The organism is Bacillus mycoides (assembly GCF_018742245.1).
In the GTDB taxonomy this organism is placed as follows: domain Bacteria; phylum Bacillota; class Bacilli; order Bacillales; family Bacillaceae_G; genus Bacillus_A; species Bacillus_A cereus_U.
Genome location: NZ_CP036132.1, coordinates 4,743,428 through 4,801,098 on the forward strand (window position 1 = coordinate 4,743,428; position 57,671 = coordinate 4,801,098).

Here is a 57,671-nt window from a genome sequence, read left to right on the forward strand (position 1 = left end):
AACAAGTGAACAATTTCAAGATTGCGGACTACTCATTTATAGAGAAGGTCAACCTGTAATAGCCGGCGGAAGTGGCCCAGGCTGTTCAGCAACAGTCGTATACGGTCATTTATTAAACCGAATGAAAAGAGGAGAATTCAAAAAAATACTCGTCGTTGCGACAGGCGCTTTACTATCTCCACTTACATTCCAACAAGAAGAAACGATTCCGTGTATCGCCCACGCCGTTTCGATTGAATTTGGAGGTGCAACGCAATGATTTTTTTCTGGGCTTTTGTAATCGGTGGACTTATATGTGTAATCGGACAACTTATGTTTGATGTCGGCAAGCTAACACCAGCTCATACAATGGCAACACTCGTTGTTGTTGGGGCTATATTAGATGGATTCAATCTATATGAACCATTAATTGATTTTGCCGGTGCAGGAGCAACTGTACCAATTACAAGTTTCGGAAACGCCCTCGTTCACGGTGCGATGGAAGAAGCTGCAAAACATGGAATCGTCGGCGTAATTACTGGTATGTTTAAAGTAACGAGCGCAGGTGTATCAGCAGCGATTATTTTCGGCTTCATTGGAGCATTACTATTTAAACCGAAAGGATAAGAGGTGTTTGCATGACTGTTATCGCTAGCGTAAAAACTTGCCTTGCCAGTGTAAGAGGGGCTCAAGCCAGTTTAAGCTCTCTTTCATTAAATTCACAAGACGAAGAATCAAAACGCGTATTTCATGAATGTATGTTAGAAATGGACAGCATCATCGCTGATTTAAAGGATAGAATTTCAGTATTAGAACGTGAAGAACCTCAATATAAAGGGTTTTAAGTAGACTGGAGGAAATGACTATGTCTCACCTGCCCGAATGGACACTCGTTATTCTTCGCTCTGTATTCATATTAATCATTTTATTCGCTATTACGAAATGGTTAGGGAAAAGACAAATCTCTCAGCTCTCCTTTTTTGAATACATAGCCGGAATGACAATCGGTGACATCGCTGCCCAAGTATCTACAGGGCTCGATTCAAAATTTTTCCACGGCGTCTTTGCGATACTCATTTTCGCTGTGGTACCTTTTTTCACAGGAATCCTCTCCTTAAAGAACAAAACAGCTCGGGACTTCTTTGAAGGGAAATCTACCGTATTAATAAAAGATGGAAAAATACTTGAAGATAACTTAAAGAAAGAAAAATATACAAGTGACGAATTACTTGAACTACTCCGAGGAAAAGATGCGTTCAGCGTAGCTGATGTTGAATTTGCAGTACTAGAACCGAGCGGTGAATTAAATGTATTATTAAAGAAAGATCGCCAACCACTTACAGCAAAAGACGTAGGCTTAAAAGTACCAAACGAGAAGGAACCACAAACTGTTATTATGGATGGAAATGTACTAGATGAACCTCTGTCATCAAGCGGACATAACCGCGCTTGGTTACATTCAGAACTCGAAAAACTCGGCGTTGTCATTGAAAATGTCTTTCTTGGTCAAGTTGACTCATACGGACAACTTACTATCGACATTTATAATGACAAACTTCAAATGCCTTCTCCTCAAAATAAACCTTTACTATTGGCATCTTTAAAAAAATGCCATGCTGATCTTGAGCTATTTTCTTTAGAAACAAAATCGAAATCAGCAAGTGAAATGTATAGTAAAAACGCGAAACAAGTCGAAACAATTTTAAATAAAGTAACCTATCTTTTAAAAGAATAAATACCGAAAGAACGCTTCAGTAAAAAGGCGTTCTTTTGCCTTTTCTACACCTTTAATCACGTTTAAATTTATGTAATTCGGTTATGATGTTGAAGATACATAAGCAGGGAATTTTAAAAATATAGCGAATAAATCATGATACAACTACATATTTTTTTGATTTAAAGTGGTTTCGTTTGACCTTTATTGACCATAATTGTATTATAAACTAAGAAAGCTTTCAAAGGAGGAAATAACAGATGAATTTAATTCCTACAGTAATTGAACAAACAAATCGTGGAGAACGCGCTTACGATATTTACTCTCGACTATTAAAGGACCGCATCATTATGCTTGGTAGCGCAATTGATGACAACGTAGCAAACTCAATCGTTTCCCAGCTTTTATTCTTGGAATCTCAAGATCCAGAAAAAGATATTCACATCTATATCAACAGCCCTGGTGGTTCTATCACAGCTGGTATGGCAATTTACGATACAATGCAGTTTATTAAACCACAAGTATCAACAATCTGTATCGGTATGGCTGCATCTATGGGTGCATTCTTACTTGCAGCAGGTGAAAAAGGAAAACGCTACGCACTTCCAAACAGTGAAGTAATGATTCACCAACCACTTGGCGGCGCACAAGGTCAAGCGACTGAAATCGAAATCGCTGCAAAACGTATCCTATTCTTACGCGAAAAATTAAACCAAATTCTTGCTGACCGCACCGGTCAACCACTTGAAGTTCTACAACGCGACACAGACCGCGACAACTTCATGACGGCAGAAAGAGCTCTAGAATACGGCTTAATCGATAAGATCTTTACAAATCGTTAATACTTAAAAGCGGAAGCGGCTCGTTTAGAATCGCAAGGCGATGGAGCACCTGATTCCGAGGCGCTTTTTGCCTCGAATGAAGGGGCGAAACGACCGGAGATTCTAGCCGCTGAAGCTAGATATAACTAAAAGCGGAAGCGCCCTGTCAACAGGGCGCTTTTTTTATTATGTACAAGGGCAACGCATACCCCACCTAGTATTTAACAGGATATATCAACGATTTTTCAAATATATCGACCGTAACTCAAATTTCATCGGCGATTATTTTAATATATCGACGTTTCGACACAACATATCGACTTACCGACAATTCTCGACAAGCACGTGTGTCCTACATACCCCCACCACTCAAACGCACCGCACCCCACAAATAGCAAAATAAAAAAACTATCGCACATTCGCGATAGCCTTTTATTGTACAGATGCAGCTAATGCTTCCAAAGCCTCTTCTGCATCTGAACCTTCTGTTGTAATTGTAATCATGCTACCAGTTCCAATTGCTAAGCTCATAATCCCCATTATGCTCTTTGCATTAACTGTCTTTCCATCTTTCTCAATGAAAATATCAGAATGAAAGCGATTTGCCTCTTGTACAAACAACGCAGCCGGACGTGCTTGTAAGCCGTTTTTTAATGCAACTTTAACCAGTTTTTGAACCACAGCTCCATTTCCCCTTTAACCTCTTATTTTTTTGCTACTGTTTCCCCCGCGCGTAATTTCTCTGCAATTTCATCGATTTTACGCAAACGATGATTAATACCCGATTTACTAATTTTCCCCCCGGATACCATCTCACCTAACTCTTTCAATGTTACATCTTGATAATCTCTTCGTAACTGTGCAATTTCTCTTAATTTATCTGGCAAAATATCAAGCCCAACCGTCTCATCAATATAGCGGATGTTCTCAATTTGCCTTAGCGCTGCACCAATTGTTTTATTTAAATTAGCTGTTTCGCAGTTAACTAAACGATTTACTGAATTACGCATATCGCGAACAATTCGAATATCTTCAAATCTTAAAAGTGCATTATGAGCACCTATAATATTTAAAAACTCTGTAATTTTCTCAGCTTCTTTCAAATACGTAATGTACCCTTTTCTTCTTTCCAACGTCTTACTATTTAAATCAAATCCGTTCATCAATTCACATATAGAATCATTATGTTCCTTATATAACGAAAAGATTTCTAAATGATAAGATGATGTTTCTGGGTTATTTACCGAACCACCTGCTAAAAATGCACCGCGTAAATACGATCGTTTACAACATTTCTTCTCGATTAATTCCTGCGATATATTTCGAATAAACGAAAAGTCATCTCGAACAATGTGAAGATCTGCTAATATTTCCCGAGACTTCTCAACAAGCCGCACGATATATACATTATTTTTCTTCAATCGCATTTTTTTACGAACAAGTAATTCTACCGTCACATCATATCCTTTTTTCAAAAGCGTATAAATCCTTCTTGCAATTGCTGCATTTTCCGTTTGAATATCGATAGATAGGCGACGGTTTGAAAAAGAAAGCGATCCGTTCATTCGAAGCAACGCCGATAATTCTGATTTCTCACAGCATTCCTTCATTTCAAGGTTGGTCAACTCTTTCTTTGTTTCTGATGCAAATGACACAGTCAACACCTCCTTATACTATTACTTTGGAACAAAAATCTTGTCCTATATGAATGAGGAGCGTTACCTCAAGCGAGGCAACGCACATTTATAACAATGAATATAAAATAGAAGCTAACTTTAATGTATCATGTCTTACAACACGCTCATCATATTTCGCTAATCGCTCTTGAATGATTTCGATATTATGTTCAGCAAAACGATCTGTATCCAGTGCAACTGGTTCCGACATTTCTTCCTCATATAACTTACGTAATTCACGAGGAATATCACGATTATTTACAATCGCAGTGTCGATAAAGGGTTTACCTAAATGATCATGTAACGCCTGCACATGATCAAACGCAGTATAACCCTTCGTTTCGCCCGCTTGCGTCATAACATTACATACATATACCTTCTTCGCTTTTGCAGCAAGAACAGCGTCGCCAATTTTGTTAACAACTAAATTCGGTAATATACTTGTGTACAGACTTCCTGGACCGAAAACAAGCAAATCAGCTCGTTTAATTTCCGCCAACGTTTCACATAACGGTTCTACATCTTCTGGAGTTAAAAAGACACGATTAATCTTCTTCCCGAAATAAGGAATCTTTGATTCACCTGTTACAATTTCTCCATCTTCTAATTCTGCATGAAGTACCGCACTTTGATTCGCTGCTGGCAATACACGTCCTCTGACATTTAATACTTTACTTGTTTCCGTAATCGCGTGGTAAAAGTCTCCTGTAATCGAAGTCATACCTGCCAATAGTAAATTTCCTAACGCATGCCCTTTCAGTCCGTCTCCAGTTGTAAAACGGTGCTGAAATAAAGCTTCCACTAATGGTTCTACATCCGATAACGCAACAAGCACGTTACGAATATCACCTGGAGGTGGAATTTCTAGCTCATCACGTAGTCTACCTGAACTGCCTCCATCGTCGGCTACTGTTACAACTGCTGTAATATCAACAGGATATTGTTTTAATCCTCTTAATAAAACAGAAAGTCCAGTTCCACCTCCCATGATAACAATTTTAGGTTTTCTCTCTTTTTTCATCCCTTAATGGCCCTTTCTCTTCTCCACATCACGATGAGATACATGAACGCTATACTCTGGTTTCAAATGTTTCCCAAGGTACTCTGTAAGCGTAACAGAACGATGTTGCCCACCTGTACATCCAATCGCAATTACAAGTTGACTCTTACCTTCTCTTTTATAATGAGGCAGCATGAAAGTGATAAGATCCGTCAATTTCTCTAAAAACTTATGTGTTTCATTAAATTTCAACACATACGACGAAACTTCTTCATCCAGTCCTGTTAATGGCTTCATATGTGGAATATAATATGGATTTGGTAAAAAACGAACATCGAATACTAAATCAGCATCAATTGGAATTCCGTACTTAAATCCAAATGACATAACATTTACACGGAATGCTTGCTCAGTTTCTGTTGAGAACAAGTGAACAATTTTCTCTCGTAATTCTTTCGGTTTCAAATCAGATGTATCAAGCACAATATTCGCTCGCGCCTTCATATCAGTTAATAGACCACGCTCAGCTTCGATTCCCTTTAACGGCAAACCAGTTGGCGCAAGTGGATGCGAACGTCTTGTTTCTTTATAACGAGTTACAAGTGTGCTATCTTTCGCATCTAAAAATAAAATATGAGGAATAATCCATGTACGTTCTGATAAATCATCAAGTGCTCCCCATAAATATTCAAAAAACTCTCGGCCACGTAAATCAATACCGAGTGCTACTTTATTCATTTTACCTTTTGAATCTGCCATAAGTTCAATAAACTTCGGCAATAACATCGGTGGTAAATTATCTACACAAAAATATCCTAAATCTTCAAAACTTTGTAACGCTACCGTTTTTCCAGCTCCAGACATCCCTGTAATAATTACCATTTTTATATCATTATTCTCTGTCATCGTATCCTCTCCTTGCAGGTTTAACTCGGATCTAATCGATATGAAAGCAACTCAAAATCTGGGGTATATACAAATGTACCGTAGATTATACCATTCCCTTTAATTAAATAATCAATAATGTGATAATCTCCTGGTGCCATTGCTAAATCATCAATTTTATCAAATGTATGCCAACCAATGATGCCTTCTTCGCTCTCTAATTTGTTTTCTCCTGCAAAATCTGTTGCTAAAAAGGAGAACATCATCCATTCAGAAACAACTTTATCACCTTCTTGGATGACAAAAGTGAAGACCCCTTTTAATGCTGGATTCTTTAAATAAATACCTGTTTCTTCACGATACTCGCGAACAACGGTATCTCTTACTGTCTCACCACGCTCCATTTTCCCGCCCGGTGCAACCCACCAATTTCGGCGAGGTTTTTGGAGTAAGAGTACTTCATTATCTCTAATTAACACACAGTTTGTCACTCTTTGCATGTTTCTTCACCTCAGCTACTTGCAGCAAAATTTCTCACTGCATACTCATTTCATTATACTATCAAAAACAGTTTGCTACAACGAAGGTGCCAGTCCCCTTTTGCTAAGCAATTGTAAAAAATCTTTCTATAACAAGCAATCAAAATACCTTACTTCCCATGAACAGTACATAAAAATCCCCTTAACGATTTTTATCGTTAAGGGGATTAAAACACTTATTTCTTACCGAAATAAGTAACAACCGCAAATCCTAAAATAAAAGTAATAATTGAACTTACAATTGAAATGCCACCAGTCGGAATGCCAGGGAACACAATGACAATCGACCCGATAACGAGCCCAATAATTGCCGCAAATGTCATACTTTTATAACGATCTAACAAATAACTAATTCCTTTACTACTTACAACAAATCCGGCCATCACGCCGGCACCGATAACTAGGATTAACGGTAAATTGAGTGTAGTTAAAGCGTTAATTGCTGTTGGATACACACCAATAATTAATAAAATAAACGATCCACTAATTCCAGGAAGAAGCATAGCCATACTAGCCATCCATCCTGCAAAAAATAAACCAATTGCATTTAAAATTGTTAACGTCGTAATCGGATCAGCTGCCTTATCTGGTTTAAAGAATGCTGTTATTGCAACAAGAATTGCTGCAATTATTAATAAGGTAATATGACTACCTTTAAACGTTGCCTTTGCATCAGCTTCTCTCATTAACATCGGTAATATACTAATAATTAAACCGAGGAAGAAAAATTGAGTCGGTTCATAATGATTTGCTAATAAATATTTAATAACGTGACTTAACGTTAGAAAAGCTGCCGCTACACCAGCTGCAAGTGGGATTAAAAACGCTAAATGTTTTTTCCATTCACGGCTAAAGAATCCGCTAATTGCTGCGAGCAATTGTTCATAAATCCCTAACACAACAGCGATTGTTCCGCCACTCACACCAGGAATTAAATCACTAACGCCCATACAAAATCCACGATATATATTACGCCATTCCATACTGAATAAATTCCTCATTTCTTATAGTGATTTTTTCCGTAAAGTCCAGTATATCAATAAGAAAGCTTATAATCCCAATTGTTTTTGACAAAACTTTGACATTTCCACAAAAAAAGAAAGCTCCTATCGGTAGCTTTCTTCTCAAAAGGTATATTACCCCTTATTTTTCTGTTACAGTCTTTAGTTCCTCTACTAACTCTTCTATATAATGCTGTGCACTCTGCGCTGCAATACTACCATCGCCTGTTGCCGTTACAATTTGACGAAGCATTTTTTCACGAACATCACCAGCTGCGAAAATACCAGGAACTTTCGTTTCCATACGCTCGTTCGTTTCAACATAACCATTTTCATTTGTAATACCTAGCTCAACAAACGGTTTTGATAGTGGTAGCATACCGATGTATATGAAAACGCCGTCAGTTTTAACTTCTTGTTCTTCTCCGCTGTTTACATCTACAAGTGTTACGCTTCCTACTTTACCATTTGCATCGTTAATTTCTTTTATAGTGTGATTCCAAATGAAATCTACTTTCTCATTTTGGAAAGCACGATCTTGTAAAATTTTCTGTGCACGAAGAGTGTCACGACGGTGAACGATTGTTACTTTTGATGCGAAGCGTGTTAAGAACACACCCTCTTCAACAGCAGAATCTCCGCCGCCAATAACAACAAGTTCTTTCCCTTTAAAGAATGCACCATCACATACTGCACAATACGATACACCGCGGCCACCAAGTTCTGTTTCACCTGGCACACCAATTTTTTTATACTCTGCACCGCTTGCAACGATAATTGCACGTGCTTTATATTCTTTTTTACCAGCAATAATTGTTTTGTACTCTTTACCGTCGATGATTGCTTTCACATCACCGTATGCATATTCAGCACCAAATTTCTTCGCATGCTCAAACATTTTATTTGATAAGTCTGGTCCTAAAATAGACTCATAACCTGGATAGTTCTCTACATCTTCTGTATTTGCCATTTGTCCACCTGGAATACCACGCTCAAGCATCAGTGTGCTTAAATTCGCACGAGATGTATATACCGCAGCTGTCATACCAGCTGGTCCTGCACCAATAATAATGACATCATAAATTTTTTCTTCTGACACACTATTCACTCCCATTCATTCATACACATTAAGTTACCCTCATTATACTGTTAGCATCATTTTTTTCCCAATGATTTGCCTACCCTACGTGTGCGTGCGCTTAACAGCCTGCACATACTTTCGTACAGTCGCTACAGATACATTATATACATCACCAAGCTCTGCCTGTGTCATCTTATTTCTTTGTTCGCCGCGCACAATATATTCAATTGCCGCTGACCAACCGTACACATTTGTAAAAGTCGCTCCAGATGTATATAAACGTATGAACGTACAAAACCAAAAATTTAAACACTCTTCGATTAATTCATCGTCTTTTTTCGTATAATTGTATAATGCATCCGCGATTCGTACGCACTGTTCAAATTGCTGTAAATCAGCTGGGATGCTTTTATGACTATTAAGTAAAAAGAAATATTTTGCAAGTTGCGATACGATTGGAACACCATTTTTCGCTTGCGTTACATCAAAGAAGAATCCAACCTTCTCTGGTGTTGACAATTCATTCATTAAATATAAAGCTAGCATTTTCTCTTCTAGCGTCGTACTTTTCTGAAATGATTTTCGTAACTCTTCAAATAAAAGATTTTGTCCTTCATCTGCTAAATTCAGTGCATTCCACGGTTCTTTTCCTTTTTTATCAGGATGCAATTCTACAACATGTTGCCACATTTTTTCAGCTACTTGCTGTTCCTTCACCATATACGCAGAGTATGCAAACCAGTAATAAAAACTAACGTCTCCTTCGTATCCTTGACGCTTTAATACTTTGAACCATTTATATGCAGGTTCAAAATGACCAATTGTTGCAAGCGTTGTTCCAAGTTTCAAACGATGCTCAAATGAAATTGGATATACCGAAACTAACTGCCCTGCTAATGACTCTACTTGCTTATGCTCTCCAATTGAATATAGAAAAATAAGCGTATTACAAAGCGCATGCATATTACCAGGACTTTTCTCTAAAATCATTTCTGTTAACTTAAGCGCTTGATCTACATTACCTGATTGAAAATGTGCAATCGCTAAATTATTATGGCCCGACCAAAATTCTGGATATTCTTTCGTAACAACTTCTAGTGTAGCAATCGCCTCTTCTAATTGTCCGTTACGAATGTAGCGGTTCGCTTCTTCCTGCATAACAATTAGCTCATCTTCATCCTCAATCTCTTCCTCACCCATTGTTTCTTCTTCCATAATCTCAAGCAATTCTAATGTATCTTCTACGAATTCTTTCTCTTTCGCAACTTCTAAATATCGCTCTGCATACTTCTTCGCCTGTTGAAACAAGCCCATATATGCATAATTATTTGAAATAAAATAATAGCATTGCTCAAGTTCAGGATTGGATCTAACAAGCTTTAGAAATATCTGATTCGACTCTTGATATTCACCAGATTCAGATAATGTTATTGCTAGTTGGCATAAAATAAATGGCTCCTTCTCGCTTTGTGCCGCTCTTCGAAAATATTTAATTGCATCTTGCAATTTTTGCCCTTTATAAGCCCTCATCCCTTTTTTATAAAAGAAGTCCGCTAACTGATTAAAAGAGATAACTTGTCCGCTCTCCTTATATATTCTTTGATTTTTCCCCATATATCCTCCAGTTTTTTGTTTTCTTCGTTCACACATTCTTCTATCTATAAGTATAAACGATTCCGTAAAAAACAAAACAGTATATTGTAATCAATTATTTCCTTTTTATTCATAAAAAGAGAAGGGAAATGTTACATTTTTAACATCAACCTTCTCTAGTGGCCATTTCCTCTTTCGTATAAATAATACGCATCGGATTTCCACCTACGAAAGCGCCGCCTGGTACATCTCTATGGACAAGTGTGCCTGCAGAAACGATAGCACCATCTCCAATTGTCACACCTGGTAAAATTGTCGTATTCGCTCCAATCATAACTTCATTCCCTATGACGATTTCTCCGAGTCGATACTCACGAATTAAATATTCATGCGCTAAAAGCGTTGTATTATAGCCGATAATTGAATTGTCTCCCACAGTAATCTTTTCTGGAAACATAATATCTGGCATTACCATAAGTGCAAACGACGTTTTCTTTCCTACTTCCATCCGTAAAAACGTGCGGTATAACCAATTCTTCACGGATAAAAATGGCGTGTAACGTGCGATTTGGATGATAATAAAGTTTTTCATTACCTTCCAAAAAGAAACTGTTTTATACACATTCCACAATGAATTTTCTCCTGAAACAGGATAGCGCGTTGTCCGTCGCACTGAACTCTCTCCTCTACTTATACAAAGTGACACTTTAACCGGTAGGAACCCTCTTCCCCACTGATTACTAACTCTCATCAATCAAGCATTTACAGGCAGGAATCTTACTACCCATTAATACGGGACAAAATCGGTAGTAAATCACTCATTTTATCTAGCACATAATCTGGTTTATACGCTTCTAAATACGCTCTACCTTTCAATGTCCATGAAACCGCTACTGTTTTCGTACCTGCATTTTGTCCACCGACGATATCATGATGATTATCACCAACCATCAATGTTTCTTCTGGCTTTGCATCTAATAATTTCAATGCTTTTTGAAGTGGTTCTGGATGTGGTTTCACATGTTCCACATCATCAATCGTCACGACAACATCAAAAAACTGATCAAGTTTCGAAAGCTTTAATCCCATTTCAACCGTCTGTCTCGCTTTCGTTGTAACGATGCCGATCTTATAACCTTGCTTCTTCAATTCTTGAACCGTTTCATATACAGTTTCATATTCTTCCACTAATTCATCATGATGCTCATGATTAAATTGACGATAACATGTAATCATCTCTTCAACCTTGCTTGCATCAATCTTACTAAAAGTGTCATGCAAAGATGGACCGATAAATGGCAATACATCTTCACGCTTATACTGATTAGAATAATAGTGATTTAACGTATGTAAAAAAGAAGAGATAATAAGTTCATTTGTATTAATTAACGTTCCATCTAAATCAAATAACACTGTATTTATTTTCATCGTCCTTAATCCTTTCATTACCTGAATATGAAAGAAGCAGCATCTTATATAAGATGCTACTTTTCTCTAATTTTCTAAATATCTTTTATCAGCTTGCCCCATTTTTCGTCTCACAATAATGAAAATGATAGAAATAACAACAATTCCAATAGACATTACTTGTGCAATACGAAGTGGTCCTAACATTAAACTATCTGTACGCAAACCTTCTACGAAGAAGCGTCCCACTGAATACCAAATTAAATATGTGAAGAATAATTCACCACGGCGTAAATTCACTTTTCGTAACGCGAGTAGTAAAATAACACCTGCAAAGTTCCATAATGATTCATATAAAAACGTTGGGTGATAATACACACCATCAATGTACATTTGATTAATAATGAAATCTGGTAAATGAAGACCTTCTAAAAACTGTCTCGTTACTTCATCACCATGCGCCTCTTGGTTCATAAAGTTTCCCCATCGGCCAATTGCTTGTCCTAGTAAAATACTCGGCGCAGCAATATCCGCTAACTTCCAGAATGAAAGCCCGCGTCGTTTCGCAAAAAGGATCCCTGTAATAACAGCCCCGATTAAACCACCATGAATCGCCAAACCACCTTGACGAATATTAATAATTTGACTCGGATTTTGCGAATAATATTCCCATTCAAAAATGACATAATACATTCTCGCAAAAAGAATCGCAATTGGTACTGCAATTAATACAAGATCGATAAATGTATCTTTGTGAATACCAAGCCTTTCTCCCTCGCGAGTTGCTAGCCAAAGACCTAATAGCACACCTGTACCGATAATAACCCCATACCAATAAACAGGGAACGGTCCAAGTTGGACTGCTATACGGTCAAGCTGTGGTACAGAACCTAACAGCATATATATGACCTCCCTCTCCAGAGTCTACTCTTGATTTCCTAACTCAATCGCACTCATTAATCGTTCAGAGAACTGCTGTGCCGCATTGACTCCCATACGTTTTAATCTGAAGTTCATCGCTGCTACTTCAATAATAACAGCCAAGTTTCGACCAGGACGAACTGGAAGTGTAATCTTCGTAAGTTCTGTATCAATAATCTTCATCTTCTCTTCATCAAGACCTAAGCGATCATAATTTTTCTTTTGATCCCAAATTTCAAGATTAATAACAAGCGTAATACGTTTATAATTTCGTACTGCCCCTGCACCGAATAACGTCATTACGTTAATGATACCTAGACCACGAATTTCTAATAAATGCTCAATTAAATCTGGTGAGCTTCCTACTAATGTGTCTTCATCTTCTTGACGAATTTCTACGCTATCATCCGCAACAAGGCGGTGACCACGCTTTACAAGCTCAAGCGCTGTCTCACTTTTCCCGACACCACTTTGACCTGTAATTAAAACACCCACGCCATAAATATCTACTAACACACCATGAACAGCTGTTGTTGGCGCTAACTTACCTTCTAAATAGTTTGTTAAACGACTTGATAATCTCGTCGTCGTTTGAGCAGAACGTAATAAAGGCACGCCTGATTCACGTGATGCTTGTAATAACTCATCCGGTACATCTTGATTACGAGTTACAATAATACAAGGCGTCTCTTCAGTACAAAGCGCTTTCATTCTCTCTTGCTTTTGCTCTGTCGTTAACGTATCAAAGAACGTAAGCTCCGTTTTTCCAAGAAGCTGTACGCGATCAGCTGGATAATATGTAAAAAATCCTGCCATTTCAATTCCAGGTCGTGATAAATCACTCGTATCAATCGGACGATGAATCCCTTCTTCACCACTTACTAACTCCAATTGAAATTGTTCAATTAAATCTTTTGTCCTTACTTTCGGCATATGTATAAACCTCCACTCCGCTGCGGGTTCAGTCTCATTTGATGTAAAATTCCATTCTATCGGATATTGTACCATTTTTTTCTGGAAACAAGAAACATGGTTCCTAATAAATAGAAAAAAACATTTCATATGAATCATGAAATGTTTTTCTTTTTGTCATTTTCTCTTTTTTTCATGTAATGGTTCAACAATTACTTTTTCAATTATCATATTAAAAATCGAAATACAAATTGCCGCAACAATCGCTACACCAAATCCAGATATATTAAAGGCGTCCCCTAATAATGAATCCGTCATCTTTAACGTAATCGCATTAATAACGATTAAGAAGAAACCGAAAGTTACAAGAGTAATTGGTAGCGTAATTAAAATTAAAAGCGGCTTTACAAATACGTTTAAAATCGCCAATATAATACTCGCAATAATTGCAGTTTGTATATTTGCTATGTAAAATGCGTCTGGTGCAACCCCTTTTAAAAGTCCGGATACAGCGATTAATACAACGCTATTTACAAGAAGTGATACAATCCATCTCATTTCCTTACACATCCTTTTAACATATATATTTCATCATACGCTAATAGATAATAAACGCAAGTAACACGCAAGCTCTTATACCAATTTATTCTATTCTTTATACTTGTATACCTACTAACAATCTTACCAGTTTTCCCTTAGTGAAATAAAAACCGAGTGTAATTTCCACTCGGTCTTCATTAACAACTTATTGCGATAATTCTACTTCTTTTATCTTCTCTTTCATTCTTGCTTTATCACGATCTAAAATCTCTTTTAAATACTTACCTGTATACGAGCGTTCTTCTTTCACTACTTGTTCTGGCGTTCCGGAAGCAACGATTTGTCCGCCTTTGTCTCCGCCTTCTGGTCCAAGGTCAATGATATAATCAGCTGTTTTAATAACATCTAAATTATGCTCAATTACAAGTACCGTCTCACCGCTCTCAACAAGACGTTGCAAAACTTCTAGAAGACGTGCAATATCATGTGCATGTAAGCCAGTCGTTGGCTCATCTAAAATGTATAACGTACGCCCTGTAGAACGACGGTGTAATTCAGAAGCTAATTTCACACGCTGCGCCTCACCACCTGATAACGTCGTAGCTGGTTGTCCTAATTTCATATAACCAAGCCCTACATCTACAAGCGTTTGAAGTTTACGCCTAATTTTCGGGATATTAGCAAAGAACTCTACCCCATCTTCAATTGTCATCCCTAACACTTCAGAAATATTCTTATCTTTATATTTCACTTCTAACGTTTCACGGTTGTAACGTTTACCGTGACAAACTTCACACGGAACATACACGTCTGGTAAGAAATGCATTTCAATTTTAATAATTCCATCACCACGACACGCTTCACAACGGCCACCCTTTACGTTAAAGCTGAAACGTCCTTTTTGATATCCACGTACTTTCGCTTCATTCGTTTGCGCAAATACATCACGAATATCATCAAATACACCCGTATATGTTGCTGGGTTGGAACGTGGTGTACGCCCGATTGGTGATTGATCAATATCAATAACTTTATCTAACTGCTCAAGACCTTTAATTTCTTTATGAGCCCCTGGCTTCGCTTTCGCCTTATATAACTTTTGAGCTAACGATTTGTATAGCACTTCATTAATCATCGTACTTTTTCCAGAGCCAGATACGCCTGTTACTGCTACAAATGTTCCTAGAGGGAATGACATCTTCGCATTCTTTAAGTTATTTTCTTTCGCACCGATAATCTCCACTTTACGTCCGTCACCTTTACGTCTTTCAAGTGGTACCGGAATAAACTCTTTACCGCTTAAATATTTCCCTGTTAATGAATTCTCGTCTTGCATAACTTCAGCCGGTGTACCTGCTGATACAACTTCACCACCATGAATACCTGCACCAGGTCCGATATCAAGTAAATAATCAGCAGCCATCATCGTATCTTCATCATGCTCAACAACGATTAACGTATTTCCTAAATCACGCATTTCCTGCAATGTGCGAATAAGACGATCATTATCACGCTGATGCAAACCGATAGAAGGCTCATCCAGAATGTAAAGTACGCCAGTAAGGCGCGAACCAATTTGTGTCGCTAAACGAATACGCTGCGCCTCACCACCTGATAGAGTTCCTGCGGCACGACTTAACGTTAAATAATCTAAACCGACGTTCACTAAGAACCCAACGCGCTCCTGAATTTCCCTTAAAATTAAATGAGCAATTTTCTGTTGTTTCTCAGTTAGCTCAACAGTTGAGAAGAATTCCTGTACTTCTTGAACAGAATATTTCGTTACATCGGCAATCGTTTTATCACCAACGAAAACAGCTAAACTCTCAGGCTTTAAGCGTCCACCTTTACACTTCGGACAAGCTTGCTCTGCCATATATTTCTCCATTTGCTCACGAACATAATCAGAACTCGTCTCACGATAACGACGCTCGATATTCGGAATAACACCTTCAAATAAAATCTCATTTTCCTTTACTTGACCAAATTCATTCACATAGCGGAAATAAACCTTCTCTTCCCCGCTTCCGTACAACACTTTATCAAATAACTCCTTCGGTATATCTTTCACTGGCATATCCATATCGATGCCGTAATGATTACACACAGATTTTAATAATTGCGGGTAATATTGTGAACTTGTCGGTTCCCAAGGAGCAATCGCATGTTCATTTAATGATACATCCCAGTTCGGAATAACAAGTTCTAAATCTACCTCAAGCTTTGAGCCAAGTCCATCACAAGAAGGACACGCGCCGAACGGACTATTGAACGAGAACATACGCGGCTCTAATTCTCCGATTGAAAAACCACAATGCGGACAAGCATGATGTTCACTAAATAGAAGTTCTTCCTCTCCCATTACATCAATTAAAACTCGGCCCCCGCCAAGCTTTAAAGCACTTTCCAGTGAATCTGCAAGTCGGCTGGCAATTCCTTCTTTCACAACAATACGGTCAATAACAACTTCAATTGAATGCTTCTTATTTTTATCTAACGTAATCTCTTCAGATACATCCAGCATCTCTCCATCAACGCGCACACGAACATAACCTTGCTTCTTAATATCTTCTAATACTTTCGCATGCGCACCTTTACGCCCTGACACGATAGGCGCTAGCACTTGCAACTTCGTACGTTCAGGATATTCAAGAACACGGTCTACCATCTGTTCCACTGTTTGTGATGTAATTTCAATTCCATGACTCGGACAAATCGGCGTACCAATTCGTGCGAATAATAAACGTAAATAATCATAAATCTCTGTTACCGTTCCAACTGTTGAACGTGGATTACGACTCGTCGTTTTTTGATCAATTGAAATCGCTGGAGATAAACCTTCAATCGTATCAACATCCGGCTTATCCATTTGTCCTAAAAACTGGCGCGCATACGCGGATAAAGATTCCACGTATCTGCGCTGCCCTTCTGCATAAATCGTATCGAATGCTAACGATGATTTCCCCGAACCAGACAATCCCGTCACAACAACAAGCTGATTTCTCGGAATGGTTACATCAATATTTTTTAAATTATGCGCTCTAGCACCTTTTACAACAATAAAATCTTTACTCACTCTTTTCACCCTTCCGCTTTTAATTCTAGTAGTAAATCTCTTAATTCAGCTGCACGCTCGAAATCTAACGCCTTTGCTGCTTCTTTCATCTCTGCTTCCATCTTCGCAATTGTATTTTCACGTTCTTTTTTCGTCATCTTCTTAGCTGGTGCTGCTTCATATGTTTCCGTATCCTCAGCTGCTGTTGTCGCACGAATAACGTCACGAACGCCTTTTTGAATCGTCTTCGGCGTAATACCATGCTCTTTATTGTAAGCTTCTTGTATACTACGACGACGCTGTGTTTCTTCAATTGCAATTCCCATTGATCTCGTTATGCGATCTGCGTACATAATAACGCGGCCGTTTTCATTACGTGCCGCACGACCAATTGTTTGAATTAATGAACGCTCTGACCGTAGGAACCCTTCCTTATCAGCATCTAAAATAGCTACAAGTGATACTTCTGGAATATCTAATCCTTCTCGTAATAAGTTAATACCGACAAGTACATCAAACTTACCAAGGCGAAGATCACGAATAATTTCAATACGTTCTAACGTTTTAATTTCAGAGTGAAGATAATTCACTTTAATTCCTACATCTTTTAAGTAATCCGTTAAATCCTCTGACATTTTTTTCGTTAAAGTCGTAATTAATACACGTTCATTTTTCGCAATCCGGTCATGGATTTCTCCTAATAAATCATCTATTTGTCCTTCAATTGGTCGTATATCAATTGGTGGATCTAAAAGCCCTGTTGGACGAATAATTTGTTCTATTGCTTTCGGTGACTGCTCTAACTCGTACGGTCCTGGCGTTGCCGAAACGTAAATAACTTGATTCGTTTTCTCTTCAAACTCATCAAACGTGAGCGGTCTATTATCTAAAGCTGATGGCAGACGGAATCCATGATCAACAAGCACTTGCTTACGTGCTTGGTCCCCGTTATACATCGCTCTTACTTGCGGAACCGATACGTGTGACTCATCCATAACAATTAAGAAATCCTCTGGAAAATAATCTAAAAGCGTATACGGCGTTGAACCTGCTGGACGAAGTGTTAAATGACGGGAATAGTTTTCGATTCCTGAGCAAAAGCCCATCTCGCGCATCATTTCTAAATCATAACGCGTTCGCTGTTCTATGCGCTGCGCTTCTAACAATTTACCGTTATCATTTAATTCTTTTAAACGCTCTTCTAATTCTTTTTCAATATTTTCAATAGCGACCTTCAGCTTTTCTTCACGTGTAACGAAGTGAGATGCCGGGAAGATTGCTACATGATCACGTTCTGCTAATACTTCACCCGTTAATGCATTTACTTCTCGAATACGATCTATTTCATCCCCGAAAAATTCAATTCGAATACAATGCTCGTCAAGTGATGCCGGAAAGATCTCAACTACATCTCCGCGCACACGGAATGTACCACGCTTGAAATCAATATCATTACGTCCATACTGTACATCAACAAGTTCACGAAGCAATTGATTACGATCCTTTTCCATACCAACTCGAAGTGAAACAACTAACTCGCGGTATTCTTCCGGAGAACCTAAACCGTATATGCATGACACACTCGCAACGATAATAACATCATCTCGTTCAAATAAGGAAGACGTTGCCGAGTGACGTAATTTATCAATTTCATCGTTAATTTGCGCATCTTTTTCAATAAACGTATCCGTATGTGGTACGTACGCTTCCGGCTGATAATAATCGTAATAACTAACAAAATACTCCACAGAATTGTTAGGAAAGAAATCTTTCAGCTCACTATATAACTGTCCTGCTAACGTTTTATTATGAGCCATTACAAGTGTTGGCTTCTGCACTTCTTTAATGACATTTGAAATCGTAAATGTCTTACCCGTTCCTGTCGCTCCAAGCAACACTTGCTTTTTCTTACCACTATTAATTCCCTCTACAAGCTTCTCTATCGCTCCCGGCTGATCACCTTGCGGGGAATACTCTGAGATAATTTCAAATGGATGTTCCAACTAAAAACCGACCTCCTCATAAAAATCTGTATTATTATTTTACCACGAATGCCCATAAAAAACCTAAAAAAACGAACAGATATTCGGTAAAGTTTTCGACAAGTTATACATAGAAAAAGGAAGGAGTAAATACTTCCTTCCTCTATCAATTTTATTTTTTAGGTATATATAATAAGTCATATCCATTGCGCCCATTTTCATTCGTACAATCTATTAACCTATAAGCCGTTTCTGATTCATGTTGCTCTTTAACAATCCTTTTACAACTATCTTCATATATACCTGTACGATTACCAGCAAATTGATCTTGCCTATTATCTAACACATGAAGTATATCTGTCCCACTATGCTCTAACATTTGAAAAACCGGATCACCTTCATGTGTATAATGTACAATTCTTATTTTATCAACTGCCCCTTGTTCCACATTCAAAACGAACTTTTCGAATTTATCTAGATTAGAAATTTCTCCCCCCTTTGCAATGACATCATTTTTCTTATCAATTGTACTAGTAGGTTGTGAGCATGCTACTAAGCTAAAGAGAACTAGGCATATAAAACCGCTTCTTTTTTCTATTGTCATCCTCTCCTATAAAAATTATTTGTATACCTAAAAAGCTACTTTCCTCTATGAAAGTAGCTTCTCGTTTCCTTTCTCCTTCTTCGGAAAAATCACATATGAAAATGAAATTGCAGTATCCGCTAAAAGAATAATAGCCCACACTTGGCTTACACGGCTTGCTGCTCTATTTAAAACGATTCCTGACTCTAACCAATTTCCCCACTGTTCTACTGGAATAAGCCCATACATGAAGAAAAAGAATATATGAACAGCAACAAACAAAATAAGATGTAAAACCCAATTTTTCATTTCCTGCTTCGCATGCGCCCTACCTGTTACTTCAAGTTGTTCTTCGATAATAGGCGCCGGTTCATTCCGCCACTTCGCAACTAGTTTTTGTACATATATATCTAGCTTCTTCAAATCCTTTTTCCCGTAAAAGACAGCATACAATAATATAATTACAGTAATGATTTGAAAATTAGAGAATTTCCCTGTTTGATAATAGTCCACTACTCCTAAAGTTAAAATAAACACTTCATTTACTAGTAGCACAATCCCCATAATAAAGCTCGCCTTTTTCAAGCGAAATCCATACCTTAGTAAAAAGAAACCGATAGCTGATAACCAAAATACAATCTCTGCCCCAATTAAAAAATACCAACGATATTCTGCGAGTATACTCATTTATCCCTCTCCCTTTCGTCATATATACGAAAAGCCTCATCCATATATAATAGAAGCTCTTCTTCAATTGGATACATACTCATTTTCTGTGAATCTTCTTTTGACTTTCTTACTTCCCACAATTTATCTAAAAATGCTTCATCACCATTAGCCATCTCTAAACACTTCAGCATTAATTTCTTTGTTGCGCCTTGTACCTCATCACATGATGCTTCCTTACCGTCTTTCATAAAGTTACGTAATTGCTTTAATACATCTACCCAATCTAATACATTCGGATCTTCTTCACTCATATTTGGTAAATTACGAAGTAAATCTTGCTCTTCCTTTGAAAACAATTCATTTTGGAATATTTCACGTATACGAGGAGACTGTTTCGAAAGCTGAATGAGTTCAAACATAACTTTCCAATCCAGTTCTCCCTCCACATCTACCGAATACACAACGGCTTGTAAAACACGCTCCATTCGATTGAATTTCTTTTGTTCTTCCTGTACAAATCTAAGTTGTTTTTCAAGCGAGTCTTTTAAGTTAAGTTCACCTTTTACTAACATATTCGTAATCTCTTTTAATGAAAAACCCATTTCTTTTAAAAATAAAATTTGCTGCAAACGAACAACATCTCTCTCACTATATAACCGATGTCCTCCATCAGTTTTCCCACTCGGCTTTAATAAATCGATTTGATCATAATAACGTAACGTCCTTACTGTAACCCCTGTTTCCCTCGTTAGTTCTTGAATTGAAATCAACTCCATCACCTCTTCTCCTTCATTATAAAAGGTGACGTAACGTAACTTTCAAGTAGTTTGTAAAAAAAATACAAAAAGCTGTTTATACCTTTTGTATAAACAGCTTTTATGGAAGTAACCCCTTTTGTATAGCACGTCCACAAGACAAAATAATTGCCCCAACAACAACACTTGTTGCTGTTTTATGGTAATCCGCTAACATTAATAAATAGTATGATAAACCTACAGCACCAATCATAATACATACACTTGGCCCTGGATTGCGAGAGAAGTTTTGCATCCCCCACAAAAGTGCAAATATAGCCGTAGCGACACATAACACCGGTAATCCCATCCCAGTTCCCCTTTATATATTTATTTGATTTCCCTTGTTGCTAATACACTCGTCGATGCCATGCTAATTACCAGCCTCTTTCTTATTTCTATATTTCCACTTCGGCCAATAATTCACAAAGAAATAAACAAACTGCCCGAGTACAAATAAAACAAATGGCATACCAGCATTTCCATAAACAATTAAATTGTACAAACTCCATATTGCTAAACTTATCACGAAAAATAATCCTACATATTTAAACGCTTTGTCAGATTGAAATCTCTCAAACTCGTCTTGCATTTTTCATTCCTCCTATCGCTATGCTCGTTTTCCCGCCATAACTCCTACGATGAGACTACCAGCAAATAAGAAACTACATACAATGAATATTTCTGGCGTAGGTATGGCATCTCTGCCTACGATTTTGCTAGCGCCAATGTAAACAATGAGAAGGACAAATGCGAATATAAGCGAGACATTTACATGCCTTTTTATATTTTCATTTACTCGCTCATCTATATCTGGAACTTCCTCTTTTTTGTACTTACGTTTTTTATAATACGTATACACTGTTAAAAGTAGAATTGCTAAAATGTTACTAACTATTAGCGATAACATCGGTATGGATGGATCCATAATACGAACTAAAACGTCCCCTCCACATAATCCTAAGACAGTAGCGATATACAACTTTTTAGTATCGTTCATTTTCTCTCCCCTTACTCCAGCGTAAATATTTCCTCTACCTTCATTCCAAAATATTTGGCGATTTTTAGGGATAACTCTAGACTCGGGTTATAGTGGTAGTTCTCAATCGCCACGATTGTCTGCCGCGTCACTTGCATCGCCTTTGCCATTTCAACTTGTGTTATATGATGTTGCTTTCGTAATTCTTTAATTTTATTTTTCACACCCATAGGCTCCACCTTCGAAAGTAAAGATATCTTTACTTTAATTATAAATATTTTCCAATTCTAAGTAAAGATATCTTTACAAATTTTAGAAAAACATTTCACTAAACACCTTCTCTAACACAGTAAGACAGGAATTAAATTTATATCGGCGATTTTTTAAATATATCGACTTACCGACAAATATCGACATCTGTAGCACTATAGGCATAAGAAAGAAGCTGTCCCAAAATATCTTTTGGGACAGCTTCTTCGTCTTACTACATAAATCCTAACGCATATACAAGAACGTACCCAAGTACCGAAAGGCAAACCGAGCCAATTAGCCCTGCCACGAATGCCCTACTTCCTAATTTACGGAACGTTTTAAACTCTACATTTAAACCTAGCCCTGCCATCGCCATTGCAATAAGCATGTACGCAATTACTACAATGTATCCGGCAACAACTTCTGGGATAATCCCAAGCGAATGCACCGCACTCATTGCTAAAAATCCGAAGATGAACCAAGGAATCGGAAGGTCGCGCCACGATTTTTTTTCTTTGCTTCCCTCGCTCTTGCCAAACCATAGTCCAATTAAAATCGCTACTGGCACAAGCATCGCTACGCGCGTTAATTTCACAATAACTGCGATGTCTACAGCCGTGCTACCTCCTGGTGCCGCAGCAGCGATAACATGAGCGATTTCGTGCAATGTCGCACCTGCGAACACGCCGTAACCATAGGGTGAGAAGCCAAGCACTGGGTATAATAGCGTATAAATAAGTGTAAATATTGTACCTAAAATTGCAATAATCGCTGCCCCAACTGCCGTCTCTTCATCTTTCGCTTTCACTTGCGGTGCAATTGCCACGACCGCAGCCGCACCACAAATCGCCGTTCCGCACGCCGTTAAAATTCCAAGTTTCTTTTCTACTTTAAATACTTTCGTTAGTCCATATACAACGAAAATTGTAAATGTAATCACAACCGCTGCGATGACCAATACTTTCGGCCCCGCCTTTGCAATATCTACAAGGTTTAACCGCATTCCAAGTAAGATGATCCCAAAACGTAGCAACTTCTTACTCGCAAAGTTCGTTCCCGCTATCGCTTCTTGAGGAATTCCGATTGCCGCGCGCCAAACCATCCCGATTAGAATAGCGATTACTAATTGTCCCATAATATTTAAAAATGGAAGCTCTGCTAAATATTTCGCGGCGATTGCGATTAATAACGTAATCCCAATACCTTGCGAAAATCCAAAGCCCTTCTTCTTTTGTATAACAAGTGTTTGTTCCACTTTATACCACCCCAATAATCGTATTGGAACATGCATGTTCTTTCTAGTTACATTATAAGAGAATTTTTATAATAAGTTTAATATCAATATTGAATCCCTATCATCAGAAATACTTATGATAAAATGAAAACAAAAATAAAGGGGCCTAACAAATGAACGTCGACATTTTGAAAATCTTTGTTACTGTCGTTGAACAAAAACATTTTTCGCGTGCTGCGGAACTATTAAACCTTTCACAACCCGGGGTTAGTATGCACATTCGCAACTTGGAAAATGAATTGGGGACTACACTTATTCAGCGCTCCCCAAAGCACGTCCAAGTTACCGAAGCTGGAAACATATTATACATACACGCAAAGCAAATGCTTTCACTTTATGAAGATGCGAAACAAGAAATTAATGAATTGCACAACGTCGTAACGGGAACGCTGCGAATCGGCGCTAGCTTTACAATTGGCGAATACTTACTTCCAAAAATACTTGCGCGCTTTGCGAATGAAAATCCGCACGTCGAAGTTCATACATTTATCTCAAATACGGAAGAAGTTTTGCAAAGCCTCCGCTCTAATCAAATTGATATCGGCTTAGTGGAAGGGCAAGTCGTATATGCTGACGTGGACGTTGAAACGTTTATGCAAGATGAAATGAAGCTCGTCGTCCCTCCAAATCATCCATTACTTCACATCAAGGATATAAACGAAACTACTCTCCAAGACCAAGTATGGGTATTAAGAGAAAGTGGCTCTGGGACACGTGCCTATAGCGATCGTTTCATTCATCAACATCATTTAAAAATGAAACGATTCTTTACATTTAGTAGCATTCAAAGCGTAAAGGAAGCCGTCGCTGCCGGGCTCGGCATCGCTATACTTTCTGACTGGACCGTGCGGAAAGAACTACTAGCCAAAGAACTATTCCACGTCGAAGTTCCAAATGAAAAGCTAATCCGTCCATTCTCCATCGTGCGCGGCAAATATTTTATCCCTTCTAAGGCTATTCAGGTCTTTTTAAATCATGTAGATTCTTTTGCGAAAAAACAGAGTTGACCTTCACATTAGTGTGAAGGTTTACAATATCTTTAAAAGGAGTGAAACACATTGCGAATTGGGGAGTTATCTAAAAAAACAGGGGTCAGTGAGCGCTCACTGAGACATTACGAAGAAAAGGGATTACTCCCTTCAAACCGCCTCACAAACGGCTATCGTGATTTCGATAAAAGTGCCATTGAAAAAGTAGAGCTTATTCAAATGTACTTACAAATTGGCTTAAATTTAGAAGAGACAGCACGAATGTTGCGCTGCCTCGAAATAGAACCACACCTATACGAAAATCCGTGCAGCAGTATCCTTGCACTTTACGAAGACAAACTCAGTGAGGTAACGAAACAAATCACATTACTTTCCAACATTCAAACGAATTTACAAAAACACGTTTCACTCCTAAAACAAACAAAAGAAAAGAGATGATTACATGTTCGTCATACACGGCAGTTCAAGACAAAACGGGAACACGGAAACTCTAACACATATGATGATTGATGGAATTGAAACAGAACAAATTTACTTACGTGATCATATCGTCCATCCTATTACAGATCAACGTCATGATGCAGAAGGATTTCAACCTGTAAATGATGACTACGAGCAGTTAATCGAGCGCATGCTAGAGCACGAAACTATTATCTTTGCGACGCCCCTCTATTGGTACGGCATGAGCGGTCATATGAAGAACTTCGTCGATCGCTGGTCGCAAAGTTTACGCGATAAATCCCTTCATCTCAAAGAAAAGATGACAGGTAAAAAAATGTATGTTGTTATCGTTGGCGGGGATAATCCGAAGCTAAAAGCATTACCGCTTATCGCTCAGTTCCAATACATCTTTGATTTTGTCGGTTCTTCATTTGAAGGCTATATTATTGGGGATGCGAATGGACTGGATGAAATCAAGAACGATGCTGAGGCGCTGGCAAAAGCACAACTGTATAATAACGAATTCAAAAATCACAAATACAAATAAGTTTGACAAACTCATTTGTATGCGCATACAATAAAAATAATATTATGAAAGGAAGGTACTTTGACCAATGAAGTTCTAATTCTCTTATTTATTTCATCCATCACAAATAGTGAACAAAAATGATGAAAACTAGCAGGGGATTAGTCTGTCCATTTGTCGATACTTTCTTTCGAGACGGTTATGTAAAAAATCGTTTATTTATGTACGATTTTTACATTCAAGGGCGACGTTTATCCTCTCTAGTGAAACTAGGGAGGTTTTTTTATGACCATTTTATTCGCAAGTAATATTGAAAAGAGCTTTGGTGATCGCACCCTATTTACGTTACCATCACTGGAAATTCAAACAAACGATCGCATAGGAATTGTTGGCGTCAACGGAGCTGGAAAATCTACGCTATTACAAATATTAAGTAAAGAAATAGAGGCTGACCAAGGTATAGTAACTCACCATAGTTCTATCGCTATCATTCCTCAGCTTAGCGAGGAACTGCCGGAAACCGCTTCTTCTCTTACAAAAGGAAAATGGAATATTTCAAACGTTGCAGATTCAATGAGCGGCGGCGAACGAATGCGCCTAAAGATTGCTCATGCTCTCGAACAAGATGCAGGCATTCTATTTGCTGATGAGCCAACAAGTCACTTAGATATGTTCGGTACAGAGCAATTAGAAAAGGCACTTTTATCTTATAACGGTGCACTTGTTTTAATATCGCATGATCGTGATTTTCTAGATACCATATGTACCAAAATCATCGAAATTGAAGACGGTACTATTCAAGAATATAAAGGGAATTATTCAAACTATCGAAAACAAAAAGAACGTGAGCGAATACAAAAGCAAGCGGAATATGAGCAATATGTACAAGAAAAAAATCGTTTAGAGCAATCAATTTTACAAAGAAAGCAACGTGCTTCTAGCATGACAAAAGTCCCAACGCGGTTCAGTTCATCTGAATCTAAACTTTATAAATTAAGTGGGGCACATGGCCAAGAAAATGTTAGCAAAGCAGCGAAAGCATTAGAGACACGTCTCGAAAAATTAGAAAAGAAAGAAAAGCCAAAGGATCTTTCTCAAGCTCATTTTGACGTGCAATACCATACACCCATTCATAGTAAAGTGGTGGTACAGCTTAATAAAGCAACAAAGAAAATAGGTGACCGCACACTATTTAAAAATATGAATGGAACTATTGCCCCTGGTGCAAAGCTTGCTATTTTAGGCGCAAACGGAAGTGGAAAAACAACTTTGTTCAATATGCTTCTCACAAACGAGCGCGGCATTCAGCTTTCGAAAAGCTGTAAAATTGGATACTTTGAACAAACACTATCAATTTTAAAAACAGATAAAACAATTTTAGAAAATGTTCTAGAAGAAACAAACTATACGGCGTCGTTCGTACGAACAATACTTGCAAGGCTCCTATTCCGCCGTGAAGATGTTCATAAACCTGTGCACGTCTTAAGTGGTGGTGAACGAATGAAGGTTGCACTCGCAAAAGTATTTTTAGGAAACTATAATATGCTTCTGCTCGATGAACCGACGAACTATTTAGATTTCACAACACAGGAAGAATTAGAAAACCTGTTACAAGAGTATCCTGGCACTATACTTTTCATTAGCCATGACCGCGCCTTTATTCGTTCTGTTGCAGACCATATTCTAAAAGTAGATGAGAGAGAGCCTAGAATATTCCACGGCAATTACGAGCAATACACAAAAAGAACAACTCAAGCTTCTGTAAATATTACTGAACAAGAATTATTACGGTTACAAACAAAATTAACAGAAATCATCAGCCGGATTTCTATACCAAATCCTCAAGATGACATCACATTTCTCGAACAAGAATACGAAAAATTATTAGTTCAAATTCAAAAATGTAAAGAAGCGCTCTAATGTCTTCCCTATATATCGACGGGATCTTCCGCATTTCCCAAGAAATATCGAGGCTTCGACATAGAATATCAACTTAAACACGATAACAGTATCAATAACAACAAAAAAGCCGTGCACCAGCACGGCTTTTCACTTTATCCCGCTATTTGTGGGCAGTAAGACTCCCACCTCAAAATTCTGCTTGAGCAAAGAAGTTAGGTGGGAGATCAACTGCCCGTAAACGCCCGATTGGTGAGGGCTAATAATCAGTGTGGGATGAACAAAACCCCCACTGATTAAAGTTTCACTTTATATACGGACAGCAGTCCCGCTCACAGCAACCATTAGCATCCCTTCGCGAACTACTTCGTAGTCCACATCGATACCGACAATGGCATTCGCATTTTTTTGTCTTGCGAGAGTTTTCATCTCTTCCATTGCAATGTCGCGTGCTTCTTTCAATTTACTTTCGTAAGCGCCTGCACGGCCACCGACAACGTCACGGACAGAAGCGAAAAGGTCACGCACGATATTCGCCCCCATAATTGCTTCGCCATTGACGATATCGATATAGTCAATAATCTCTTTTCCTTGAATGGTAGAAGTTGTTGTTACAATCATGCTTTATAGCCTCCCATATAAGATTTCCACTTACTTATGGTGCACTAATTCAGCAGAAATTATATTTACGAACTAAACTGTGCTTCGTATAACCTGCTATACCCTCCGCCACGCTCAATTAATTCAGCATGTGAACCTTGTTCTGCAATACCATCTTTATTTACAACGACGATGCGATCTGCATTTTTAATAGTTGCGAGCCTGTGAGCGATAACTAACGTTGTACGACCGACAGATAGTTCAGCAAGTGATTTTTGGATAGCAAGTTCCGTCTCTGTGTCTAGCGCAGAAGTTGCTTCATCTAAAATTAAAATTGGTGGGTTTTTCAAGAACATACGGGCAATTGCTAAGCGCTGCTTTTGTCCTCCTGAAAGTTTCACACCACGCTCACCAATAACTGTATCTAAACCATCTGGTTGCGAGTAAATTAAGTCCTCCAACTGGGCACGTTTTACCGCCTGCCAAATTTCAGATTCTGAAGCTTTTAAGTTTCCGTAAGCGATATTTTCACGAATTGTTCCTGAGAATAAGAAAACATCTTGCTGCACAATTCCGATTTGCTTACGAAGTGACGATAACGTCATCTCTTTCGTGTCAATGCCATCAATTTGAATCGATCCAGATGAGTGTTCATAAAAACGCGGTAATAAACTACATAGTGTTGTTTTCCCTGCCCCTGATGGTCCAACGAAAGCAACTGTTTCACCTGCATGTATTTTCAAACTAATATCGTTTAAAATCGGCTCTTTATTTTCATATCCGAACGTGATGTTATTGTATTGAATATCGCCGTGTACATGTTTAACTTCTATTGCATCTTTAGAATCTACAATATCCGGCTCTGTTTCCAGAAGTTCTACATATCTTTTAAAACCAGCGATTCCTTTCGGATAACTTTCAATAACCGCATTAATTTTTTCAATTGGGCGGAAGAAAATGTTCGTTAACAAAACGAATCCAATAAATCCACCGTACGTTAATTCACCTTGCAGTACGAACCATGTACCACATATTAATACAAAGAGTGTTACAAGACGCATCAGCATATAACTAATAGATGAATTTAACGCCATAATTTTATACGCCATTAATTTTGTTGTACGGAAACGAGCATTATTTACAGCAAATTGCTCTTTCTCAAACTTTTCATTTCCGAATGCTTGTACAACGCGGATACCACCAACATTGTTCTCAATACATGCATTGAAATCAGCAACGTCTGAGAATAAACGTCTAAACGTACCTGTCATTTTTTTGTTGAAGTAAAGTGCCAACCATAATAAGAACGGGATTACGAAGAATGTTAGAAGTGCTAACTTCCAGTTAATCATCATCATAAATGAAAATGCTCCGACTAAAGTCATAATGGCAATAAATAAATCTTCTGGTCCGTGGTGAGCAATTTCCCCAATTTCCATTAAATCGTTTGTAAGACGTGAAATTAAATGACCTGTTTTATTATTATCAAAAAATCTGAATGATAGCTTTTGAATGTGATCAAATAATTTCTGTCTCATATCTGTTTCAATGTTAATACCAAGCATATGCCCCCAATATGTAACGACATATTGCAAACCTGCATTTAACACATAAACTGCGAATAAACCGAAACAAGCCCATAAAATAAGCGTCCAGTTTTGCCCTGGTAATAACTTATCAATAAATTGATTTACGATAAGCGGGAAACCAAGTTCGAGTAAGCCTGCGATAACTGCACAGGAAAAATCAAGTATAAATAAACCTTTATACGGTTTATAGTAAGAAAAAAATTTACGTAACATATTTTCCCTCCCTTTTCCAAATTAAAAGACTCTCTAAATGATAACCATTATCAAATAATTATTCAAGTTATCCGTCTATGAAACTAAAAAAGTGAGCAAATCTAAAAAAGCCTAATCCCTCATTTATATCAATGAGAAATTAGGCTTCATTTATATATATTACTTATCGTATTCAAATAAATGTGCCCACTTATAACGTGCGGTCCTTCTATTTTTTCACAAATACATCTTTTAAACAATTCGAAACTTGTAATACCTTCGATACACCCTTTGCTTTTCTAAGTTCTTATCCGTTTATTTCCCACTGTGCAATAAACAGTTTAACTTGTAGATCTAAAGTTATATATTAACCCTCCCTAAAGTTTCCCCACTACATTTGGATTTGAAAATAGCGACGAACAATTTCTTCAATCTCATGTTTTTCTAGTTTTTCTTTTGTTTTTTCTTTTCCATCAACCATAATTAGCGTGTCTCCTAACAAAGTGATACGCCCATTTTCTGTCACTCTTGAAAGGAAATACATCTTGTTGAACATTGATTCTGGAGCTGTTTCAGTTAAGACACAGATTGGATGAATGTTCTCCAAGTTCCATTTATGGGAAGGCTGCTCAAATCGATATAGAATCTCCCATTCATCATCAGTCTTTTTTTGCAAATAATAAAACGATGTTGTTTCATCTTTATTTACTCGGTAAAGGCCATCACTATCTACAACTTCCTCTCCATTCAGCGGAACAGGAATTCGTGGCGAATTACCGCCCATACCTACATCCACCAAGTATTCTTTATTATCAATTGGTACGATTATGAATAAGTGAGCATTTTCAAGAGCCCAAATTCCTTCTCTTACATATACAGTTCCTGCCATAAGATACGGGTCAAAACCTAATTCTTTTAGCAGAAAATAAAATATTCCGTTTAACTCGTAGCACACGCCACCCTGTTTCGCATGAACAATTTTTTGATACAAATCTTCTTCACGCAAAGATAGCGGTTTTCTTGCCAGAATATCAAGATTCTCAAAATGAACGTTGAGTACATGTTGTTTTTGAAGATGAGATAAGTAAGAGAAACTTACCTCTCTTTTTTCAGATTGAATATGTTCTAAATATTTTTGAATATCCAAAAATCATCCACCTCATTTAACTTTTTATAATGTTTCTTTTCACACTCATATTATAAAATTGATTGTTGATAAACAAAAATATAAAATAACTATCATATTAATAACTTTGAGTATATAAGAGAAGGTGGACACATTTTATGGAATTACTGCAGCTCAAGTATTTTAAGACAGTCGCTCGTACGGAACATATAACAAAAGCGGCACAGGAACTTCATATCTCCCAACCAGCTTTAAGTGTTACTATCGCTCGATTAGAAGAAGCGTTAGGAGTTCCCTTATTCGATCGAATCGGAAGGCAAATTCGCCTAAACACTTTCGGAAAAGCTTTTCTCAAGCAAGTAGATACAGCCCTTGAGGCACTAGAAGTAGGCAAACGACAAGTTACAGACATGGCTGGATTAGAACGTGGAAGTGTTTTAATAGCTACTACGACCTTAAATCGAGTATCTGAATTACTAGCACCTTTTCTAGACTTATATCCACACATTAACTTCCGCATAACGCAAGCATCCACAGAAGAATTGAAAGTTCAACTTCTTGAAAAAGGCGAAATCGACTTTTGTCTTACTCCTTCACCTATTGATCGACTAGGAATCTATAGTCTTCCATTAATGACCGAAGAGATTGTACTAGCTGTGCCGAGTACACATCGTCTCAAAAATCGCCACCGTATCAAGCTAAGTGAAGTAGCAGATGATCCGTTCATCTCCCTAAAACCAGGATACAGCTTCCGTGAAATTACAGACAAGTTCTGCAGGCGGGCTGGGTTTACGCCCAATGTCGTATGTGAAGGGGATGAACCTGCAGCCATCAGCGGCTTAGTACGCACCGGTCTTGGTGTTGCCTTTTTACCAATTGCAGCACAAAAGGAATTACCCCCACTGACGCTTCTCCATATTGAAGAGCCCGTTTGCCAATGGACGCCTCATTTAGTGTGGAATGAAAAACACTACTTATCACTTGCTGCACAAACGTTTCGCGAGTTTGTTGCACAACATTATGCTCAAGTAAAACTGTAAATTGTAACAAAAAAGAAGAGGCTGTATAACTACAATGTTATACAGCCTCTTCTTTCGTTTCATTTTAATGATTACATCGCTTCCGAATCCCACTCATGCTCTTGCTGAACAAATACAACACCTAATTCATGATGTCCCCCGGCGTATAACGCCGTTTGAGCAAGACGAAGCTCACCATTTGTATCTACTACTTCTAATTTACAAAACGCCCCTGTCGTCTTCGTTTGAAGCGCATCATAAAACTCTTCGGTACTTCTTGGAATGACTCCATTTACTTTCGTAATAACTTCTCCAGGCTTTAAATTCATCTCCGCCCCAATTGTATTCGGAATTGTATCTAACACAACAAGTCCATCATTACGTGCTGCAAAGTATGCTGGTCTTTTCTCGTCTGCAATCTTCTCTTGCATCGAGATTGTAAAGCGCCCAAGCATTGCGACTCCCATCGCGATAATTGCGAGTACGTGCCACCAGTAACTTGCGACACCTAAAACGAGTACGAGCCCTGCTAATCCATAGACACGTCTTCCTGTAAATAATAAAGCTTCAGTCGGCTCATAACTTCTAACCTTTCTCATAAATCCAATTAAAAATGGAACGAGGAATAAAGAGTATGTAGTCGAACCTATTGAAACGACAGGCCACCAAGAAATAAATCCTGTCACCGCGTCTCCTGGTATAAGAATAAATACTGGTACAAGCCATAAACGATTTGATTCATGTAGTCCAATTCTCAAACCACGCTTACCCTTTTTAATTTTCGGCGTAGAATATCGCACTGCATTTTTAGAGATTAATAACCCCTCTACAACGAGCATAACGCCTAGTAAAATAGCAAGGGATACAATCGTACCCTCTTCACCTTCTCCAAGCTGTAAGAAGGAAACTGGCATCTTAGACGATAACAACACGAGTGCAATAGCGATTCCGAAAGTATAAGCTACAGATAAATATCGATACATAGCAGTTAATCCGAATAATAACGTCCAAAGTAAAATTGCCCATAAACTCGCTTTTGAAACAACAAGCCCAAGCCCAATCGTAATAATAGATACGATTAATCCGTACCCCATACCAGCAAATAGAGTTGTTCGTAGTTCAAACCAAATATCATATACTTTAAAAGAAAAATCTTTTCGTTCTCGTAATATACGTAAGTATCCAACGAAGATACTACTAATTAAAAATACATAGACAGCAGGGTGTAAGAAAAAACGTCCAACTGCTCGTAGTATTTCAAAAATCCATGCCTCCACGAATTCATTCACCACCATTTATATCATTCTTTCTTTTTATCTTATCATAACTAAAGAAACGTTTGTTTAACACATAAAAAAAATACAGGCATCAAAGTGCCTGTATTTTTTCTTATTTCGCTATTAATTTTAATGCCGTTTGTAATTGTAAATCATTTTCTCCAGAACGAATCTTTTCAATAATTTTATTTTGAAGCGCTTCAGCTGTCTTTTTATCGAGTTGTCCTGTTGCTTCCATCTCATTCGCATTTTGGAATGCTTTTAGTGCTGATTCTGTCTCTTTGCTAAAGTATCCATCTTCACGTCCTGGTACATATCCTAAGCTCTTAAGCATTTCTTGCGCATGTTTTACTTGTACATCATTTGAATTGTATGAGAGTGTCTTTTCAATTTGAATTGGTGTCGCATGATAATAATCTGGTTGCTTCACTTCTACAGTTGGCGCGATTCCTTTTTTATGAATCCAATTGCCATCTGGTGTTAACCATTTAAACATTGTTAATTTAATATTGCTACCATCTTTAAATGGAACAGCTTGTTGGACAGTACCTTTACCAAACGTTTTTTCACCAATTAAATCGTATCCTTCTCCCTCTTTTAGCGCACCCGCTAAAATCTCTGAAGCAGAAGCACTTCCATTATCAATTAATACTGAAATTGGATATGGCTTTCTTTCTTTCAATTCCGTAGAGAATTTCTTCTTCTCACCATTTCGCTGTTCTACTTGTAGCATTGGCTTTTTATCTGTCATGATGTCTCCTAGTATGTCTTCTACACTATTTAAATAGCCACCAGGATTGCCACGTACGTCAATAACTAAGCCTGCTATATGTTTCTTCTCTAACTCTTTTAACTGATCCTTAAATTCTTTCGCAGTATTTTCAGCAAAAGAAGTAATTTGCATATAACCGATGTCTTTTCCGCTCTCTTGCTTTACTGAACTAAATACAGTGAAAATCGGAATCTTTTCACGCTTAATTTTAAATACTATCGGATCAGCCACTCCTGCGCGCTTAATTTCAATTGCAACAGTCGTTCCTTTTTTACCACGAATTTTTAATACTGCTTCTTCACGTGATAAATCTTTCACACTATTTCCATCTACAGATAAAATTTGGTCATTCGGTTTAATTCCTATCTTTTCTGCTGGTGAACCTTTAATTGGCGATACGATAATAAGCTTACCGTCCGTTTTGTTCACTTCAGCTCCAATCCCTTCAAGTTCAGGATCTAGTGATTGACTAAACTGTTTTGCCGTTTCTTTATCCATATACGTGGAATAAGGGTCCTTCAGCGTAGACAACATGCCTTGTATTGCACCTTCAACTAACTTGTCGTCCTTCACGTCTTCCACATAACGTGAATCAATTAGTGCATACGCCTCATTAATTTTTGCCAAATTCCCTTGCGCTGTGCCAGCATTACCATTCGATACTGTTTGCGTTACATACGCTGGGTTTATCCCAAACCAGTACATACCACCAAACATCCCGCCAGCACCAATTAAAAATGCAACAACCATTCCAATAATTGCAACTCTACGTTTCAATGCGGAATTCCCCTTTCCAGAACACACAGGTGGTGTAGCAAAAGGCATCACACGATGTGTGATGCCTTTACCTATTTCTACTATATGATAAGCTTGTACGAATTATGTTTGCAACTTTTTATACTTTTAAGAAGCGACGAATTGACATTACACTTCCCCACATACCGATTAATGCACCGATTAACACTAATAAACCAGCTAATTGGAATACGAATGGGTTGTATGGTAGAAGCTCGAAAATTGTTCCTCCAAGTTTTTCATTAAACACACCTTGCAATGAATTATATATAACTAAAATTAGGCCAATTGGAATAATTGATCCTAATACTCCTAGGAATAATCCCTCTAACAAGAACGGCCAACGAATAAACCAGTTTGTTGCACCAACAAGTTTCATAATTTCAATCTCAGTACTACGAGCATAAATTGTAATTTTAATTGTGTTAGAGATTAAGAACATCGCTGTGAATAGAAGACCAGCAATTAACGCAATCCCGATGTTACGACCAGTTTTTACAGTATCAAATAATTTTTCAACTTGACCTTTACCGTATTGAACATTACTTACAAACTGCATTTTCTCAATCTTTTTCGCAATCGCCGCTGTATCTGTTGGTTCTTTCGCCTTTACAACAAATACATCTTTCAGTGGGTTATCTTGCTCAAATAACTCGAACGTTTTTCCACTATCGCCTAAGCTTTTAATTAAACGTTTCAACTCTTCTTCTTTAGAAGAATATTTAATAGAATCTACTTTCGCAATTTTACTCATATCTTCTTCTAATTTCTTTTGATCAGCTTCTTTTGCTGCCGGATCAATATGCACACGAATTTCTACATCTTGCTCTACTTTCGTCGCAAAATGGTTCATATTCATAATCGCTGCCAAAAAGACGCCTACAAGTAATAACGTAACTGTTACTGCACTTACAGAAGCAAATGTCATCCATCCGTTACGGGATAGATTTTTCACACCTTCTCGCAAATGTCGACTAAGGGTTTTAGCCTTCATATCCGTATCCTCCCTCAATCTCGTCTCGAACAATTTTTCCGCCTTCAATTGCAATTACACGATGACGAATTGTATTTACGATATCTGCGTTATGTGTCGCCATAACAATCGTTGTACCACGCTCATTAATACGTTTAAAAATACTCATAATATCAAGCGCTGTTTCAATATCTAAGTTACCTGTTGGCTCATCAGCAATTACAACCTTTGGTCTATTTACAATCGCTCTTGCAATCGCCACACGTTGTTGCTCTCCGCCTGAAAGTTCGCTTGGAAGTGCATCTGCACGATCATCTAGACCTACAAGACCTAACACTTCTGTAACACGTTCACGAATCGCATCTGGTTCTTCTTCAATTACTTCTAAAGCAAACGCAACATTCTCATATACCGTTAATTTAGGTAGCAATTTAAAATCTTGGAAAATTACGCCTAATTGACGACGGAAATATGGAACATCTCTTTCTGCTAATGTTTCAATTACAAGTCCATTTACATTAATTGATCCTGTAGATGGCTTCTCTTCACGATACATCATTTTAATAAATGTAGATTTTCCGGCTCCACTCGGTCCAACTACGTATACGAATTCACCTTGTTTAATGTTAACTGTGAGACCAGCAATGGCTTTCATACCATTTGGGTACTCCTTATAAACATTCGTCATTTTTATCATTATTTATCACCCAATACTTAATGATTTTTTTCGAAATACTTTTCTGTACATTTGAAAATAAAAGAAAAACCTTTATTTTCGCTCGACCATTCTTGTTGAAGGTAGCTTCCATACATGCTTTTTATTAGCAACGCTACTCTATGTAACATATTTCATCAAAATTCTACAAACCCCATTGTAACATCAATCGGTTTCCAATTCGGATACAATTTTGTTACAGTTATGTTACATCCCAAGAAAAGGTAAACGAGCTCATGTAATTACTTAACTCGAAGCACTTTTCGGTCAAGTTATACAATCAGCTCGTTTATTAATTACGTTTCTTATTTATGCTCCGCTAACCATTCAGCTACTTTTTTCGCATCTTCACCTTGAATAAGTCCAGGTGACATTGAGCCGCGACCTTTTTTAATAATTTCTTCGATATCTGCAGCGTCATACTTACTGCCTACTTTTCTTAAATCAGGTCCAGTTGCTCCTGCTAAATCTTTCGCGTGACAACCAGCACAACTTCTTTGGAAAATTTGTTCTGCACTATCTGTACTTGCAGACTGATTCGAAGACTTACTCTCTTCTTTATTTCCACATGCTCCTAAAGCAAAAACGACTGATGTCCCCAGCGTAATAGCCAACAATTTCTTTTTCACTTCTATCGCTCCCCATTGTTGATATTCTTTTCATTCATAACTAGACAATAATCTTCACAACACATTCAATATTCATTATAAGCATTATCTTTATATAGAAAAACCAAGGTATATTTCATATCTTTCACAAATATAGTGAAAAGCCTAATGAAATAAAGCTTTCACAAATTGTTTCAATTCTGTGAACACCTTAGAAAGTTCTATAAAGAACCTCTTTTTCCAAACAAAATCAGAAAAATCCCATATAAAGTTCTGCTCCATTACCGCTCTGTTTTACTATTTTCTACTTTTTACAAAACAATATACGGCATTATATGCTACATATAATCTCATCAAAAAGAGAAGTTGTCGCCTCCAACTTCTCTTCCTCTTTATTTCATCAATATAAATAAGATAAGCCTCTTTATATCCTCTTGGACCTCAGCATGTGCCAACAATTCTGTTGGCTTTTTCTCTTATTAAATACGAGAACGTAAATACGCATCAATAAACGGATTAATTTCCCCATCCATAACTGCTTGTACGTTACCAACTTCTGTATTTGTACGATGGTCTTTCACAAGAGAATACGGGTGGAATACGTAAGAACGGATTTGGCTGCCCCATCCAATTTCTTTTTGCTCTCCGCGAATCTCATCTAATTGTGCTTGTTGTTCTTCTAATTTCTTTTGATATAATTTCGCTTTCAGCATTTTCATCGCATGTTCACGGTTTTTAATTTGAGAACGCTCTGACTGACATGTTACAACCGTGTTTGTTGGTAGATGCGTTATACGAACTGCTGAATCTGTCGTATTAACGTGCTGTCCGCCTGCACCACTTGCACGATACGTATCTATTTTCAAATCTTCTGTACGCACTTCAATTTCAACTTCATCATTGAATTCAGGTACAACTTCACAAGATACGAACGATGTATGACGACGACCTGAAGAATCGAACGGTGAAATACGTACAAGACGATGTACACCTTTCTCCGCTTTCAAATAACCGTAAGCGTTATGACCTTTAATTAATAATGTAACACTCTTAATACCAGCTTCATCGCCCGGTAAGTAGTCAACCGTTTCTACTTTAAACCCACGTTTCTCAGCCCAGCGTGTGTACATACGTAATAACATAGAACCCCAGTCTTGTGACTCTGTTCCACCTGCACCTGGGTGTAATTCTAAAATAGCGTTATTTTTATCATAAGGATCGCTTAATAGTAACTGCAGCTCGTACTCATTCATTTCTTGAATTAAAGTTTTCACTTCAGATTCTAATTCTTCATGTAAATCTTCATCATACTCTTCTTTAAGTAGGTCATGCGTCATTTCTAAGTTTTCGAACGTCTCATCTAACTGACGGAACCTTCCAACCATATCTTTCAGCGCATTCGCTTCATTAATTACAGCTTGTGCGCCTTGTTGGTCATCCCAAAATCCAGCGCCCATCATCGTTTCTTCTAATTCTGCAATTTGTTTTTCCTTAGTAGGGAGGTCAAAGAGACCCCCTAAAAGCCGCTAATCTCTTAGCCATTTTTTCTAATTCTTGCCTAATTTCTACTAATTCCATTTCCTTCACCTCTATGTAATTGCTGTTACTTTCATATGAAAACAAGGGAAACTCTCTCCGCTTATTACAGAGAGAGTTTAAACCTTTGCATTATACATTTTTTGATGTAAAAGTTTGCAAAGCAGCCTGAACTACAGTTCCCTATTACTGTCCAATGCCACAACAGTTTTTATATTTCTTGCCACTACCGCATTTACATAAATCGTTGCGTCCCATTTGGTCACCTTTTACAACCGGTTTTTTCTTCGCGTCTTCGCCATCGCTTGATGGATGAACAGCTTCACCTTGAACAACTTCTTGGCGCTCTAAGTTTTGCTCAATTTCAGCTTTCATAATGTAACGAGAGATTTCCTCTTCAATAGAAGCGATCATCGACTCGAACATTGCGAATCCTTCCATTTGGTATTCACGAAGTGGATCGATTTGTCCGTAAGCACGTAAATGAATACCTTCACGAAGATGATCCATTGCATCGATATGATCTGTCCATTTCGTATCTACAACACGGAATACAACAACCTTTTCGAATTCACGCGTCTGCTCTTCAGGTAGAAGTTTCTCTCTTTCGTTATAACGCTCTACTAATTTCGCGATGATTGATTCGCTCATTTCTTCTGGAGCAAGGCGACGTAACTCTTCTTCTTTTACATCTCCTTCTTCAAGAAGGTTTGTATTTAAGTAATCGACAAGACCTTTCATGTTCCAATCTTCTTCGATTTCTTCTTGCGTATGAAGTGCAACAGCACGTTCTATCGTAGATTTCATCATACCTTCAATAATGCTGCGTAAGTTCTCTGAATCCATTACTTCTTGACGCTGCTTATAAATTACTTCACGTTGTTGACGAAGTACATCGTCGTATTGCAATAGCTGCTTACGTGCATCATAGTTATTTCCTTCTACACGTTTTTGTGCAGATTCTACAGCACGAGAAACCATTTTACTTTCGATTGGCTGTGAATCATCCATACCAAGACGATCCATCATCGCTTTCATATTGTCAGCACCGAAGCGGCGCATTAGTTCATCTTCCATTGATAGGTAGAACTGTGTTACACCAGGGTCCCCTTGACGACCAGCACGACCACGTAACTGATTATCAATACGACGGCTTTCGTGACGTTCTGTACCGATAACTGCTAGGCCAACGTTTCTAATATCGTCGCCTAACTTAATATCCGTACCACGACCAGCCATATTCGTCGCAATTGTTACAGCGCCTTTCATACCAGCTTCTGCAATGATATCCGCTTCACGCGCATGGTTTTTTGCGTTTAAGATATTATGACGTACACCTTTACGTGTTAACATTTTTGAAATAAGCTCTGATGTTTCAATTGCAACTGTACCAACAAGAATAGGTTGCCCTTGCTTATGACGATTTACAATATCCTCAACAACTGCATTGAATTTACCTTCCATTGATTTGAAGATTAAATCAGCACGGTCATCACGAATAATATCTTTATTCGTTGGAATTACGATAACATTCATATTGTAAATACTACGGAATTCTTCTTCTTCCGTTTTCGCTGTACCAGTCATACCAGATAACTTTTCGTACATACGGAAGTAGTTCTGGAACGTAATTGTTGCAAGCGTCATACTTTCATTTTGAATTTCTACGCCTTCTTTTGCTTCAATAGCTTGGTGTAAACCTTCGCTATAACGACGACCTTTCATAAGACGACCAGTGAATTGGTCTACGATTACGATTTCGCCTTCTTGTACAACATAATCTGTATCACGGTGCATAACAACGTGTGCACGAAGCCCCTGATTAATATGGTGAAGAAGTGCTACATGTTTTAAATCAAATAAGTTTTCAATATGGAAAGCTTTCTCTGCTTTCGTAATACCATCTTCAGTTAACATTACATTTTTCGTTTTCACATCAAATGAATATTCTTTTTCATTTTCTAATGTACGAACGAATGCATTTGCAAACATGTATAGCTCTGTTGATTTTTGAGCTTGTCCAGAAATAATAAGCGGCGTACGTGCTTCATCGACTAAAATGGAATCGACTTCATCGATGATAGCAAAATTAAGTGGACGCTGAACGCACTGCTCTCTATATAACACCATGTTGTCACGTAAGTAATCGAATCCAAGCTCGTTATTTGTGCTATACGTAATATCAGCAGCATAAGCAGCTTTTTTCTCTTCACGTGACATACTATTTAAGTTAATCCCTACAGTTAGGCCAAGGAACTCATGAAGTTGTCCCATTTCATTTGCATCACGTTGTGCTAAGTATTCATTGACTGTAACAACGTGAACACCTTTTCCTGTTAATGCGTTTAAATATACAGGTAAAGTAGATGTTAACGTTTTACCTTCACCTGTTTTCATTTCAGAGATATTTCCTTCATGTAAGGCGATACCACCCATTAGCTGTACGCCATATGGACGCATTCCAAGAACACGATTTGCTGCTTCACGAACAACCGCAAAAGCTTCAGGAAGTAGATCATCTACTGTCTCACCTTTTGTTAGACGTTCTTTAAATTCAATCGTCTTTCCTTTTAATTGTTCATCAGTTAGCGGCTTAATAGATGATTCTAATGCATCAATTTGCTCCACTGTCTTCTGCATACGTTTAATTTGGCGTTGGTTGACATCAAATACCTTTTTTAAAATACCGATCATAGGAAATACGCTCCTCTTTTATTAAAATAAAACTTCCGATTGCTTTCTTTTTCTCTTTACAATCAGTCGTTATAAAAATCAAATTTATGTTATGCCAATTTTTCTCCTAATTAAAAAAACTAAAATGTATAAACCTAATGATAATTGTAACACTTGTCTTGTAACTATGACAACAATCGTCCAAATGTCGAGCCATAGATTTAGAAAAAGTTTTTATTTTATTTGTTCCAACAAACTAATATTTCAAATTCACATTACAAATTTCGTATTAAATCTAAGTAGTATTCTTTCAAGTTCTCTTTTAAAGAAGATGGCTCAATTATTTTTATAGTTTTACCAAAACTAGCTAGATACGAGATGATAAAGTTGATTTCAGCAGGCTCATAAGTTCCTATTAAATATGTATCTTCACATTCTTCCCATAATTTCATCGAAGGGTATTGTTGTTGCTTGAATATCTCTATCCCCCTCGCAGTAATTGAGCATTTAAATTGAATAGCTTGTTCAGTTGCCTTCCAAAGACTATGTGCGTTATGTATATTTATATTTTCCAAATCCAGACTATCCTGAGCACCTACCATTTCTAACGACCTAATACGATCACAGCGAAACACTCGATAAGCCGCTTTATCTAAATCGTAAGCCTGGCAATACCAATAACCTTTCATTGCATAAATCGAAATCGGCTGAATACGGCGCATTGTCGTTTGTTTCGGTGTTACATAGTTTATAGTTAAAGCCCTATTTTGAACAGCAGCTAACAAAATCTCTTCTAGATAACCACATTCATGTGCTTGTTCCAAATGAAAAAAGGACACTCTTTTTTGCAAGTTTTCAATTTGCTCACGCTGTTTTGACGAAACACTATCTAAAAATTTCTTATTAATGGAACGAAACGAGATTTGAAAGGGAATACTTACAAAACTACTTAGTGCTTGCATTGCAAAATAAAGCGCAAAAACTTCATGGTTTGTAAATGAAATTGGTGGTAACGCCATCGTTTTTATTAAACGATATCCTCCATACCGACCATACTCTGCAAAAAGGGGTACACCCATTTCCTCTAATGATGCAATATCACGTAAAGCTGTCCTTTTTGAAATTTGAAATTCATCCATTAAATCTTTCAATGTGAATATTTGTTTTTGATTAATAAAACGTAGCATCTGATTTAAACGTTCAACTTTTTTCATAAATTCTCCCTATAGGTGTCGTATGTTGGCACCTTATATTTGTATAGTAATAAGTGTAAACATATATGAAGGAGGCAATACAATGAACTTTGAAGTAATCCCTTTTTTATCATTAAATGGGCAAGGCGCTAAAGCAATTGCATTTTACGAACAGTATTTAGGCGCAAAAGTTTTATTTAAAAAGAATTATAAAGAAATGAAAGAAATAGATCCTAATTTCACGTATAAAGAAAGCCAAGAACACTATATTACCCATTCCGTTTTACAAATTGGCACTAATAAAATTATGATTGCAGAACAGGCAGTGGATTCCACACGCCCTTGGCAATTAAGTAATAGCTCATCATTATGCATTCAATCTAAAGATTTCCAAACGATTGAAGCACTCTATCACAATCTAATTCAACATGATGAGGTTTATATTTTAACACCTTTTGAAAAAAACTCCTTCAGCCCGGGTTATGCCATTGTGCGAGATCCTTTTGGAATAGTAATACAATTGACCGTTACAAAACATGACTTCTAAATCTCATTACGAATGAGCCATTTAAATTTATATCAATATTACAAGATAGGAAGGCAAAAACATATAAAGCGAAACTTTAATCAGTGGGGGTTTTGTTCATCCCCCACTGATTATCAGCCTTCACCAATCGGGCGTTTACGGACAGCAGGGTCCCCACCTAACTTCTTTGCTCCAGCCGAATTTTGAGGTGGGAGTTTTACTGCCCACAAATAGCGGGATAAAAAAAGCGCAGCCTCATTCGGCTGCGCTTTCGAATTATTATTTAGTTTCGATTAAACCATATTTCCCGTCTTTACGGCCATATACAACATTAGTTTCATTTGTATCAGCATTTGTGAAGACGAAGAAACTATGTCCAAGCATATCCATTTGTAAGATCGCTTCTTCAACGTCCATCGGCTTTAAATCGAATCGTTTTGTACGTACAAGTTCTAATTCATCCTCTTCTACCGCATCCAGAACAGCTACTGCTTCTGGAAGGATAAAGTTAGTTTTCACAGAACCCTTTTCACGTAATTTACGGTTTACTTTTGTTTTATGTTTACGAATTTGTCGCTCAATTTTATCAACTACTAAATCAATCGCAGCGTACATATCGCTATTTGTTTCTTCTGCACGAAGTAATAAATCTGTAAATGGAATTGTCACCTCGATACGTTGCTTGTCAGAGTATACCTTTAAATTAACTTTAATCTCTGGGAATGTATCAAAATAACGCTCTAATTTACTTAGTTTTTTTTCTACATATTCCCCTAATGCTGGAGTTACTTCAATATTTTCACCACGAATGTTGAATTTCATAGATGAATTCCTCCTTTCAAGCCTATGTACTATAATTTCGACATTGGCTTAAAAACTCCTTCTAACTTTTTTAAAAAAATTAGTGGAATTGCGATTTTTTTATCGTTTTTTGTTGAAATGAAAAGATGCATCGTTTCTATCTTTATTTTATCCTATTAACATCGTGAATAACGAATGTAACTGTGGACAATTGGTTACAGAAAAGAAACAACTTTTTGACAACTTCCTCACAACAAAAAAGCCCTTGGTACGAGCAAGAGCTTTCACCATCTATATAATGCTGCTAAAAATACAGCTCTATCTTTTCCAAAAACTTAATTTTTACAGTTTCACAACATTAGCCGCTTGTGGTCCACGTGCTCCATCAACAATATCAAACTCCACTTGTTGACCTTCTTCTAACGACTTATACCCCTCTTGTTGAATAGCAGAAAAATGAACAAACACATCATCACCATCTTCACGCTCAATAAACCCAAATCCCTTTTCTGCATTAAACCACTTTACTCGTCCTTGCATGTTCATTCCATTCCCTTCACTCTTAAAATCAGGGCATCCGCCCCATATTTTGACTATAGCGAATGACAAGACTGTAAGTCAAAGAAGATCTGTCGTCTTTTTATTATTCCTTTCGACATTCACATATTAACCTCTACAAAGCGTCAAACAAGAAACTTCCCTCGCTCCTCGATCATACAAAAGGCTTCCAATTTGCCTAACAGTAATTCCTGTCGTATACACATCATCCACGATTAAAACATGTTGCTCATGAAACATCTCTTCTCCCTGAAAATAAAAAGGATTAACCCCCGATATCCTTTCTTTACGTTTCTTCTTACTTTGTTTTTCTGTTTCTATTCTTCTTAATGATGTACAAAAGATTTTGATAGGCAAACAAGAAGCTAGTAACTCCGCTTGATTAAAACCACGCTCGTATTCTCGCTCTTCACTAAGAGGGACCGGAATGGCAACTGAAACATTCGCAAAATATTTTTGAAAAAGACTTCGAAAAGGCTGATGAAAAATATGCACTAATTCAGCATCTCCTCGAAATTTAAACTGTGCTAATATTTCTTTCATCCCTTCATCATACACATACAACGAACGATTTATGAGAGGCGGAAACCTCTGCTCGTTCGTCCACCTCATGCAGTCCATGCAAATATCCCCGTTTTTATATTCAGCTGGTACAAGTTCTAACGGTCGGCCACACTCCTTGCAAATATCACCTATAATATAGGAAAGTTTTTGTTCACATCTATCACATATATACTTTTTATGAAGCTTAACAAAAAAAGTGTACCAACTAATCGCATATGAAATATACTCATCACAAAGTAGACAATGCATCAATCTATCAATCCTTGTTCTTTAGCATTCTTATTCATACTTTGAATATGTTTTTTCGCACGCACCATCGCCTCTGTCTTTCCATAATGAAAATAGATGACATCTCCATGCGGTTCATCAGAGCTTCTGCCAGCACGCCCTGCAATTTGAACGAGAGCACTTTCTGAAAATATTTCTTCCTCAGCTCCTAAAACTGCCACTTGTAAATTTTTCACAGTTACTCCTCGTTCCAAAATTGTCGTTGTAACTAATAAAGGGATTTCTCCCTTTCTGAAAGCTGCTACCTTCTCTTTTCTCGCCGGATCTTCTGCATGCACACCGTCAATTTGATTGTTTAATGATTTTAATAACTGACTAATTTCTTCTACATATCGCACATGAGGAACAAATAGAAAAATGGGGTATCGTTTAGATAAGTACATATTTAACCATTGTAATAAAGCACGAGGAATTTTTTTACGCATAAGACCCTTTTTCCAATTTCCGCACCACCGAAATATCGGGACTGGCAATGGATGACGATGATAACGTCCTGAAATAATAACCCCTTTTTGCTTACCATTCCGCAATTTACGCTTCCACTTTTCATCTGGAGTTGCAGTTAAATAAATACGTGCTGCCTCCTCTTTCATCGCTTCGTGTACTGCATAATGCAACATCTTATCTGCATGATACGGAAAAGCATCTATCTCATCTACAATCATGACATGGAACGCCCTATAATAACGTAACAATTGATGTGTAGTTGCAACGATTAACGCCGCATCTTTTTCTCGGTCTAAACTCCCTCCGTATAAAGCAGCTACATTTATATTTGGAAACACTTCTTGTAACCTTGGTGCTAATTCAAGTACAACGTCCGTTCTCGGCGTTGCAATACAAACTCTCTCTCCCTTTTGTAGTGCTTCTGCAATTCCGCGAAACAACATTTCTGTTTTTCCAGCCCCGCACACCGCCCAAATAAAAAATGATTCTTTCTGCTTAACAGCGTCAACGACACTTTGCGCAGCTAACTCCTGGCCAGCAGACAAAACACCTTCCCACTGTAACGGATTCAAATAATTTTCTCCGCTTATTTCAGCAATCCCGCGAACAAGTACAGCACATTCACTTACCCTGCCCATCGTTATGCACTTCCGGCAATACGTACATACTTTATTGCACCTTTTACATAGAAATGATGCAAATAGTCGCTGTTCTATATTTCCGCAGCGTTGGCACATATATTTTGAAGATTTCTTAATTACCCCTTGTACACAAACGACGTCTCGATTCTTTTTCAAATGCTCCAATTTATCCTGCAAATCTGAAGACAGTTCTTCTAACAATAACTGTCTACCAGCTAACATCATCAATAACCACCTCCAGCACTACTATAAATCCTTCTCTTTATCTCGTAAAAACTCAAAAAAGCCGATAACCTACTTATAAAATAGTAGGCTATCGACTTTATACACGTGTTTTATTCAATTATAAATCCTAGAATCTACCGTATCCTAAGAAATGTTTTTGGTTGTACGAACTGTTAATATCACCGTACGCAATCCCTTTATCACTCGCATGAATCATTTGTCCATTCCCAACATAAATACCGATATGAGACGGGCCTGCTTTATAAGTGCCTTGGAAGAATACTAAATCTCCAGGTTGTGGGCTACTTACTTTAGAAACTGAGTTCCAGTAACCTGCAACGTCTTGACGACCTACACCAAAGATGTAAGAAATGAATCCACTACAGTCAAAACCACCGTTTGATGGAGATGCACTTGCCCAAACATAAGGCATACCTAAATATTGTTGTGCTTTACCAATTACGCCACCCGCATTTGGAGCTGGTGCTGGTGCTGGCTTTTCTTTTTTAGGTGCTTCTTTTTTAGGCTCTTCTTTTTGAGCTTGTCCAGCATTGTTTGCTGGTGCAGCTTGCTGTGCAGGTGCTTGCGCTGGTGAAGCTTGTTGTGCTGGCGCAGCTTGTTCTGCTTGTGCTTCTTTAGCAGCTTGTTCTGCTTGTTTTTGAGCAGCAGCTTCTTGTGCTGCTTTTGCTTGCGCTTCTTCTTCAGCAATACGTTGTAATTGTAGCGCTTGTTTCTCAAGATCTTTCAATTGACCTTCCGTACTTGTCATTGAAGTTACAACTGTATCCATTTTACCGCTTAAATCATTTACTGCTGTTGCTTTTTTCTCTTTTTCAACGTCAAGTTCTTTCTTAGCAGTTTCAATTTGAGCTTGTGCTTCTTTTAATTCTTTTTGTTTTTCTTTTACTGTCTCAACATCTTTTTTCACGTTCGTTTGATCTTCTTGTTGAGTTTTCATGATATCTTCGTCAGACTCAAGAATTTTAGACACAGAATTTAAACGATCAACTAAATCAGCAATGTTTTTAGAGTTTACAAGAACTTCTGTTACAACGTTCGTGTTCGGTTGTTCTTGTAGTGCAACTAAACGTTTTCTTAATAACTCTTCACGTTTTGCAATCTTTGTTTGTAGTTCTGCAATATCTTTATTTTTATTTTCGATTAATTGCTCAGTATCAGAAACTTTTTTTGTTGTTTCATCAAGTTTTGAAGCGTTCTCTTGAACAGACTTATCCAAACCTTGGATTGTTTTGTTTAAATCATTCATTTGTTTTTGTAATTCATCACGTTCTTGTTGTTGTTTATGTAAAGTATCATTTTGTGTGTTAATTTGTGATTTCACGTCAGAAATTTTATCTTCTGCAAATACATTTGGTGTTAGCCCTGAAAACATTAACCCTGCAACTAGTGCGCAAGATGCCATTTTTAGCTTTTTCATTTTATTTTTTACACCGCTTTCTTTTTTCATTTTCCGTATATAACCTATTAAAATTTATACCATAATTCGGGAGTTTTTTTGCTAATGTTACGGTTTTGTAAAATAAATGTAACATTACATTTATCTCTATAGCAAAGTATATCTAAATTTGTATATATATGTAGAATTTCAAGAGCCTTATGCCGTTTTTTATAGAATTGAAAAAAACGTAAGGGAATCCCTTACGTTTTGAAAATACTCCAATATGAATGAGATAGAAACGTTACTTCATCCATTTCTCAGCCCAATTTTGGACCTCATCCATAACACTTTCCAACGCTTTCCCTTTATCAGTTAAACCGTACTCGATTCTAACTGGTACTTCTGGGTAAACATTACGAACTACAATACCTTCACCTTCTAATTCCTTTAAACGTTCTGACAACATACGATCGCTCATATTCGGTATAATATCTGCGATTTCTCTGAAACGTTTCGGCTCTTCAAGCAAAGATTTAATAATTAAGCCAGTCCATTTCTTACTAAGCATTGTAAAAGCTGACTCAAACTTTGGACATAAACAAGAATTATGCTCCATATGTTTCACCTCTCTTCTATTATAAGATAGTTTCTTGTAAAAAGTAAGTAATAAAACTTTCCTCATTATTTAATTTTACGTACATTTTACCATTTCCAAATATTAACTTGTCAAATCCACGTAAAATATCCGTAAAAAAACCCTCTTCAAGTAAGAGAGCTTTTATATCTTTATCACTTCGTATACCAGCCTAAACCAAGCGCACCTTCACCTAAATGCGTCCCAATTACAGCTCCGAAATAACTCGTACGAATTGTAACATGAGGGTATATCTCTTCTAATTCTTGTTTCCATTCATTAGCTTCCTCTTCACGATTCGCATGAATAATAACAGCTTCCATAGGCACACCTTTATTTGCCTGCTCATCAAAAATTTCAACGATACGCTTTAACGCTTTTTTACGCGTACGAATTTTTTCGAATGGAATAATTACCTTATCTCTAAAGTATAATACTGGTTTTACTTGCAACAAACTACCGATGAAAGCTTGCGCGCTATTTAATCTTCCACCACGTTGTAAATGATGTAAATCATCCACTACAAAATAAGCATCCATCGTTTGCTTCATTTCATCAAAGCGAGCGATAATCTCTTCTGGGGCTTTCCCTTCACTTACTAATTTCGCCCCTTCACGCACGTAAAATCCTTGTACTTCACAACTAATTTCAGAGTCGTACGTATATACATCAATACCATCTACCATCTGTCCAGCTGTCGTTGCTGTTTGGTATGTACCACTAATTCCACTGGAAAGGTGAATGCTAATAACTGCATCATATTCTTTAGATAACTCTTCATATAGCTCTAAAAACTTTCCAATTGCTGGTTGCGAAGTTTTCGGAAGATCTTCTTGTTCACGTACTTTTACATAAAAATCATTTGCTGAAACTTCAGCCTCTTCTTGATAAGATTCCGTTCCAAACACAACGTTTAATGGAATCATATATATATTGAGTTCATCACGAATATGCTTCGGTATATATGCTGTACTATCGGTAACAATAGCTGTTTTCATTTTCGTACCTGCCTTATAAAAATTTTTTATCCCCTAATTTTACACGAAAACTAGAAAAGGTGCATCCATACATAAAAATGCCGGTTAGAAACTATAATCACCCGCTCGACAAATTACAACAAAAAGATAAAATACTCACCAAAAATTTCAACATATTTGTAAAAAATGTTTGAATATAAAAACGCTCGCTTTTAAAATGTAAAGTACTAGTCATTTTGAAAGATAGGGGCGTATACCATTGTTATTACAATATTTAACAATTAAAGGCTACGGCGAGCACGAAATTGTCATTCAAAAATCAAGATTCATTTGCTATGTGAGTCGCGCCACAACGGAAGATGAAGCTCAAACATTTATACACAAAATAAAAAAACAGCATTGGAATGCAACACATAATTGTTCCGCATATTTAATCGGTGAACAAGATCAAATTCAAAAAGCGAACGATGACGGTGAACCAAGCGGCACAGCTGGTGTACCTATGTTAGAAGTATTAAAAAAACGAGGTCTAAAAGATACTGTCGTTGTCGTTACGCGCTATTTTGGCGGCATTAAACTTGGTGCTGGCGGATTAATTCGTGCATATGGAAAATGTACAAGTGAAGGTCTTAACCATGTAGGCGTTGTTGAACGAAAGCTAATGCGCGTTATGCAAACAGAAATTGATTACACTTTACTTGGCAAAGTTGAAAATGAATTACGCAATTCAGAATATGCCATTAAAGATATACATTACCTAGAAAATGTCACATTTGATACGTATGTAGAAGAGGACAAAAAACAACCATTCACAAATTGGATGATTGAATTAACAAACGGGAAATGTACAATTAAAGAAGGGGATATGTTGTACTTAGAACAAGATGTTAACTAAGAATAGCTAACGTATCGCCTTTAAAGATTAATGTAGTGAATTAATTCCCTACAAATGAACTAAGGAGATTATATATGGAAGAACATTATTATCATCTCCAAAATAGCAGAATAAAAAAGAAACGTAGAAGAAAGTTTTTCTTCTTTCTTATTTTCGCATTTTTATTTGGTAGTGTAGGACTTTATGTGTTAAATTCCTACACTTCTCTCATGGGGATGTACAGTGGATTTAACCGTGAAAAATCGGATTTAAGAGCCGAAGATGTAGAAATTACAAAGGAACCTTTTACAATCCTCATTATGGGGATAGAGGATTATGCAACAGACGGTCAAAATGGTCGTACAGATTCACTAATGTTTGCGACAGTCAATCCGAAAACTCAAAAGGTTTCGCTTATGAGTATTCCTCGTGATACTCGCGTTCCAATCGTTGGAAAGAACAAAGAAGACAAAATTAACGCTGCGCATGCTTACGGTGGAGAAAAAATGGCAATCAAAACTGTCGAAGGTTTTCTAAAAGTTCCTGTAGACCATTATATTAAAATCGATTTCCAAGGCTTTAAAGGTATCGTTGATGCTGTTGGCGGTGTTACCGTTGATGTCCCTTTCGATTTTTGGGAACGTTCTGACGTGGATTACTACAAAAAAATCCAATTTAAGCAGGGACAGCAAAACTTAAACGGTGAAGAAGCACTCGCTTACGTCCGTATGCGAAAGCAGGATCCGAACGGCGATTATGGTCGGGCCGCTAGACAAAGACAATTACTAGCCGCTGTTGCTCAAAAATTAAATTCCGCCTCTACTGTATTTAAAATTAAGGATTTAACGAATGTCGTTGGAAAATATATAAAAACCGACATTCCTATTTCAGACGGACTTGCTCTTTACAATAAACTATCTGGATTTGATCCTTCTACCATACAAACGTTAAAGATTGAAGGAGAAGACAAAAAAATAGGTGGTATTTATTACTTCCTTCCGGATCCAATCAGTGTAGAGACGGTACGTAAGGAAATTGAAAAAGAAATAGGGGAAAAAGAACAAGCCCCAACAGAGACTACGAAAAATGAGAATACAAATTCCGATGCAAATTCTAACTCCAGTGCAAAAGCAAAGAAGGAACCGAGTGAGAACAAAACACCACCTCCTCCTCCCCCTTCTACAAATGCTCATGCAGAGTGGATTATGAGGAATCATGAATGAAAAAAGAGCCAAATCGTATACGATTTGGCTCTTTTTATTTCCCGCAATTGTTGTGGGCCAATAATAAACGGAAGATGCAAACCCCATTTATTAAAGTTTCACTCTACTTGTTGAAGTGTTGTAAAATCGCTTCTACAATACGCTCTGATGCACGACCATCGCCGTAAGGGTTAGATGCTTTCGTCATCTTATCATGAGCTTCTTTATCAGATAACAACTCATCAGCAAGACCAAAGATTGTCTCTTCATCTGTTCCTGCTAATTTCAGCGTACCTGCTTCGATACCTTCTGGGCGTTCCGTCGTATCACGAAGGACAAGAACTGGCACACCTAGTGATGGTGCTTCCTCTTGTACACCACCAGAATCAGTTAACATTAAGTATGAACGAGCTGCAACGTTATGGAAATCGATTACATCTAGCGGCTCAATTAAATGAATGCGGCTATGCTCGCCTAAAATATCATTCGCTATTTCGCGAACAACAGGATTCATATGAACAGGATATACAACTTGTACATCTTCGTGTTTATCAACAAGACGCTTAATTGCACGGAACATATTGCGCATTGGTTCTCCTAAATTTTCACGACGGTGTGCTGTCATAAGTACAAGACGGTCATTTCCAAGCTTCTCTAGTACAGGATGACTATATGTTTCTTTTACAGTCGTTTTCAATGCATCGATCGCTGTATTTCCTGTTACGAAAATACGTGACTCATCTTTATTTTCTTTTTGTAAGTTCGTTGCTGATTTTGTTGTAGGTGAGAAATGAAGATCCGCCATTACACCTGTTAGTTGGCGATTCATCTCTTCTGGATATGGAGAATACTTATCCCACGTACGAAGTCCTGCTTCAACATGTCCTACTGGAATTTGATTATAGAAAGCAGCTAAGCTTGCAATAAATGTCGTCGTTGTATCACCATGCACAAGTACGATATCAGGCTTCGCTTCTTTCATTACTTTATCTAAGCCTTCTAAACCACGTGTTGTAATATCAATTAACGTTTGACGATCTTTCATGATATTCAAATCGAAATCTGGCGTAATTCCAAAGATATTTAATACTTGATCTAACATTTGACGGTGTTGTGCTGTTACAGTCACAATTGATTCAATCTTTTCTGGGTGCTTTTGCAACTCTAATACAAGAGGTGCCATTTTAATTGCTTCTGGTCGTGTCCCGAAAATTGTCATTACTTTTAAGCGTTCAGTCATTTCATTGCCTCTTTTCTTTCACTGGTTAAAACTTCTATTATCGCATATAAAAATATGCATGTGAAAATACACTTTTTAACGCGCCTGAGAAACATTACTATTACAGACGCCTTTTCGCCCAACTGAGTAATAATCTAATCCATGCTTCTCGGCATCCTCATTAGTATAACAATTTCTCCCATCAAATAGAATAGGTTCCTTCATAAGCTGTGCATACTTTTCTAGCGGATAATTTCGAATTGATTCCCATTCTGTTACGATAAAAACTGCATGCGCCTCTCTAATCGATTCATCTATACACTCAGCGTATCGTATCGTATTTCCAAATAAACTTCTTACATTTTGAATAGCTTGCGGGTCATATAAAACCACATCCGCACCTACATTAATTAATTCTTCTATTATAATAAGGGATGGCGCTTCCCTAATATCGTCAGTATTCGGTTTGAATGCTGCACCAAGAACCGCAATTTGCTTCTTCTTCATATCTATAATTTTCTTCGCTTTTTCAACTAACAACAACTGTTGTTTATTATTCACTTCAATGACTGCTTTCAACAAGCGAAAATCATGAGAAACATTCCCTGCAATTTGCACAAGCGCTTTCGTATCTTTTGGAAAACAAGATCCTCCATATCCGATGCCTGCGTTTAAAAAAGATGCACCAATTCTCTTATCCATCCCCATCCCTGTAGCTACATCTACTATATCTGCACCCACTTGCTCACATATATTAGAAATTTCATTAATAAAACTAATCTTCGTAGCTAAAAAAGCATTAGATGCATATTTAATCATCTCAGCACTTCGAATATCTGTAATATACGTTTCTAAGCTTAATTTGCTGTACAAATTCTCTACTTTCCTTGCCGCTTCTTCACTACATGATCCAATTACGATACGATCACCATGAAAAAAATCATAAATACCAGAACCTTCCCTTAAAAATTCTGGATTCGATACAATATATAATTCATGTCTACCTTGTAGTTTCTCCTCAATCCATTTTCTCATTACATCATTTGTCCCTACAGGAACCGTACTTTTCGTAACAACAATAATATCGTTATTCACATATGTTCCAATATCATCACAAGCACTACGAATATACGTTAAATCTGCTGTTCCATCTAATGAAGATGGCGTTCCAACTGCAATGAATATAAACTCTACATCATTAAATGCCGTTGATTTACTTGCTGTAAAAGTTAAATGATTATTTTCGTATGCTTCATTTATTAATTCATTTAATCCACATTCATAAATAGGTAACTCGCCTTGTTTAATCCGTTCAATTTTCCCACTATTTATATCAAAACATGTGACTGAATGTCCTAATCTCGCCAATCCTACTCCCGTAATCAATCCAACATATCCGGTACCTATTATCGTAATTTTCATTTTCCCTTCGCACAGGAATATACATAAGAAAATATACGAATACATATAACTCCCCCTGTGCTTCCCCCTCTCACACTAAGAATGAGAAAACTCTTTCACTTCTTTATTATATGAATTGTTTTTTTATTATTTTTTAAGATTTTGTAAAGTTAAATGATGCAATATATACAAAATGTAAATTCCCACATTTTAACACGGAACTTACTCATTTTTACGTGCAACACTTATAATACTGAAACAAAAGTCATCGCTATATGAGAGGGAGGTACAATGTCATATTACAAGCCACAAGATGAGATCAACCTTCTCAAAGGACACAACATTCCATATCCAATTGTCATATATTCTATTCGCTCCCTTTACAGCCAAAAGAAAAAAAGATTGAATTCTAATCTTTTTGTGATACCATATGTTATGAGCCTGTAAATAAACATCATAATTTTCAGATAAATACGATTGAAAAAATTACGTTAAACTATAAAGGGTGGGGTATTAATGGACTCACAAGTGATTTATGCCATTTTGGCATCTTTCATCACTGTACTCGTCGTTACTCCTTTAGTTATTAAATTAGCTTTCAAAATAGGAGCAACAGACAAGCCAAATGCGCGTAAAGTACACCAAAAAATTATGCCTCGTCTTGGCGGGTTAGCAATTTTCATCGGTGTAGCCGTAGGATTTGTTGTCGGTGGATTGTACGAACAAAGAATGTTATCGATAACTTTAGGTGCTATCATCATTGTTATCATCGGGATTTTAGATGATATGTACGAACTATCTGCGAAGGTAAAATTCGGTGGACAACTATTAGTTGCCATCATGATTGTCAAAAGTGGATTACTAGTGCAAGTATTATATATTCCAATCCTTGGAGATACTGAACTCGGATGGCTTGCTTATCCAATTACTGTATTTTGGATTGTAGGTATTACAAATGCCATCAACTTAATTGATGGATTAGATGGATTATCCGCAGGGATTTCATCTATCGTACTTGCAACGCTAGCATATATGGCCTTCACTAGCCCATGGGGTACTGGAGCAGCTATTATATTACCTCTAGCACTGATTACATTAGCAAGTACAATTGGATTTTTATTCTACAACTTCCATCCAGCAAAAATTTTCATGGGAGATACAGGCGCACTATTTTTAGGATACTGTATTTCTGTTATATCGTTACTTGGATTATACAAAAGCGTAACGTTATTCAGTTTTATCGTTCCAATCATTATTTTAGGTGTACCTATATTTGATACGACATTTGCAATTATCCGCCGTATCGTAAATAAAAAACCTATTTCAGCACCTGATAAATCGCATTTACATCACCGTTTGCTTGCAATGGGATTCTCTCATCGTAAAACGGTACTAATTATTTACGCATTGGGTATTTTCTTTAGTGTAAATGCAATCATTTTCAGTAGTGCAACATTATGGTTATCCATTATTCTTCTTTTCATTTTAATCTTCTTTACAGAAATCATTGCTGAAGTAATCGGTCTTGTACACGAACGTTACAAACCAATTATTTCCTTCTATAAAAAAGTGAAAAAAAGCGAAGACTAATTGTAGTATAACCTTTACTATTATGAAATATTCAAATAGCATCCTCTTCCTTGGAAGAAGATGCTATTTTTTGTTTTTTATTCCTTATTTCCTATTTCCAAAATATAGATTGTTTGAGAGTGCCTCTATTGGAGAAAGATATACGTATATCGAAGGTAACGAAAAAAGTATCAAATTTTCATTTTTACATCTTGATTGTCAAACTGAGGGTGAATGTTATGATCAAGCGATTACTTCAATGTATAATTTTATTTTTAACTATTACTATGTACGCATCATCTAATATAAAAGCAACTACAGACATTCAAGCAGAAGATCAGCAAAGCACTCAAACTACCTCTTCTACAACAAAAATTGCGTACTTAACATTTGATGACGGACCAAATAAATACACACCACAAATTTTAAATATTTTAAAAGAGAAGAACGGAAAAGCAACTTTCTTTGTTATTGGCGGAAAGGTGCCACATTATAAAAAAACGATGGAGCGATTGATTAAAGATGGACATTATATCGGTCTCCATAGTATGTCGCATGATGTAAAACGTCTTTATACTGGCGATCCATCTGTTCTAATTGCAGAAATGGAGCAAACCCAAAACATCGTCCAGCAAGTTACACATTTAAATACACATCTCGTTCGTGTCCCATACGGTAGCATGCCTTACTTAAAAAAGAATTACCGCGACGCACTCGTATCCGCCCAGTATAAAATGTGGGATTGGACAATTGATACATATGACTGGAAAAGCTATGATAATCCTTCCGCAATACTAGAAAGAGTACGAAATCAAAGCGATGAACAAGTAGAGGTTATTTTAATGCATGATTCTAGTGTCACAGTGCAAATACTCCCAAAAGTAATTGATTATTTGCACTCACAAGGATATAAACTACTTCCCTACAATCCATCTTCCCATCTCGAAGTGAATTTTTGGAAAGACACAAGATTGTAACAGCTTTAGTGCCTATGTACTAAAGCTGTTTTATTTTTCTCTTCCCACACTTCCCATTTTTGTGTAAAATTTTAAATAGTGATGAAGTTTCGAGGTGAATAGAAATGAAACGAATAGATCTCATTTTTAACGCAATACAAAAAGGGAATTATACAGAAGGTGTAACAGCATCAGAACTCGCTACACTTCTACAGTTAGATCGTGCAAATGTTAGTAGCGATTTAAACAAGCTTGTGAAAGATAATCGTTTATTAAAAACGAGTACACGCCCTGTCCGTTTTTATATAGAGACGAACACTTCATTGGAAACGCATTCAACAAAGGGCACTTCATTAGATACATTTGCTATTGAAAATACAAGCCTAAAAATTGCAATTGAAAAAGCAAAAGCTTCTATTCTCTATCCTCCAAACGGTATGCATACTTTACTACTTGGAGAAACAGGTGTCGGAAAATCGATGTTCGCTTCTTTAATGCACGAATACGCAATTGAAGTGGAACAACTTCCAAAAGATGCACCTTTTATCGTCTTTAACTGTGCTGATTATGCAAACAATCCACAACTACTACTTGGACAGTTATTCGGGATAAAAAAAGGAGCTTACACAGGTGCCAGTGATCAAAAAGGATTAATTGAAAAAGCACATGAAGGAATCCTTTTCTTAGATGAAGTACATCGCCTTCCTCCAGAGGGACAAGAAATGCTTTTCACCTTTATTGACCGCGGGGTATACCGCCGCCTTGGAGAAACAGAAAATGAACGTAAGGC

At 37.3% G+C, this 57,671-nt stretch carries 59 protein-coding genes (2 of these 59 running past the window's edge); 16 read left to right on the plus strand and 43 right to left on the minus strand.

Translation table 11 applies throughout. From position 1 onward, the window contains the following. The 5 genes from spoVAD to clpP form a co-directional block, all read left to right on the plus strand. A protein-coding gene (gene spoVAD / locus EXW56_RS24505; protein ID WP_002198878.1) for a stage V sporulation protein AD crosses the window boundary here: on the plus strand, window positions 1–259 show its 3' end. Its footprint begins 758 nt before the window's first position; 259 of the gene's 1,017 nt are visible here — the last part of the coding sequence; its start codon lies off the left edge, out of view; its stop codon occupies window positions 257–259. Beyond that, the gene (spoVAE, locus tag EXW56_RS24510) at window positions 256–606 is read left to right on the plus strand and encodes a stage V sporulation protein AE (protein ID WP_000575922.1); all 351 of its coding nucleotides are present in this window, start codon (window positions 256–258) and stop codon (window positions 604–606) included. The genes spoVAD and spoVAE overlap by 4 nt, the downstream gene beginning before the upstream one ends. 11 nt (window positions 607–617) lie before the next feature. Further along, the gene (locus EXW56_RS24515) at window positions 618–824 is read left to right on the plus strand and encodes a DUF1657 domain-containing protein (RefSeq protein WP_000215907.1); all 207 of its coding nucleotides are present in this window, start codon (window positions 618–620) and stop codon (window positions 822–824) included. Between the two features lie 20 nt (window positions 825–844). Beyond that, window positions 845–1,714 carry a DUF421 domain-containing protein gene (locus EXW56_RS24520; protein WP_002144904.1) on the plus strand — a complete coding sequence of 290 codons (870 nt, stop codon included), beginning with the start codon at window positions 845–847 and terminating at the stop codon, window positions 1,712–1,714. Between the two features lie 239 nt (window positions 1,715–1,953). Then, window positions 1,954–2,535, plus strand: a complete 582-nt coding sequence (gene clpP, locus EXW56_RS24525; RefSeq protein ID WP_001049163.1) for an ATP-dependent Clp endopeptidase proteolytic subunit ClpP — start codon at window positions 1,954–1,956, stop codon at window positions 2,533–2,535. Window positions 2,536–2,946: 411 nt separating this feature from the next. Here the strand turns inward: clpP and EXW56_RS24530 are convergent, their stop codons facing one another. The 23 genes from EXW56_RS24530 to EXW56_RS24640 all read right to left on the minus strand — a co-directional run bounded on the left by EXW56_RS24530 (window position 2,947) and on the right by EXW56_RS24640 (window position 23,638). Beyond that, window positions 2,947–3,195: an HPr family phosphocarrier protein gene (locus EXW56_RS24530; RefSeq protein ID WP_215557693.1), complete on the minus strand. Its 249-nt coding sequence runs from the start codon at window positions 3,193–3,195 to the stop codon at window positions 2,947–2,949. 23 nt (window positions 3,196–3,218) lie between these two features. Then, complete coding sequence (gene whiA, locus EXW56_RS24535; RefSeq protein ID WP_002016082.1) at window positions 3,219–4,169, minus strand: DNA-binding protein WhiA; 951 nt, start codon at window positions 4,167–4,169, stop codon at window positions 3,219–3,221. Between the two features lie 88 nt (window positions 4,170–4,257). After that, the gene (locus EXW56_RS24540; RefSeq protein ID WP_002198876.1) at window positions 4,258–5,211 is read right to left on the minus strand and encodes a gluconeogenesis factor YvcK family protein; all 954 of its coding nucleotides are present in this window, start codon (window positions 5,209–5,211) and stop codon (window positions 4,258–4,260) included. A 3-nt stretch (window positions 5,212–5,214) separates the two neighbouring features. Beyond that, a complete protein-coding gene (gene rapZ / locus EXW56_RS24545; RefSeq protein WP_002016084.1) occupies window positions 5,215–6,096 on the minus strand; it encodes an RNase adapter RapZ in 882 nt (293 codons plus the stop codon). A 20-nt stretch (window positions 6,097–6,116) separates the two neighbouring features. Further along, window positions 6,117–6,575 (minus strand): NUDIX hydrolase, encoded by a 459-nt coding sequence (locus EXW56_RS24550; RefSeq protein ID WP_002124062.1) that lies wholly within the window; start codon window positions 6,573–6,575, stop codon window positions 6,117–6,119. A 215-nt stretch (window positions 6,576–6,790) separates the two neighbouring features. After that, window positions 6,791–7,597 carry a DUF368 domain-containing protein gene (locus tag EXW56_RS24555; protein WP_215597039.1) on the minus strand — a complete coding sequence of 269 codons (807 nt, stop codon included), beginning with the start codon at window positions 7,595–7,597 and terminating at the stop codon, window positions 6,791–6,793. 160 nt (window positions 7,598–7,757) lie between these two features. Continuing rightward, complete coding sequence (gene trxB, locus EXW56_RS24560; protein ID WP_002089563.1) at window positions 7,758–8,714, minus strand: thioredoxin-disulfide reductase; 957 nt, start codon at window positions 8,712–8,714, stop codon at window positions 7,758–7,760. Between the two features lie 84 nt (window positions 8,715–8,798). Further along, the gene (locus EXW56_RS24565; RefSeq protein ID WP_002198874.1) at window positions 8,799–10,310 is read right to left on the minus strand and encodes a tetratricopeptide repeat protein; all 1,512 of its coding nucleotides are present in this window, start codon (window positions 10,308–10,310) and stop codon (window positions 8,799–8,801) included. A gap of 145 nt (window positions 10,311–10,455) precedes the next feature. Beyond that, window positions 10,456–10,962 (minus strand): acyltransferase, encoded by a 507-nt coding sequence (locus EXW56_RS24570; protein ID WP_002112824.1) that lies wholly within the window; start codon window positions 10,960–10,962, stop codon window positions 10,456–10,458. Between the two features lie 107 nt (window positions 10,963–11,069). Further along, window positions 11,070–11,717: a pyrophosphatase PpaX gene (gene ppaX, locus EXW56_RS24575; RefSeq protein WP_002089567.1), complete on the minus strand. Its 648-nt coding sequence runs from the start codon at window positions 11,715–11,717 to the stop codon at window positions 11,070–11,072. Window positions 11,718–11,783: 66 nt separating this feature from the next. After that, entirely contained in the window at window positions 11,784–12,596 is an 813-nt protein-coding gene (gene lgt / locus EXW56_RS24580) for a prolipoprotein diacylglyceryl transferase (RefSeq protein ID WP_002034719.1), read from the minus strand. A 24-nt stretch (window positions 12,597–12,620) separates the two neighbouring features. After that, window positions 12,621–13,550 (minus strand): HPr(Ser) kinase/phosphatase, encoded by a 930-nt coding sequence (gene hprK, locus EXW56_RS24585; RefSeq protein WP_002016091.1) that lies wholly within the window; start codon window positions 13,548–13,550, stop codon window positions 12,621–12,623. 156 nt (window positions 13,551–13,706) lie between these two features. Beyond that, a complete protein-coding gene (locus EXW56_RS24590; RefSeq protein ID WP_002089574.1) occupies window positions 13,707–14,087 on the minus strand; it encodes a phage holin family protein in 381 nt (126 codons plus the stop codon). 187 nt (window positions 14,088–14,274) lie between these two features. Next, entirely contained in the window at window positions 14,275–17,145 is a 2,871-nt protein-coding gene (gene uvrA / locus EXW56_RS24595; RefSeq protein WP_215597040.1) for an excinuclease ABC subunit UvrA, read from the minus strand. A 5-nt stretch (window positions 17,146–17,150) separates the two neighbouring features. After that, window positions 17,151–19,127, minus strand: a complete 1,977-nt coding sequence (gene uvrB / locus EXW56_RS24600) for an excinuclease ABC subunit B (RefSeq protein ID WP_070170663.1) — start codon at window positions 19,125–19,127, stop codon at window positions 17,151–17,153. Between the two features lie 151 nt (window positions 19,128–19,278). Then, entirely contained in the window at window positions 19,279–19,710 is a 432-nt protein-coding gene (locus EXW56_RS24605) for a DUF4362 domain-containing protein (RefSeq protein ID WP_215597041.1), read from the minus strand. Window positions 19,711–19,755: 45 nt separating this feature from the next. Further along, the gene (locus EXW56_RS24610) at window positions 19,756–20,376 is read right to left on the minus strand and encodes a hypothetical protein (protein ID WP_002198869.1); all 621 of its coding nucleotides are present in this window, start codon (window positions 20,374–20,376) and stop codon (window positions 19,756–19,758) included. Then, complete coding sequence (locus tag EXW56_RS24615) at window positions 20,373–21,134, minus strand: MerR family transcriptional regulator (RefSeq protein WP_002198868.1); 762 nt, start codon at window positions 21,132–21,134, stop codon at window positions 20,373–20,375. The genes EXW56_RS24610 and EXW56_RS24615 overlap by 4 nt, the downstream gene beginning before the upstream one ends. Before the next feature lie 100 nt (window positions 21,135–21,234). Beyond that, a complete protein-coding gene (locus EXW56_RS24620) occupies window positions 21,235–21,462 on the minus strand; it encodes a hypothetical protein (protein WP_098988195.1) in 228 nt (75 codons plus the stop codon). A 63-nt stretch (window positions 21,463–21,525) separates the two neighbouring features. Beyond that, entirely contained in the window at window positions 21,526–21,744 is a 219-nt protein-coding gene (locus EXW56_RS24625; RefSeq protein ID WP_002198866.1) for a hypothetical protein, read from the minus strand. 18 nt (window positions 21,745–21,762) lie between these two features. Beyond that, a complete protein-coding gene (locus EXW56_RS24630) occupies window positions 21,763–22,152 on the minus strand; it encodes a hypothetical protein (RefSeq protein ID WP_002198865.1) in 390 nt (129 codons plus the stop codon). Window positions 22,153–22,163: 11 nt separating this feature from the next. Beyond that, window positions 22,164–22,361 carry a helix-turn-helix transcriptional regulator gene (locus tag EXW56_RS24635; RefSeq protein ID WP_002198864.1) on the minus strand — a complete coding sequence of 66 codons (198 nt, stop codon included), beginning with the start codon at window positions 22,359–22,361 and terminating at the stop codon, window positions 22,164–22,166. Window positions 22,362–22,615: 254 nt separating this feature from the next. Continuing rightward, a complete protein-coding gene (locus tag EXW56_RS24640; RefSeq protein WP_002198863.1) occupies window positions 22,616–23,638 on the minus strand; it encodes a YeiH family protein in 1,023 nt (340 codons plus the stop codon). Between the two features lie 152 nt (window positions 23,639–23,790). Between EXW56_RS24640 and EXW56_RS24645 the strand changes: the two genes are divergently transcribed. From EXW56_RS24645 to abc-f, 4 genes are all read left to right on the plus strand, one after another. Next, window positions 23,791–24,684, plus strand: coding sequence for a LysR family transcriptional regulator (locus tag EXW56_RS24645; protein ID WP_002112844.1), 894 nt, complete (start codon window positions 23,791–23,793; stop codon window positions 24,682–24,684). Between the two features lie 51 nt (window positions 24,685–24,735). Next, window positions 24,736–25,104, plus strand: a complete 369-nt coding sequence (locus EXW56_RS24650) for a MerR family transcriptional regulator (protein WP_002198862.1) — start codon at window positions 24,736–24,738, stop codon at window positions 25,102–25,104. A 4-nt stretch (window positions 25,105–25,108) separates the two neighbouring features. Next, window positions 25,109–25,654: a flavodoxin family protein gene (locus EXW56_RS24655; RefSeq protein ID WP_002198861.1), complete on the plus strand. Its 546-nt coding sequence runs from the start codon at window positions 25,109–25,111 to the stop codon at window positions 25,652–25,654. A gap of 264 nt (window positions 25,655–25,918) precedes the next feature. Then, window positions 25,919–27,553: a ribosomal protection-like ABC-F family protein gene (gene abc-f / locus EXW56_RS24660; RefSeq protein ID WP_215597042.1), complete on the plus strand. Its 1,635-nt coding sequence runs from the start codon at window positions 25,919–25,921 to the stop codon at window positions 27,551–27,553. 288 nt (window positions 27,554–27,841) lie between these two features. On the opposite strand, the gene EXW56_RS24665 is transcribed toward abc-f, so the two are convergent. The 3 genes from EXW56_RS24665 to EXW56_RS24675 form a co-directional block, all read right to left on the minus strand. After that, window positions 27,842–28,153 carry a YbjQ family protein gene (locus EXW56_RS24665; protein WP_002112849.1) on the minus strand — a complete coding sequence of 104 codons (312 nt, stop codon included), beginning with the start codon at window positions 28,151–28,153 and terminating at the stop codon, window positions 27,842–27,844. Between the two features lie 65 nt (window positions 28,154–28,218). Further along, window positions 28,219–29,934, minus strand: coding sequence for an ABC transporter ATP-binding protein (locus tag EXW56_RS24670; RefSeq protein ID WP_002112850.1), 1,716 nt, complete (start codon window positions 29,932–29,934; stop codon window positions 28,219–28,221). Window positions 29,935–30,304: 370 nt separating this feature from the next. Continuing rightward, complete coding sequence (locus EXW56_RS24675) at window positions 30,305–31,060, minus strand: arylamine N-acetyltransferase family protein (RefSeq protein WP_098988194.1); 756 nt, start codon at window positions 31,058–31,060, stop codon at window positions 30,305–30,307. A gap of 137 nt (window positions 31,061–31,197) precedes the next feature. Between EXW56_RS24675 and EXW56_RS24680 the strand changes: the two genes are divergently transcribed. Next, complete coding sequence (locus tag EXW56_RS24680) at window positions 31,198–32,079, plus strand: LysR family transcriptional regulator (protein WP_215557701.1); 882 nt, start codon at window positions 31,198–31,200, stop codon at window positions 32,077–32,079. 71 nt (window positions 32,080–32,150) lie between these two features. On the opposite strand, the gene EXW56_RS24685 is transcribed toward EXW56_RS24680, so the two are convergent. From EXW56_RS24685 to EXW56_RS24720, 8 genes are all read right to left on the minus strand, one after another. After that, window positions 32,151–33,335, minus strand: coding sequence for a PDZ domain-containing protein (locus EXW56_RS24685; protein WP_215597043.1), 1,185 nt, complete (start codon window positions 33,333–33,335; stop codon window positions 32,151–32,153). A gap of 112 nt (window positions 33,336–33,447) precedes the next feature. Next, a complete protein-coding gene (locus EXW56_RS24690) occupies window positions 33,448–34,884 on the minus strand; it encodes a S41 family peptidase (protein ID WP_087945842.1) in 1,437 nt (478 codons plus the stop codon). A 118-nt stretch (window positions 34,885–35,002) separates the two neighbouring features. Next, a complete protein-coding gene (gene ftsX / locus EXW56_RS24695; RefSeq protein WP_002112857.1) occupies window positions 35,003–35,896 on the minus strand; it encodes a permease-like cell division protein FtsX in 894 nt (297 codons plus the stop codon). Then, complete coding sequence (gene ftsE, locus EXW56_RS24700; protein WP_033714061.1) at window positions 35,886–36,572, minus strand: cell division ATP-binding protein FtsE; 687 nt, start codon at window positions 36,570–36,572, stop codon at window positions 35,886–35,888. The genes ftsX and ftsE overlap by 11 nt, the downstream gene beginning before the upstream one ends. Before the next feature lie 323 nt (window positions 36,573–36,895). Beyond that, entirely contained in the window at window positions 36,896–37,219 is a 324-nt protein-coding gene (gene cccB / locus EXW56_RS24705; RefSeq protein WP_002034763.1) for a cytochrome c551, read from the minus strand. A gap of 458 nt (window positions 37,220–37,677) precedes the next feature. Then, window positions 37,678–38,776 (minus strand): peptide chain release factor 2 gene (gene prfB / locus EXW56_RS24710; protein WP_098988193.1). Its coding sequence is split into 2 segments (ribosomal slippage): window positions 37,678–38,703 and window positions 38,705–38,776, totalling 1,098 coding nucleotides; the frame shifts between segments, so codons are not numbered across the junction. Between the two features lie 144 nt (window positions 38,777–38,920). Next, entirely contained in the window at window positions 38,921–41,428 is a 2,508-nt protein-coding gene (gene secA, locus EXW56_RS24715) for a preprotein translocase subunit SecA (RefSeq protein ID WP_002112864.1), read from the minus strand. Between the two features lie 254 nt (window positions 41,429–41,682). Then, the gene (locus EXW56_RS24720) at window positions 41,683–42,621 is read right to left on the minus strand and encodes a helix-turn-helix transcriptional regulator (protein WP_002112865.1); all 939 of its coding nucleotides are present in this window, start codon (window positions 42,619–42,621) and stop codon (window positions 41,683–41,685) included. An 82-nt stretch (window positions 42,622–42,703) separates the two neighbouring features. Here EXW56_RS24720 and EXW56_RS24725 point away from each other — a divergent pair, with 82 nt between their 5' ends. Beyond that, window positions 42,704–43,147, plus strand: coding sequence for a VOC family protein (locus EXW56_RS24725; protein ID WP_002198855.1), 444 nt, complete (start codon window positions 42,704–42,706; stop codon window positions 43,145–43,147). A gap of 258 nt (window positions 43,148–43,405) precedes the next feature. Here EXW56_RS24725 and hpf read toward each other — a convergent pair whose 3' ends face one another. The 7 genes from hpf to EXW56_RS24760 all read right to left on the minus strand — a co-directional run bounded on the left by hpf (window position 43,406) and on the right by EXW56_RS24760 (window position 49,681). Next, window positions 43,406–43,948 carry a ribosome hibernation-promoting factor, HPF/YfiA family gene (gene hpf, locus EXW56_RS24730; RefSeq protein ID WP_002159874.1) on the minus strand — a complete coding sequence of 181 codons (543 nt, stop codon included), beginning with the start codon at window positions 43,946–43,948 and terminating at the stop codon, window positions 43,406–43,408. 321 nt (window positions 43,949–44,269) lie between these two features. Beyond that, the gene (gene cspC, locus EXW56_RS24735) at window positions 44,270–44,467 is read right to left on the minus strand and encodes a cold shock protein CspC (RefSeq protein WP_033710669.1); all 198 of its coding nucleotides are present in this window, start codon (window positions 44,465–44,467) and stop codon (window positions 44,270–44,272) included. Window positions 44,468–44,593: 126 nt separating this feature from the next. Beyond that, window positions 44,594–45,298: a ComFC family protein gene (locus tag EXW56_RS24740; protein WP_002198854.1), complete on the minus strand. Its 705-nt coding sequence runs from the start codon at window positions 45,296–45,298 to the stop codon at window positions 44,594–44,596. Beyond that, on the minus strand, window positions 45,298–46,647 hold the full coding sequence (gene comFA, locus EXW56_RS24745) for an ATP-dependent helicase ComFA (protein WP_215597044.1): 1,350 nt from the start codon (window positions 46,645–46,647) through the stop codon (window positions 45,298–45,300). The genes EXW56_RS24740 and comFA overlap by 1 nt, the downstream gene beginning before the upstream one ends. 130 nt (window positions 46,648–46,777) lie before the next feature. After that, a complete protein-coding gene (locus EXW56_RS24750) occupies window positions 46,778–48,118 on the minus strand; it encodes a C40 family peptidase (RefSeq protein ID WP_215597045.1) in 1,341 nt (446 codons plus the stop codon). A 232-nt stretch (window positions 48,119–48,350) separates the two neighbouring features. Then, window positions 48,351–48,665, minus strand: a complete 315-nt coding sequence (locus EXW56_RS24755) for a winged helix-turn-helix transcriptional regulator (RefSeq protein ID WP_002112882.1) — start codon at window positions 48,663–48,665, stop codon at window positions 48,351–48,353. A 173-nt stretch (window positions 48,666–48,838) separates the two neighbouring features. After that, on the minus strand, window positions 48,839–49,681 hold the full coding sequence (locus EXW56_RS24760) for a DegV family protein (protein WP_002112883.1): 843 nt from the start codon (window positions 49,679–49,681) through the stop codon (window positions 48,839–48,841). 238 nt (window positions 49,682–49,919) lie between these two features. Here EXW56_RS24760 and EXW56_RS24765 point away from each other — a divergent pair, with 238 nt between their 5' ends. Both EXW56_RS24765 and EXW56_RS24770 read left to right on the plus strand, forming a co-directional pair. After that, on the plus strand, window positions 49,920–50,555 hold the full coding sequence (locus tag EXW56_RS24765; protein ID WP_002198851.1) for a YigZ family protein: 636 nt from the start codon (window positions 49,920–49,922) through the stop codon (window positions 50,553–50,555). 74 nt (window positions 50,556–50,629) lie between these two features. Beyond that, on the plus strand, window positions 50,630–51,757 hold the full coding sequence (locus EXW56_RS24770) for an LCP family protein (protein WP_002198850.1): 1,128 nt from the start codon (window positions 50,630–50,632) through the stop codon (window positions 51,755–51,757). A gap of 103 nt (window positions 51,758–51,860) precedes the next feature. Here EXW56_RS24770 and wecB read toward each other — a convergent pair whose 3' ends face one another. After that, entirely contained in the window at window positions 51,861–52,976 is a 1,116-nt protein-coding gene (gene wecB, locus EXW56_RS24775; RefSeq protein WP_000140120.1) for a non-hydrolyzing UDP-N-acetylglucosamine 2-epimerase, read from the minus strand. Window positions 52,977–53,051: 75 nt separating this feature from the next. Next, window positions 53,052–54,422 (minus strand): UDP-glucose dehydrogenase family protein, encoded by a 1,371-nt coding sequence (locus tag EXW56_RS24780; protein WP_215597046.1) that lies wholly within the window; start codon window positions 54,420–54,422, stop codon window positions 53,052–53,054. Window positions 54,423–54,872: 450 nt separating this feature from the next. Between EXW56_RS24780 and EXW56_RS24785 the strand changes: the two genes are divergently transcribed. The 3 genes from EXW56_RS24785 to EXW56_RS24795 all read left to right on the plus strand — a co-directional run. Further along, window positions 54,873–55,946 (plus strand): glycosyltransferase family 4 protein, encoded by a 1,074-nt coding sequence (locus EXW56_RS24785; RefSeq protein ID WP_002112888.1) that lies wholly within the window; start codon window positions 54,873–54,875, stop codon window positions 55,944–55,946. A 218-nt stretch (window positions 55,947–56,164) separates the two neighbouring features. Further along, window positions 56,165–56,902, plus strand: coding sequence for a polysaccharide deacetylase family protein (locus EXW56_RS24790; protein WP_098988412.1), 738 nt, complete (start codon window positions 56,165–56,167; stop codon window positions 56,900–56,902). Between the two features lie 104 nt (window positions 56,903–57,006). After that, window positions 57,007–57,671, plus strand: partial view of a sigma-54-dependent transcriptional regulator gene (locus EXW56_RS24795; RefSeq protein ID WP_002198846.1) — the start only. Its footprint extends 2,014 nt past the window's final position; 665 of the gene's 2,679 nt are visible here — the first part of the coding sequence; the start codon lies at window positions 57,007–57,009; its stop codon lies off the right edge, out of view.

Coding starts and splice junctions, on each gene's coding strand:
- EXW56_RS24615 (WP_002198868.1), bottom strand. CDS start 21,134: ATGGAGTTGATTTCAATTCAAGAACTAACGAGGGAAACAGGGGTTACA.
- EXW56_RS24565 (WP_002198874.1), bottom strand. CDS start 10,310: ATGGGGAAAAATCAAAGAATATATAAGGAGAGCGGACAAGTTATCTCT.
- EXW56_RS24740 (WP_002198854.1), bottom strand. CDS start 45,298: ATGCATTGTCTACTTTGTGATGAGTATATTTCATATGCGATTAGTTGG.
- EXW56_RS24515 (WP_000215907.1), top strand. CDS start 618: ATGACTGTTATCGCTAGCGTAAAAACTTGCCTTGCCAGTGTAAGAGGG.
- EXW56_RS24590 (WP_002089574.1), bottom strand. CDS start 14,087: ATGAGATGGATTGTATCACTTCTTGTAAATAGCGTTGTATTAATCGCT.
- EXW56_RS24750 (WP_215597045.1), bottom strand. CDS start 48,118: ATGAAAAAAGAAAGCGGTGTAAAAAATAAAATGAAAAAGCTAAAAATG.
- lgt (WP_002034719.1), bottom strand. CDS start 12,596: ATGCTGTTAGGTTCTGTACCACAGCTTGACCGTATAGCAGTCCAACTT.
- EXW56_RS24555 (WP_215597039.1), bottom strand. CDS start 7,597: ATGGAATGGCGTAATATATATCGTGGATTTTGTATGGGCGTTAGTGAT.
- EXW56_RS24755 (WP_002112882.1), bottom strand. CDS start 48,665: ATGGAGCATAATTCTTGTTTATGTCCAAAGTTTGAGTCAGCTTTTACA.
- EXW56_RS24540 (WP_002198876.1), bottom strand. CDS start 5,211: ATGAAAAAAGAGAGAAAACCTAAAATTGTTATCATGGGAGGTGGAACT.
- comFA (WP_215597044.1), bottom strand. CDS start 46,647: ATGTTAGCTGGTAGACAGTTATTGTTAGAAGAACTGTCTTCAGATTTG.
- EXW56_RS24610 (WP_002198869.1), bottom strand. CDS start 20,376: ATGAGTATACTCGCAGAATATCGTTGGTATTTTTTAATTGGGGCAGAG.
- EXW56_RS24630 (WP_002198865.1), bottom strand. CDS start 22,152: ATGAACGATACTAAAAAGTTGTATATCGCTACTGTCTTAGGATTATGT.
- EXW56_RS24785 (WP_002112888.1), top strand. CDS start 54,873: ATGGACTCACAAGTGATTTATGCCATTTTGGCATCTTTCATCACTGTA.
- ftsX (WP_002112857.1), bottom strand. CDS start 35,896: ATGAAGGCTAAAACCCTTAGTCGACATTTGCGAGAAGGTGTGAAAAAT.
- EXW56_RS24670 (WP_002112850.1), bottom strand. CDS start 29,934: ATGTTACGTAAATTTTTTTCTTACTATAAACCGTATAAAGGTTTATTT.
- EXW56_RS24620 (WP_098988195.1), bottom strand. CDS start 21,462: ATGGGATTACCGGTGTTATGTGTCGCTACGGCTATATTTGCACTTTTG.
- EXW56_RS24550 (WP_002124062.1), bottom strand. CDS start 6,575: ATGCAAAGAGTGACAAACTGTGTGTTAATTAGAGATAATGAAGTACTC.
- EXW56_RS24605 (WP_215597041.1), bottom strand. CDS start 19,710: ATGACAATAGAAAAAAGAAGCGGTTTTATATGCCTAGTTCTCTTTAGC.
- hprK (WP_002016091.1), bottom strand. CDS start 13,550: ATGCCGAAAGTAAGGACAAAAGATTTAATTGAACAATTTCAATTGGAG.
- rapZ (WP_002016084.1), bottom strand. CDS start 6,096: ATGACAGAGAATAATGATATAAAAATGGTAATTATTACAGGGATGTCT.
- EXW56_RS24665 (WP_002112849.1), bottom strand. CDS start 28,153: ATGATTGTAACAACAACTTCTACCATTCAAGGAAAAGAGATTATTGAC.
- ftsE (WP_033714061.1), bottom strand. CDS start 36,572: ATGATAAAAATGACGAATGTTTATAAGGAGTACCCAAATGGTATGAAA.
- EXW56_RS24790 (WP_098988412.1), top strand. CDS start 56,165: ATGATCAAGCGATTACTTCAATGTATAATTTTATTTTTAACTATTACT.
- EXW56_RS24655 (WP_002198861.1), top strand. CDS start 25,109: ATGTTCGTCATACACGGCAGTTCAAGACAAAACGGGAACACGGAAACT.
- abc-f (WP_215597042.1), top strand. CDS start 25,919: ATGACCATTTTATTCGCAAGTAATATTGAAAAGAGCTTTGGTGATCGC.
- EXW56_RS24645 (WP_002112844.1), top strand. CDS start 23,791: ATGAACGTCGACATTTTGAAAATCTTTGTTACTGTCGTTGAACAAAAA.
- secA (WP_002112864.1), bottom strand. CDS start 41,428: ATGATCGGTATTTTAAAAAAGGTATTTGATGTCAACCAACGCCAAATT.
- clpP (WP_001049163.1), top strand. CDS start 1,954: ATGAATTTAATTCCTACAGTAATTGAACAAACAAATCGTGGAGAACGC.
- wecB (WP_000140120.1), bottom strand. CDS start 52,976: ATGACTGAACGCTTAAAAGTAATGACAATTTTCGGGACACGACCAGAA.
- EXW56_RS24625 (WP_002198866.1), bottom strand. CDS start 21,744: ATGCAAGACGAGTTTGAGAGATTTCAATCTGACAAAGCGTTTAAATAT.
- ppaX (WP_002089567.1), bottom strand. CDS start 11,717: ATGAAAATAAATACAGTGTTATTTGATTTAGATGGAACGTTAATTAAT.
- EXW56_RS24720 (WP_002112865.1), bottom strand. CDS start 42,621: ATGAAAAAAGTTGAACGTTTAAATCAGATGCTACGTTTTATTAATCAA.
- EXW56_RS24635 (WP_002198864.1), bottom strand. CDS start 22,361: ATGGGTGTGAAAAATAAAATTAAAGAATTACGAAAGCAACATCATATA.
- EXW56_RS24770 (WP_002198850.1), top strand. CDS start 50,630: ATGGAAGAACATTATTATCATCTCCAAAATAGCAGAATAAAAAAGAAA.
- EXW56_RS24520 (WP_002144904.1), top strand. CDS start 845: ATGTCTCACCTGCCCGAATGGACACTCGTTATTCTTCGCTCTGTATTC.
- cspC (WP_033710669.1), bottom strand. CDS start 44,467: ATGCAAGGACGAGTAAAGTGGTTTAATGCAGAAAAGGGATTTGGGTTT.
- EXW56_RS24760 (WP_002112883.1), bottom strand. CDS start 49,681: ATGAAAACAGCTATTGTTACCGATAGTACAGCATATATACCGAAGCAT.
- EXW56_RS24680 (WP_215557701.1), top strand. CDS start 31,198: ATGGAATTACTGCAGCTCAAGTATTTTAAGACAGTCGCTCGTACGGAA.
- spoVAE (WP_000575922.1), top strand. CDS start 256: ATGATTTTTTTCTGGGCTTTTGTAATCGGTGGACTTATATGTGTAATC.
- hpf (WP_002159874.1), bottom strand. CDS start 43,948: ATGAAATTCAACATTCGTGGTGAAAATATTGAAGTAACTCCAGCATTA.
- EXW56_RS24780 (WP_215597046.1), bottom strand. CDS start 54,422: ATGTATTCGTATATTTTCTTATGTATATTCCTGTGCGAAGGGAAAATG.
- EXW56_RS24725 (WP_002198855.1), top strand. CDS start 42,704: ATGAACTTTGAAGTAATCCCTTTTTTATCATTAAATGGGCAAGGCGCT.